This is a genomic window from Vibrio sp. T11.5, from assembly GCF_027587155.1.
Taxonomy (GTDB): domain Bacteria; phylum Pseudomonadota; class Gammaproteobacteria; order Enterobacterales; family Vibrionaceae; genus Vibrio; species Vibrio neptunius.
This window is the reverse complement of record NZ_JAPPTP010000016.1, coordinates 57,672-110,225: the sequence shown is the minus strand read 5'-3', so window position 1 is coordinate 110,225 and position 52,554 is coordinate 57,672. Positions and strand designations below refer to the sequence as shown.

Below are 52,554 nucleotides of genomic sequence, written 5' to 3'. Positions count from 1 at the left end.
TCTCTGGAGTCTCTGGAGTCTCTGGAGTCTCTGGAGTCTCTGGAGTCTCTGGAGTCTCTGGAGATGATGTGTCCGCTTGTTCCTGCTGCGCAAGTAAATCTTCCTCAACAGGCACATTTTCTTCAGCAGCAACGGCAGTGCTCTCATCTAACTGTGCTGAAGAAGTAACCGGAACTTCATGACTCTCTTCCAATTCAGAACTTGGGTTTTCGACTTCATCAATAGCAGACGTCAACCAGTCATCTTCATCATCTTGCTCAGACTCGGGACCCGCCGCTTCCGGCTCATCGAGTTCAAGGGGTTCCATCTCGCTTGAGAGAGCATCCTGATTTTCGTCCTGAGCCAAATCAAACTCAGACTCTTCGGCTAATTGAGGACTTTCCACTTCATCAATCGCTGAGGTAAGCCAATCATCCTCTTCTGGCTCTGGCTCTGGCTCTGGCTCTGGCTCTGGCTCTGGCTCTGGCTCTGGCTCTGGCTCTGGCTCTGGCTCTGGCTCTGGCTCTGGCTCTGGCTCTGGCTCTGGCTCTGGCTCTGGCTCTGGCTCTGCAAAGTTTGAGTCATCTTCAGGTTGCGCTGCAACAACTTCCTCAGATACTGCTTCACTTAAATCGGATTCATCCAAATCAAGCTCATCGAGCAATGGATCACCTTCGGGCGCAGAGCTCAACATGTCATCGATAAAATCTTCACTGGAGAATTTATCATCACTTGCCAGTGTTTCAGGCCCTTCACCTTCTTTTGGTTGATTTTCCTCTGGCTCAACTAATGGGATTTCTTCCTCTGGCACTTCCTGAACGGGCTCTTCGCTCTGTTTTTCTATTTCGAGCAATTCTTCAAATAGATCAGTCCCTTCATCACCGAGCTCTTCAGAAATAGGCTGTTCCTGCTGCGATTCCGCTTCAAATATATCATCGAGCAACTCAGTGCTATCTTCTAGAGAAGCGAGATCATCGATGTGATCATCGGTTAGAAATTCATCCAGTGTTTCTGTAGAGTCCGCATCCAGTTCATCGCTATCTTCAGTGATTAGTTCATCAAAGCTGTTGTCACTATCACTACTTAGGTCAAGATCATCACTTAAAAAGTCATCTAGCTCATCATCTTTACTGAAATCTTCGGTTCCATCATCGTCGATAAGTTCATCAAGTAGATCTGTACTGCCTTCATCGAGGGTCGGTGTTGGTTCTTCAACTAATTCATCCAGCAATGCGGTTTCATCGAGTGCTTCCGCTTCAAGTTTTTCAAGGTCCGCCTGGGCTTCTACTTGTGAAAAGAGGTCATCAATTTCACTGTCTGAAGCTAAATTCGGCTCATTGGCATCAGTAGCCTCGACACTACCGTCGTTACCGCTAAGATCGAAGTCATCACCAGCCTCATCTAACAATGAGTCGAAATCCAGATCATCACTTGAGTCATCAGAATCCGTCTCACTAAATAAATCATCTAACAGTGATTGATCCAATTCATCGGTCCCAAGATCTTCTGAATCTCCATCTGATGCCAGCAATGAATCTAACTCGTCTTGAGAAATATCATCGTCATCATCAGATAAGTCGAATTCTCCTTCCGGTGATTCGTCTTCAATAATGACCTCATCTAGCGCACGCTCCATCTCTTCTAGGCCGAGCGCTTTATCTTCGCTGTTAACACTGATGCCATTAGTGCTGGCATCTAGATCAGCGAGCGCTTCGTCCAGTTCGCCATCATCACCAATACCGGCGAATGGGTCTTCGCCATCTTCACCTTCAAGGTTGAAATCGAGATCGTTATCTTCTAAGTCGGCAAAGACATCTACTTCGCCATCTTCTCTAACTTCATCTAAACCAGAGTCATCCGAGAACAACTCCTCTTCATCGTCAGTTGATTCACCAAACAAGTCATCATCAAGCAACAAGTCATCATCGACCTCTTCATTTAATGAATCAGGAGTAATTGGTGCGACAGGTTGAACGGTTTGTTCGGTCGCGGTTTGTACTTCTTCTGAGTCTTCTTTCTTACGACGACCCAACAACATCATGATCAGCAAGCCAATCAGCAAGCCTGGGATAATAGCGGCAGCAGCGACGAGCCATGTATTAGAGAGCAACTCATCCAATGGTGATGGTTTCATCTTTTGCTCTTCTGCTAAACGTAAACGTTCAGCCTCTAGCAACTTCTCAACTTCAGTACGAATTCGAGATTCATCACCCAGCTCATCTTTTAGTACGTCCACTTCAGACTGAACATCAGCAAGCATTAGGCGTAATTTATGATTCTTCTCTTCCAGAGCCATCAACTCGCCTTCTGAACTTTCGAGTTGCTTTTCCAAAGTCGAAACTTGCGCTTTTTGCTCTTGCTTGGCTATTTTTGCTAAATCCGCATTTGGCTGCATTGCCGGTTTTGTATCATCCATCATTGGCTTTTCAGCGTCAGATGGTTTCATCTCTTCCGGTTGCTGCTGAGGCCGGATTTGCGGGGTTGGGCGAGAAACCGCAGGAATATCCGTCAAGCGTGCTTGATGGGCCGCCATGACATTAACGGCTTCTTGTGTCGAAACGCTTTGGACTTGCGCTAGAGAAGGAATTCGTAGCGTACTACCTGGGATAAGCTCGTGGATGTTTTGATTTTCAAATGCTTGAGGGTTGAGCTGATACACAGCAAGCAACGTTTGTTGCACAGAAACGCTGGCGGATGGACGCAAACGGCTAGCAATAGCCCAGAGTGTTTCTTGAGAAGTAGTTGGTCCATAAAAGCGAGAAGGCTCGTTGTTACGCAGATCTTGGGGGACAAAATCAGAATATTGCGGCGATGCTTGGATCTCGCCATCAGGTCCCTTAAGGCGAATAGTTTCTGCACTAACAATCGATGTCTGAGTCACGGCTACTAATGTAACAGGCAGCAGCAGACACTTAAAAATTCGAAGCATAGAAGGCTCAGCTATGTGCTCAATAAATTTTAATGTAATGATCTGTTAAATATATCGGATAAACACGCGAAAACTATAGGCGCATAGCTAAAAAATGTGTGGCTGCCGCCATATTCGCACTAATCTCACACTAAATTTTGGAATCTGATTAAAAAAGCCTCACACAATGGTGAGGCTTTGCTATGAAAGTTAATAATACGATCAGTAGTAGTCGCGAATCAGCACTTCTGCAATCTGAACTGCATTGGTTGCTGCGCCTTTGCGAACGTTATCTGCTACAACCCATAAGTTGATGCCACTATGATGGCTAATGTCGTTGCGAATACGACCAACCATCACGTGATCTTTACCGCCGGCATCACGAACCTGTGTCGGGAAATCGTCACCATGGAACACTTCAACACCTTTGGTCTGCTCTAGTAAATTCGCTACTTCCTGAGCATCAATTGGAGCACGTGTTTCGATATGAAGTGCTTCTGCATGACCGTAGAATACAGGTACTCGCACACAAGTCGGGTTGACCGTAATTGACGAGTCATTAAAGATTTTTTGAGTTTCCCACACCATTTTCATTTCTTCTTTGGTGTAGCCATTTTCCATAAACTGGTCAATTTGCGGCAGACAGTTAAAAGCAATCTGCTGCGAGAACTGTTCACTTTCAGCCGGCATGCCATTAAGCAGCTTAGCCGTTTGACCTGCCAACTCATCGATACCGGATTTACCAGCCCCAGAAACAGATTGGTAAGTCGAGACATTAATACGATCGATACCCACAGCATCATGAATCGGCTTAAGTGCTACCAACATTTGAATTGTCGAACAGTTCGGGTTAGCAATGATGTTGCGGTTTCGGAATTCGGCAATCGCTTCAGGGTTAACCTCAGGCACAACCAAAGGGATGTCATACTCATAACGGAAGTTAGAGGTGTTATCGATCACAATCACTCCTTCATCAGCAGCGACTGGCGCCCACTTGGCCGATAATTCTCCCCCAGCGGAAAACAAGCCAATGTGCACCTGAGACCAATCAAAATCTTCTACATTTTCAACTTTGATGGTCTTTCCGTTAAAGCGGTAAGTCTTGCCTTCACTACGCTCACTGGCTAGCAGAAAAAGGTCACCAACAGGAAACTTACGTTCCTGAAGTACTTCGAGAATTGTTTCACCGACTGCGCCGGTCGCACCTAAAATGGCAACGTTATATTGCTGGCTCATTGACTTACCTCAATTTGAAAACCTAATTTCGCTAGTGGTTGCAGGTTAGTTTCTGCATTTCCTCTTAGCGTGACTGCACTATATTCACGGCGCTCCCAGTAGTTCTTACGCATCAAGTCAAATGCACCAGGTTGACTGATTTCACGACGGAACAATGCATCGTCTTTACGCACATCATAGACCAGTTGCGTCAGGTTATGCAGCGTAGCCTCTTCCCAAGCCCTGTCCAATACCAAGGTCGGTACTGGAGCTGTTGGCAGAAGCTCACTGGCATGTGCACGTAAATCGTTATTCAGAAACTCGCAGAAGCTATTAAAAATCATCGTTGTTCCGCGAGCTTTTCCCTCTAAGCCATAACCGGCAACATGAGGGGTTGCGAATGCTAGCAGAGGCAGAAGCTCCATATCAACCTCTGGCTCGAATTCGAACACATCCAATGCAGCAATAAAGCCGTCTTGTTTTCTCAGACGAGCTTTCAAAGCAGCATTGTCAACAACCGGCCCGCGTGCCGCATTGATTAAAATTTGATCACAACGTAACTTATTCAACACATCTTCATTGATTAAGTGATGGGTCGGAAAGTCGCCATCACGAGTAATTGGAGTGTGAGTAGTAATGATATCTGCTTGCTCAAACAAGTCATCTAAAGGGGTGAAGTTGCGCTCATCTCCTGCCGCTTGCTTTGGAGGATCGTTGATAAGCACCTTAATACCTATACCTTCCAAGCATTGTTGCAGGTAGCTCCCTACCTGGCCTGCACCAATGATTCCAACGGTTTTATCAAATACAGAAAAGCCTTGTTGCTGCGCAAGCACCATCATAACGCTAAACGCATACTCTGCTACACCGACCTTGTTACATCCTGGTGCCGCAGTGAAAAAGATGCCTTTATCTTTGAGTAACGCCTGATCAACATGATCCATACCAGCGGTTGCTGTTCCAACAAACTTAAGCCGATTCGCTTTGGAAATCAGCTCGTCATTCACTTTGGTGACGGAGCGAATCATCAACGCATCTACATCGACTAAGTCATCGGCGCCCAGCGTACGTCCGGATTTTAAAACAACTTCGCCCAGCTGGCCAAAAAGTTGCTCAGCGTAAGGCATATTTTCATCAATTAGGATTTTCATGGCTTCAGAGATTTGATTTGGGAATGGCAGTGATTGTGCAGAAAAGCACAGTCTCTGTCGAGCACTAGCGGCAGAAAGAAAAATGCCCGGCATAAGCCGGGCAAAGTTCCAGAACAAAAGGATCCGGACCCGCTCTCCATGGGTCAGAGTCTGCGTCTGTTCAACTACGTTTTATTTCAAAGCGTAGTCAAGCTCTGGAAACCTGTATACTGGGACAACCCAGCAGTTAAGTTAGCCTTGGTATTTTTTGATAACAAGTGTTGCGTTAGTACCACCAAAACCAAAGCTGTTAGACATTACTGTCGTCAATTCTGCATCACGTGTTTCAGTCACAATGTCTAGACCTTGAGCTGCCTCATCCAGATTTTCAACGTTCACGCTTGGTGCGATGAAGTTATTGTCTAGCATCAGCGTTGAGTATATCGCTTCATGTACGCCAGCCGCACCAAGAGCATGGCCTGTCATCGCTTTTGTCGCAGAAATTGCTGGGCTGTTGTCACCAAACAACTCTTGAATAGCACCTAGCTCTTTTACGTCACCAACTGGTGTAGATGTACCGTGAGTGTTCACATAGTCAATAGACTCTACGTCTTGCATTGCCATTTTCATACAACGCACTGCACCTTCACCTGATGGTGCCACCATGTCGTAACCGTCAGACGTCGCGCCGTAACCTACGATCTCACCATAGATCTTCGCGCCACGTGCCAGAGCGTGTTCAAGCTCTTCGATAACCAGCATACCGCCGCCACCAGAGATAACGAAACCATCACGATCAGCATCGTAAGTACGAGACGCTTTGTCTGGTGTTTCGTTGTACTTAGTTGATAGTGCGCCCATAGCGTCAAACATCATAGTTTGAGACCAATCTAGCTCTTCACCACCACCTGCGAATACGATGTCTTGTTTACCTAGCTGGATAAGTTCCATTGCGTGGCCAACACAGTGTGCAGAAGTTGCACATGCAGAACTCATGGAGTAGTTCACGCCACGAATTTTAAACGGCGTTGCAAGACATGCAGAAACCGTTGAAGACATAGTGCGTGGAACCATGTAAGGACCCACACGTTTTACGCCTTTCGCTCGCATTGTGTCTGTCGCAACAGTTTGGTTCAATGCAGATGCACCACCAGAACCAGCAACAATACCTGTGCGATCGTTAGAAACTTGCTCGTCAGTCAGACCCGCGTCTTCGATAGCTTGCTGCATTGATAGGTATGCATACGCAGCCGCATCACCCATAAAGCGCATCTGTTTACGGTCAATGTGCTCTGATGGGTTGATTTTTAGATCACCCCATACCTGTGAACGAAGACCTTGTTCTTTAAACTGCTCAGAGGCAGTAATACCAGATTTACCTGCTTTTAGAGACGCTAAAACTTCTTCGACGTTGTTACCGATACTCGAAACAATACCCATACCGGTGATTACGACTCGTTTCATTATGACATTCCTATAATTCAAAAATCTGCTAGATGATAACTAAGTTACCTATGAAAAGTGGTCAGCTTTCCCGGAAAACCGTACAATCGCCACAACTTTATCGTCTTCATCACAAAAATTCAGACATTATGACCTCAATTACCAATGCTCAGCTGGGCTGGAACGACGCCGGAACCCCAGTATCAGACCAGTTTGATGACGTTTATTTTTCCAACGTAAACGGGCTCGAAGAGACCCGCTACGTTTTTCTTCATCAAAATCATCTGCCACAAAGATGGCAGGATTATGACCAACGTCGTTTTGTCATCGGAGAAACAGGTTTTGGTACTGGTCTGAATTTCCTCGCAGTTTGGCAATGGTTTGAAGAATTTAGGCGTCAAAACCCGGATGCGCCACTAAAAGAGCTGCATTTTGTGAGTTTTGAAAAGTACCCTCTAAGTAAAGGTGACCTGATAAAAGCTCACCAAGCTTGGCCAGAACTTGCTGAATACGCAAGAAAATTACAGCAATATTATCCAATTGCCGTGCCAGAGTGCCACCGAATTGTCTTAGAAAACGGTGCGATAACCCTAGATCTATGGTTCGGTGATATAAAAGATTGCATGCCTAACGTCCCTGTTGGCGAACAAGGTTTGATTGATGCATGGTTTCTTGATGGTTTTGCCCCTAGCAAGAATCCTGAAATGTGGAACCAAGAGCTGTTCAACGGTATGGCAAAACTTGCTAAACAAGATTGTACCTGTGCCACTTTCACTGCTGCTGGTTTCGTGAGACGGGGCTTGATTGAAGCCGGTTTCGAAATGAAGAAAGTTAAAGGCTTTGGCACCAAACGGGACATGATCGCTGGGCACCTAGCCCAGCGAAAGCCTCACACTAACCATAAGCCTTGGTTCCATCGAGATAGCAGTAGCTCGACTCAGTCCGTAGCGATTATTGGCGGCGGCATTGCCAGTGCCACGCTAGCAAAAACGCTCATTCGTCGAGGGATAAAAGTCACGCTATATTGTCAGGATTCAGAGGCTGCACAAGGTGCTTCCGGTAATCGCCAGGGCGCAATCTACCCATTGCTGAATGGTTCTCATACAGGTGTGTCCCGCGTCTTTGCTCCGGCTTTTTTGTTCGCTCGTCAATTTATTGTACAAGCAGCCCAATCGATTAAGTTTGATCATGATTGGTGTGGCGTGACTCAACTTATGTGGGATGAAAAGTCACAAGCTAAATTGGAACGTATGTTGACTGGCAATTTTGATAGTGGACTTATCCGCCAGCTAAACAGTGAGCAAACCAATCAAATACTTGGCTTACCGGTTGATATGAACAGCATACATTACCCACTTGGCGGATGGCTGTGTCCAGCCCAGTTCACTCAGGGATTGATTGGCAGACTCTCCCAAAACCCAGTGTTTGAAGTACATTATCAAACCAAAATAGATGATATGCGCTGGGATGAAGCACACGCTAACTGGACATTATGCAGCGGTGAGAAAAACTTCACTCACGATACTGTGGTAATAGCCAATGGTCATCAATTCAACGAGCTGCCGCCGACGAAAGACGTCCCGCTTGGACAAGTAAAAGGTCAGGTAAGCCATATTCCAACCAACAGCGAGCTCAACCAGCTCAAAACCGTGCTTTGCTACGACGGTTATATGACGCCAGTCAACCCGAATAATGGGTTCCACTGTATTGGCGCAAGCTACGACAGAGAGAATCTGGATCGTGAGTTTGATCCTATCGCGCAGCAAGACAACGCGGAGAAACTACGTAAGTGCATCCCAGCACAAAGCTGGCCTCACCAAGTAGACACATCAGGCAACCAATCACGTCAAGGGATTCGCTGTGTAAGCCGTGACCACTTGCCATTCATCGGCGCCGTCGGGGATTTAGACAAAACCAAGCAGGTTTACCGCAATCTACAAACCACCAAACAGCAAGACGCAGAAAAAGTGCCGTCCTACCCTAACCTGTTTTGCATGCTTGGGTTGGGTTCTCGCGGTTTAAGCTCAGCGCCTCTTTTGGCAGAAACCTTAGCTTCGCAGATATGTGGTGACCCATTGCCGTTACCAGTGGATGTTTTAGAAGCGCTTCACCCAAGCCGTATGTGGGTAAGGAAATTGAGAAAAGGCAAAGCCATCACTGAACTCTAAAGTGACAAAGAGAGCTTGCCGAGTCATTCTCTTTAAGCTCTCTTTCTTAACATCAAGGTAGCATTGATACAGCAGCTTTGACTTGCTCAGCCACTTCCAGATTTTTAAATACGCCGGACTCCAAATCAAAATTGTCGTAAAAGCTTGGAATAGATAAGGAGGCTTTCACTTCAGCGCCAAAGTATGGAGCAGAACCTGTTGCAGCAGCTAATACATTAGATGCACCGCCAGGGCCTGGTGATGTTGAAAGGTAAATGGCTGGTTTATTGGCAAATACATTACGCTCAATGCGTGTCGCCCAATCAAACAGGTTTTTGTAGGCAGCAGGATAAGAGCCATTGTGCTCGGCAAAAGAAATAACCAACGCATCAGCCTGAGCAATGTCTGCCAAAAACACTTTCGCCCCCTCAGCCTGACCGATTTGCTTTTCTTTATCTTCACTAAACAGCGGAACATCGTAGCTGTTAAGATCCAAAATAGTCACCTCTGCTCCTTCAACTAGATGAGCAGCATAAGTGGCTAACGTTTTGTTGATAGACGTAGAGCTGGTTGAAGCTCCAAAAGCGACAATCTTCATAATCTGATTTCCCGTTCGTTTCTCTATATGTGCTTAGAAGAATATCACTGAACAGAAAAGCAACAACCATAAATAATTTAAGAGGTTGTTCGAAAAACTCGAACAACCTCTTATTTAAGATAATTTAGTGTGACTCTGGTTAGGCGTTGTTCACTAGCTCAACCCATAGGTCATTGACAATAGTGCGGTCAGCAGGCGTGAGTTCTGAGCGAGCGTCATCCAAACTACTTTGAATGCGTCGTTTAAGTTCTTCTAAATCGTTGACGCCTTCTTCTTCACATGAAGCAGCTGATAGAGAAATATGCCCACGTAGGTAACCACCAGCAAACAATTCATCATCAGATGCGTTTTCAATACGCGCATCAATAATTTCTAGCAGCTTTTCTTCAAATTCAATAATCATAATGCTCTATTGCCCAGGTCAGTTTGATTCTCAAAAAGAGTGCAGAGCTTCTCACATTGAGAAAATTAACGCAAACCCTAGTTATATCAAGGGCTGACAGCATGGCACGCGCTGTGCAATTCCTCAACTATTCAACGAAGTTCAGCGAGGAAAGACCCATGGAAAGAAAACACACGGCTTTAAAGATATCAGTGATGGTCAGTACCTTGTTTCACGCATCGTTCACTTTTGCAGAGACACCATTCACCTCGTGTCCCACTCAGGCATTTTTAATTCAGAATCCAACAGGCACGCCAGTTGCCTATGGTGTCAACATCGACGTTGGTAGCTATGTAACCTTGGATTCCAATCTAGATACTGCAAAGCTAAATGGTGTAGGTTACAGCAAACATGACGATTTCATTTACGGCTGGGACTACGGTACGGCTTCTCTATCCCGAATTGATTCCACCTTTACAAAAACCTTACTCAATGTCAGCAAGCCTTCTGGTGCACCAACTTCTATCTATGTGGGTGACGTATCGCTTGATGAAAACGCTTGGTACGGATATCGACCAAGCTATGGACTCTACAGAATTGACTTAGATACCCTTGTCATGGAGCTTTCATCACCGCCTAGCCGATTCGGCAATCCTGCTATATACGATTTAGCCTTTCACCCTGACAACAGCCTAGCGTATTCCATCGATTCAAATGGTTATCTGTGGGAGATTGATGTCAACGCTGGTACTTCCATCCGACTGAACCAATTGTTAGATAAAAATGCACTCGGATATCGCTTTACTTTTGGCGCGGTCTATTTTGATGTTGATGGTAACTTCTACGCCAGCAACAACAGTAATGGGTATGTCTTCAAAGTAACCATCAATGGAAACAACTCCAGCGCAGAATTTTTTGCTTATGGCCCTTCCAGTAACTCCAATGATGGTGCTCGCTGTGCTCTCGCTCCAGTCGAGCCCAGTGAATACACCGATTTCGGCGACGCACCAGACAGTTACAAAACGACTTTCGCCTCCTCTGGTGCACGTCATGGTATGTCAGATCTTAAATTAGGCTCTGTTATCGATGGAGAGACCGACGGCAGCCCATATCCGCTTAGCGATGATACTTCAGATGGTTCGGACGATGATGACGGTATCCAATTCCCTGTTCCAATCCAGGTCGGACAAACCAGTAAAATCATCGCAACAGCTGCGGGGACATCTGGCAGTTCAGTACTCAATGCTTGGATTGATTTTGACCGAGATGGTGAGTTTGAGTCTAACGAAATCATCATCAGCGACCAATCAATGAGCGATAGTACTGGCGACATCTTCTTCACTGTTCCAACTTGGGCTGTCACTGGAGAGACTTGGGCCCGATTCAGAATTTCCAACACATCGGGCATTGGTCCAAGCGGAGGTGTTCCCGCTGGTGAGGTGGAAGATTATCTGGTCGACATTACAGAAAGCGGAGTGGTAACCGAACTCTACCCCAGCGGTGGCGGATACACTTCTTTCGCCTATGAAGATCAGTATCCGAGAAGCGGAGACTATGACATGAACGATGTACTGATGAACGTTAAGTACACAGAGTACCAGCTCAATGGCCAAGTCATTCGTATGAAAATGGAAGGCAAGGTCGCCGCTCTCGGTGGTAACTACCACTCAGGTTTCGCAATTCGATTACCTAATGTGGCAAGAGAAGACATAAAATCAGATTCCATCCAACTTTACGTGAATAACGCGCTGCAAACTGCGACCGTGCTAGAAACAGACACAGTTGATGCCGTATTCATCATTCACGAAGACTTATGGGACATTACTGAATCAGGTGAGGCCGAAGAGTGCACTATGTTCCGAACTCAAGAAAACTGCGGCACAAGTTATCGTCCAAGTTGGAGCCTAACCTTCTCGTTTGAAAATGCAGTCAACACATCTACCATGCCAGCATTCCCGTACGACCCATTCATATTTGCGGCTCCAGGTCATTATTACGGTGATATCGGTTATCAGTTGACAGGCGGCTTCCCAGGACGAGGTTTAGAAATCCACCTCAAAAACCAATCCCCGACCAGTAAGTTTGATACACGATACAAGTCTTACGGCGTCGATGCATCAAGTGGTAATACCCACTACCACGACGACAAAGGGCTACCTTGGGCTATAGAAATCCCTACTACTTGGCAACATCCGTACGAACAGGTCAATATTTTAGAGGCTTATACCAACTTTGACGATTATGCCGAAGACGCCACAGGTCAAACTGAACCGACCTGGTACGAAACTTCTGTAGATGGCAAAATTTATATCGACTAAGGGAGAGACGATTATGTGGAATATCAAACTAACGCACTTATTTGCAATGGTACTACTTGTTTCTCTCTATGGCTGTGGTGGCGGAGGTGGTGAAGCAGGATCTTCTGGCTCATCAACGGGTTCTTCGGCTGCTGCCGCATCAACCAATGAAGATTCCAACACTTTGGCCGATGTGCGTATCGATTATACCAACAATCTCACTTCGGTGTATCAGGTCGACATAGATGTCAGCCTACCTCACCTTTCAGCTTCGCAGGTTTACATCTCCGTTTGTGATAATGCCGGGGGGAGCGTGGAGTCTGTTGACTATGACAAATGCCTACTGAAAGCAGCGTTGCAATCCGGGACGGGCAGTTATCAACTACGGGTACCTAATCACTGCGCATCATTGATAGCGGTAGTTTCCGTCATGGAGCCCAACACTGCACCATTGGTCTATACGCTCAATCACAACAATCAAGCCGAAACGATTTGGCTCATTCAGTAACGAAAAGCAAACCAGTCGCATACTGCGGCTGGTTTTACATGACTTCAAACATGGAATAATCCAGAGCAGGCTGCTGATAAAATGACCTTAATGCATCTGAAAGCATACGAACACGCAGTGGCATGCCCTGCTCAAATATCTTGCCGACTTCCGTATGAACCTTGTGCATAAAGGCCAACCGATCAGGTTCAAAGTCTCCGTTTAAGTTGTCGCAACTCACTGTAAACGGAAAACCTGCGCTAAGAGAGAGGATCCACTCATACGCCTGAGGCCGAATTTCAACCTTCTCAAATTCAGCCTGAACCGCTTCAGTGCGCCCATCCGGTTGGTACCAATAGCCGAAATCCTCTAATAAGCGACGCTCTGGTCCTGCGACACACCAATGCGCGATTTCGTGAAGTGCTGACGCATAGAAGCCACGAGCAAAAATAATCCGGTGATTAGGCTGGCTGTCATCAGCTGGCAGGTAAATAGGCTCGTCGCCCCCTAACTCCAAACGCGTATTATATTCACTTAGAAAAGTGGCGTTAAAAATGTTGATCAGGTCCTGATATTTGTGGCTCATGGGAATAAAATCATGGTTTAAATTACAGCGCTCGGCATTCTCGCATTTTTGATCCCAATTGCAAATCCCTACACCAACTACTGACATTAGAAATAATTATGCGAAAACCCCCTTCACATTCATAAAATCTCATTCGTCATAGATCACATTTCCCACTAAACTGCCTTTTATTGGTTACAGAATGGTAAATTTCCAATCCGCTAGTCACGTAGGGCAAAACAATGTTATTGAGCATTTTATATATCATTGGCATCACGGCTGAAGCCATGACCGGCGCACTCAGTGCAGGTCGAAGAAAAATGGATTGGTTTGGGGTTATGCTCGTTGCAAGTGCAACAGCGATTGGCGGTGGAACAGTGCGCGACATCCTTCTCGGCCACTACCCGCTCGGCTGGGTAGAGAATCCACAATTTCTCGCGATCACCTGTATTGCGGGCGTGCTAACCACGGGATTAGCCAAATGGATCATCAAGTTTAAAGGGTTGTTCATTCGCCTCGATGCGCTGGGCCTGATTGTGTTTAGCATAATCGGTACTAAGGTGGCGTTAGCAATGGGCCATCATGTCATGATCTGTATGGTAGCGGCACTAGTAACAGGCGTTTTTGGTGGGCTATTACGTGACTTAATCTGTCGTCAAACACCGCTTGTATTGCACGAAGAGTTATACGCGTCTGTCGCCCTGATTGCTTCAGGCCTTTACCTAGCGTTACTGGAGTTTGGTATTAATGATGTCACCGCGACCATCTCAACTCTAGTCGTTGGCTACATGCTGCGCATGGCTGCGGTTCGCTTTAAATGGCGTCTGCCTTCATTCCACCTTGAGACTGAAGGTTCTCTCCACTAATTCACAACGCCCCGTTCTCGGGGCGTTTTATTCTCTAGCGGTCGCTCAACTATCAATAATATTCGACCGAATATTTACCGCTAAGGATCATTTGTGAGCCCGCTTGGATTTAACACCAAAACCTTCCATCGAAGCGCGATTGTGCGATGAAAGTACATTCAAGTATTCTGCAAATCTCTTCATGGGTTTAATAACGCCTCTTCAGGACGACACACTTACTCACCAATCGCTAACATATTGATGCAACTTTCAATGATGAGTGCATAGCGGGTTAATTATCCGTTAATTTGTCCTGTGACCTTTTGCACAAACACAGCAGACGACTTATTTTACTCTGGTCGCCCGCAAGGAAGAGTCTGATTTCACTATCGTTAAACTCTCTCCATTCTTTTCCTTGTCGTCACTTAAAAGAAGCTGAAAGGTCTGAAGATGAGAAACAAACAACGTATTACCCTATCGGCAATAACGCTAGCCGTCATCTTGGCAGGTTGTAGTTCCGCGCCAAAAACAAATCATGCTTCCATCCAGCTGACTACACTACTCGACAGCTACCAACATGAATCACAATCTCTGGATAACACTCACTTTGGTATCGTCAATGATCAGATGGTTGCCGCACGTCAGTCTTTAGATCGTACCTATCTCGAAAAGCTTCTTGAGATAGAAAGAAACGCGTTAACCGATGAAGAAAAGGTGTATTACGATACTTTCCGCTTTGACCGTACCATTGCGATTCGCGGTGCAAGCTTCCCCAATACGCGTTTTGGCAACTTCGATGTCCCAGTCACGCATTTTTACAACTACATACAGTGGAATGCCGAAGAAGCGGGCACTGCGATTGATGATTCTGACAATGAACAAACGTATCAAGAACAACTCACCCTGCTCAAAGAGTACACCTCTTGGGTCAGGGGCTTACGCAGCCAATACCAGCAAGCGACACAGCAAGGTATTCAACTACCGGCCATTCTTGCTGAGCGCCTATATCAAAACAGCGTGGACACGATTAGCTACAATAATTTTGCCGTGCTCAAAGTAGGATTAAACGACTTAAAAACTCAGTCAGGGTATACGCCAACTTTTATCAATCAATACACGCAGGAAGTTGAGAAAGCACAACGGGCAACCCAAGAGCTGTTAGCATATCTACACAATCAGTACGTTAAAAGCGCTCGCGGTGAAGGCCAACTCACTGACAAGAATATTGGCTGGGGTGATTTACCCAATGGACAGAGCTGGTATCAGTGGCACCTAGACCGAAACAGTACTACCGGAAAGTCAGCCACCGAGTTACATCATATGGGTGAACAACTGGTCGCAGAAGCTAAAGCGGAGATGATTCGCGTGGCAAAAGTGGTGGTTGCGAAGCGCGGCTCCATCGTGGAAGCGGCGTATCGAGACCCAGCAACAGGTGACGTTTCACCTCGGACGTTTGAACTCGCCACGGACTCAGGCCAGATCAATCTCGGCGAGTTTTTTCAATACCTCAACAGCGAGCAATTCTTTTATGGCCGAGATGGTCAGCCAACAACTACCAAGCAATACGCAGCGAGCTGTATTAGCGCATCCTCTCCTTCCGCCTGCGAAAACGCGCTGACGGACTACTATGTGTTTAAAGACAATGCCAACGATGTCGTTGCCAGCTATTTTAAACCTATCAAAACTAACTACACCATCGAGCCAACGCCTGCTGAAAGAGAGATGTATGATGGTGTCGCTTCCTACGATGACAATGTGTTCACCCTCAACACCAATCCAGACTACAGCCTGCAAAAATGGAATGTCTCGACCTTGTTGTTACATGAAGCCGCGCCTGGTCATCATTTCCAAAACGCGTACGCGCAGGAGTACCCACCTACCAATCTTCCCGATTATATGCAGGATATTTGGTACACCGCTTATGGTGAAGGCTGGGCGCTCTATACCGAATGGCTTGGTATCGAAATGGGCATCTACGGAGAGCTTGACGCACAGAATCGGCCGACGTTTATTAACGGTAAAGGCATGTGCACCCCTACCACTGACTATGACCAGTTCCAAGGCGGTATCTATACGGATGAGCAGGAATGTAATGCGCTACAGTACTTTGGCAGTCTAAACGAAGCACAACTGAGGAATATGCGCTTGGCGGTCGATACAGGCATTCACGCCAACGGCTGGAGTATTGAGCAAGCACGCGATTATATGCACGCCAATTCTGCGCTCGGCGAAGGTGACATAGAATCAGAAAGCTTCCGTTACGCAGCCTATGTCGGTCAGGCGGTTTCCTACAAATCCGGTTATCTGGTTATCCGAGAATTGCTTGAAAAGGCTCAACAAGAGCTAGGAGATAAGTTTGAATACGCTGAATTCCACGACCAACTGCTACGCTACGGACAGCAACCGATGGAAGTGATGAAGAGCAATATCAACAACTGGATTTCTACAAAACTGCAGGCCTAAATGAAAAACGGCTTCCCTGTGGAAGCCGTTTCTATTCACTAAATCTGAGGTGTCTCAGTCGTCACACCTTGATTCTGACCACGATGTCGAAGTAAGTGGTCCATCACTACAATGGCCAACATAGCTTCTGCAATAGGCACTGCGCGAATACCAACACATGGGTCATGACGGCCCTTAGTGATGAGCTGAGTAGGCTCACCTTCTCTGGTGATGGTTTCACCCGGAACGGTGATACTAGACGTCGGCTTTAGTGCAATGTTCGCAACAATATCCTGACCAGTCGAGATACCACCTAAAATGCCACCAGCATGGTTACTACCGAAACCGTCTGGAGACAAAGTATCACGGTGCTCGCTGCCCTTTTGGCTAACAACATCGAATCCATCGCCGATTTCAACACCTTTGACCGCGTTGATGCTCATCAGCGCGTGGGCAATATCAGCATCCAAACGATCAAACACAGGTTCACCTAAACCGACAGGTACATTCGTTGCGACAACCTGGAGCTTGGCGCCAATCGAGTCGCCTTGCTTTTTAAGATCGCGAATCAGCTGATCTAACGCGTCAACTTTGTCGACGTCTGGGCAGAAAAACGCGTTATTTTCAATCTCATCCCAATCCACTTTCTCAATTGATACATCACCCATTTGAGACAGATAAGCGCGGATCTCGATACCAAACTCTTGCTTCAGGTATTTTTTAGCAATAGCACCGGCAGCGACACGCATAGCGGTTTCACGTGCTGAAGAGCGGCCTCCACCACGATAATCACGCACACCATATTTCTGGTGGTAGGTATAATCAGCGTGACCTGGACGGAACTTGTCTTTAATTTCCGAATAATCTTTTGAGCGTTGGTCTGTGTTTTCAATCAACAGACCAATCGAAGTACCCGTGGTTTTACCTTCGAATACGCCAGACAGAATCTTCACTTCATCTGGTTCGCGACGTTGAGTGGTATAACGAGAAGTCCCCGGTCGACGACGATCGAGATCCATCTGAATGTCTGCTTCAGTTACTTCTAGCCCTGGAGGGCACCCGTCGACGATACATCCTAGTGCGATACCGTGACTTTCTCCGAATGTCGTTACTCGGAAATGCTGTCCGATACTGTTTCCTGCCATTACTTCCTCAAATTCCTTCAGCCCTGTAAACAAAGCTGTACATTACAATTGTTGGTAAATTCATAGTGGCGTTATTGCGATTTGATGTAAAGCCCTAATGGCGATCTATTTTGCTTTTCTTTGCCAATAAAAAACGCCGGACAAGGCTGTCCGGCGTTTTATCACATCAAGCGAACTGAATGATACTCAGTCTTTATAGATTGAGAATTCTTCCGCATGCTGCAGCATCTGTTCACGCGTTAGCATGAATACACCATGGCCGCCATTTTCAAACTCAAGCCAGGTGAAAGGGATATGCGGATATTGCTCCATCATATGAACCATAGAGTTCCCCACCTCACAGATGAGAATACCGCTATCAGTCAAGTAATCTGGCGCATTCGCCAGAATACGACGCACCAATTTCAGGCCGTCCGTACCCGCAGCAAGGCCAAGTTCAGGCTCATGCGTAAACTCATCAGGCAGACTGTTCATGTCTTCTTGATCCACATACGGAGGGTTAGACACGATCAGGTTGTACTTCTCTTTTGGCAGATCACGAAACAGATCCGAGCGAATCGGGAATACCTGCTGCTCCATACCATGGTCTTGAACATTCTGTTCGGCAACCTGCAGTGCATCTGTCGAGATATCAATGGCATCAACTTCTGCATCCGGGAAAGCATGTGCACAGGCGATCGCGATACAGCCACTACCGGTACACAGATCCATAATGCGTGTTGGCTCTTCAATGAGCCAAGGTTGAAACTCTGCCTGGATCAGCTCTCCAATTGGAGAACGGGGAACTAGAACCCGTTCATCGACAAAAAACTCTAAGCCACAGAACCAAGCACGGTTGGTCAGGTACGCGGTTGGAGTACGCTCATTAATTCGTTTCACAACGCGCTCAACAATGCGCAAGCGCTCGCTGCTCGTTAATCGAGAATTTAATACATGCGGAGGCACGTCAATTGGCAAGTACAACGTTGGCAGGATCAGCTGAACGGCTTCATCCCATGCGTTATCAGTGCCGTGACCATAAAATAGGTTTGCGGCGTTGAAACGACTCACAGTCCAACGAATCATATCCTGAAGCGTGTGTAATTCTGATACCGCTTCTTCTACAAAAATCTTATCCAAAATTGCCTCCGAAAAGCGCTACAATACTGCCAATAGCATTTATTTATGTATCTATGACCCAATGAGCAAAAAAGACACCGAAGTTGATGATGATTTCGCCCTTTTCAGGGATGCAGTACAAGGCGTAAAAAAGTTGCGACAGGATACCATAGTCCAGCAGCCAAAAAAAAATACTAAGCAAAAAGAAATCAAACGTAGCGCGCGTGAAGCCAGCGATACAGAGTTCTATTTTTCTGACGAATTCGTGCCGCTTCTCAGTGAAGACGGACCGACTCGCTATGCCCGCGATGACGTATCTCAATATGAAGTGAAACGCCTTCGCCGTGGCGTGTACGTCCCGGATGTGTTTTTAGATATGCACGGCATGACGCAAAATGAAGCCAAGCGCGAACTCGGCGCGATGATTGCTTACTGCATCAAAAATGAGATTTCATGTGCGTGTGTTCAACACGGTATTGGCAAGCATATTCTCAAGCAAAAAACGCCGCTTTGGTTGGCGCAGCACCCGGATGTCATGGCATTTCACCAAGCGCCATTAGAATTCGGCGGTGACGGCGCTTTGCTGGTACTACTGTCGATACCAGAGAAATAGAGTCGCTAACACAAATATAAGCCAGTCTTCTATTGCCTTAAGTCTGATGGAATCGGTAGATCCGAAGCTTTAAAGTGCGGACGTTGACCACCACGCTTACGATACTGTTTAAGCTGGAACACATAGGCTAGCACTTGCGCCACAGCCGTAAATAGCCCATCGGGGATCTCTTGCTCTAACTCAGTCGAGTGATAAAGGGCTCGTGCGAGCGGAGGAGCTGGAATCACATAGATGTCGTGTTCACGAGCAATTTCGCGTATTTTTAGCGCCATATGGTCGACGCCTTTTGCGACTACAATCGGCGCTTTATCAGTATCTTGCTTATAGCGAAGAGCCACAGAGAAGTGCTCCGGGTTGGTGACAATCACATCAGCTTGGGGAACTTCTGACATCATTCGGCGTTGGGCGGCTTCACGCTGCAACATCCGAATACGGCCTTTGACTTCAGGCTTACCTTCCGTCTCCTTGTACTCATCTTTGACTTCCTGCTTGGTCATCTTTAACTGATCCGCGTGCTGCCAGATCTGGAAAGGGATATCAATCGCGACGACAATCAGCAATGAACAACTGATCAATAGTACAAAGTTAAGCAAGATATCTAATGCGTGGAAAATGTTCTGCGGATAGACATCCATACTCAACTGGAACAGATCTTTCTGCGCTGCATCGATCAGATAAAATGCGACACCAGAAACCAAAGTTACTTTCAGAATTGATTTAAGTAACTCAACCCAACTTTGCAAGCCCACCATTCGCTTTAGGCCACTGAGTGGGTTCATTTTTGACCACTTTGGCATCGCGGCTTCAACTGAGAAACTAATGCCACCAACTCCTGCGGCACCAATTAAAGCAGCAATGAACAGAACAGTAAGAATCAACAACAAGGGGCCAAGCAAGCTGACTAGCGAACCAAGAGCAATATCAAACAACTTTGGCAAGTCAAAAATCTCTTCACGCGACAGATCAAACAAACGCCCCATAAGTGTATACAACCCACGTGCAAGTGCATCACCAAACCACATCAAGGCAATGGCCCCAATGACAAGCACAGATACTGACGCTAACTCTTTAGACCTTGCAACCTGCCCTTTTTCACGAGCCTGCTGCAATCGCCTGGGCGTAGCGTCTTCGGTGCGTTCTTGACCGTCTGATTCTGCCAATTCAGCCCCCTAACAATTTAAGCGTATGAAGCGGCACACTTGCTGCTCCCCTTGCAACCAGAATAGCTCATAGTGACTGAATAGCCCGGCGATAATATACCAACAGAGTAATAAGCCGACGATCAAAGCAAACGCAAAACCCAGAGAGAAGATGTTCAGCTGTGGTGCCGCACGGGTCATAACGCCAAACGATAAATTGATCGTTAACAATGCGATAATCCCAGACAAGGACATACTCAGTGCAACTTTAAACATGATCCCTAGCCAAAGTGCCAATTCCCTAAAATCGACGGTGTTCAGTGATCCACTACCAATAGGTAGTGACTGAAAACTCATTACCACCAGCATAATCATTTTCAAGTGACCATCGGTAGCGAGGAAAAACATCGTGGCTAAGAACATAAAAAGCTGGCCAAGTAACGGCGTATTCTGACCATTGGCAGGGTCAACCATTGATGCAAAACCCAAACTCGCTTGCATACCAAGAATTTGGCCAAGAATCACAAAGGTCTGAATCATGAACTGAGTAATGGTTCCCATCGCGACACCAATGATGATCTGCTCCAAGAGCGTCATGAAGCCTTGCCCAGAGAGCAACTCTATGGTGTCTGGCACAGCAGGGATAACAGGCATTACAGCAAGCGTAATTGCCAAACCAAGATAGAGTCTGACACGAGTAGAAACAAAACGCGCCCCTGTCACCGACATCACCATCAACATGGCAGCGATTCGGGTATAAGGCCAGAAGTAGTTGGCTATCCAGTCGAGTATCAGGCTCGTTGGGTATTCCACGTGAAACCGCCCTAGTAGAGAACCTGAGGCAGGCGCTCAACAATCGAGAAAAAGTACTCCATCATCATTTGTGTCATCCAATGCGCGAACAACATCAACGCCAACAAAGTCACCACTAGACGGGGTAAGAAGCTCAACGTCTGTTCGTTAATCGACGTTGCAGCCTGAAAGATCGCGACAACCAGACCAATAAGTAAGCTGGGGATGATAATGGCGCAAACCATAATCAGAACCATCCACAGCGCATCTTTGAACAGCTCGACGAATACTTCAGGCGTCATATTTTCCTCCCACTACAAGGCAAAGCTGCCAGCTAGAGTAGACAGAATAAGGTTCCAGCCATCAACAAGGACAAACAGCATGAGTTTGAAGGGTAAAGAAACGATCATTGGGGAGAGCATCATCATACCCATCGCCATCAAAACTGAGGCCACCACTAAATCAATAATCAGAAACGGAAGGAAGAGCATAAATCCAATCTGGAAAGCCGTTTTCAATTCAGAGGTAATAAATGCTGGGATCAATATGGCCATTGAAACATCTTCGGGCGCTGTTGCATCTGAACCAGAAATATTAACAAAGGTTTCAAGGTCCTTAACTCGAGTTTGCTTGAGCATAAAGTCTTTCATTGGCACTTGGGCGCGATCAAAAGCTTCACGTGCGGTGATCTGTTCATTGATGTATGGCTGGATAGAGTCTTCATTAATCTTGTTCAACACCGGAGACATGATGAAGAAGGTCAAGAAAATCGCGATACCTATAATGACCTGATTAGATGGCGTTTGTTGCAAACCCATCGCCTGACGAAGAATCGACATCACCACAACAATACGAGTGAATGAAGTCATCAAAATGACCATGGCAGGCAAGAAACCCAACATGGTCATTAACGCTAATATCTGTAAGTTAATCGAATAGTCTTCGCTACCATCAGGGTTAGTCGTCATGGTGAACGCAGGAATGCCACCACCACCCCCTGTAAAACTGCCAGTTGAAATGGTCCGTGTAGCGCCCTGCTCTTTTTCCATGGCGGAAACAGTGACCGATTGTGACGGTGCCGCATTGTCAGGAATAGGGGTTGCAATACTTTCCTCAGCGAACGAAGTCGCCGAAAAAACGCTCAGGCATAGAGTCAGTATCAATAACGCTAATCGACTAGTGTTTATCATTCTTTCTTTTTCAATAGCTGAGTCAATTGGGTCGCAAAAGGACTGGACGCCAATGCAGATTTATTCAGCTCCTCCTGAGTCAAAGGGGTATCCAACTTGGAAATCAGTTGTACCGACTGTGCGGTCACTCCCACTAAAAATTGCTCTTCACCCGCCTGTACAATCATGATTCGTTCACGAGTACCGACTGGTATCTGACGCACGATATTCAGGCCTCCTTGGTTAATCATCGCTGGCACTCGCATACGTTTCAGTAACCAAGCCAAAAAAAGGATGAATGCAACGACGAACAAAAGCGACCCAAACGTGGTCGCCCAATCTAGCTGATTACCTGATGCAGTTTCAGCCCAAACAGACGGAGAGAGGAGCGTAAGAAGACACAGAGACACTCCTTTTATCTGTTTTCTCATAATTTACCTTAGCTTCTTAATCCGCTCAGTCTGGCTGATAACGTCAGTCAAACGAATACCAAACTTATCATTGACTACCACCACCTCACCGTGAGCTATCAAAGTACCATTAACCAGCACATCCAACGACTCCCCGGCTAAACGCTCAAGTTCAACGACAGAACCTTGGTTAAGTTGGAGCAAATTACGAATACTGATTTGTGAACGGCCTACTTCCATAGAAATCGTCACTGGAATATCCAGAATCGTATCGAGTTTGCGGCGTTCGTCTTCTGAAATAGGCGACCCAGTATCTTGTAACTCATCAAGTTGAGCGGCCATAACTTCATCTACATCTACCTCTGGCGCATCAGGGTCTTCACCTAGTGCAGCAGCCCATTCATCCGCCAGTTTTTGATCGTCGCTCGGTTCCATACCTGTTACCTATTTACTCTATATTAATCTTCAATTTCACCGTCATCTTCTTCTAATTCAGAAATGACATCTTTGCCCAAGAAAGCGATGTCGGTCTTGACCACATCCGGGCGCTTAATTTCCTCTGAAACCTGAACCGCAAGTTGTTCACCAGAGCGTCCCATTTTGACGCGGAATGTTGGTAGTTCTTCAACAAACATAGTGGCATTTTCAGGCATAGTGATAGGAATGATGTCACCGGGTTGCAGCTCCATCAAATCTCTTAGTGAAATATCCTGTTCCAGTAGATTCACGCGGAAGTTAACCGGAACATCCATTATCTCCTCGCGAAGTGCGGTGCTCCAACGAACATCCGTTTCCATCTTATCTGACTGAACACCGGCATCAAGCAGTTCGCGGATCGGCTCCACCATAGAGTAGGGCATCACCACATGGAAATCACCACCGCCGCCATCAACTTCTATATGGAAAGAGCTGACGACAATCACTTCCGTCGGGCTGACAATATTTGCCATGCTTGGGTTCACTTCAGAATCGAGATATTCAAACTCGACGCCCATTACTGGAGACCAAGCCTCTTTATAATCTTCAAACACAATCTTGAGCAGAAGTTGTACAATCCGACGTTCAGTTGGCGTAAACTCACGCCCTTCAATTCGAGCATGAAAACGCCCATCACCACCAAAAAAGTTTTCTACCAAAATAAAAACTAAGCGGGCTTCCATGGTAATAAGTGCAGTACCTTTTAGCGGTCTAAAGCGTACCATGTTCAAACTAGTCGGCACATACAAAGTATTTTGATATTCACCGAATTTCATCATTTGTACGCCATTTATCGACACTTCGGCGGTTTTTCTCAGCATGTTGAATAAGCTGATCCGCAGGTGACGCGCAAAACGTTCGTTGATCAACTCTAGCGTTGGCATTCGACCACGAACGATACGGTCTTGCGAAGAGAAATCAAACTCTACTGCGCTGGGGTCCGCCGCTGCGCCACCACCGTCGTCTTCTCCCTCATCGACATCGTCGACACCGTGGAGCAGCGCATCAATCTCGTCTTGGCTTAATAGATCGGTCACTCTTCACCTACTGTATTACAAAATCAGTAAACAACACTCGTTCAATCACGGGTTGCCCTACCGCACGAGTCAAGCTCGCTTTAATATCTTCTGTGGCTTTATCTCTCAATTCCACCCGTCCGTTGACACTACGCAGCTGGTCGACGGTCGCTGAAGCGAAAGTACCGAGTAATGAGCTTTCCACCAATGGCGAGTGGTAACGGGCTAAGTTTTCATTTTCTGTACCACGCACCATCAGCTGTACTTTAATTTGCACAAGCCGATCTTTTTTATCACCCGTGACATTAAATAAAAATGGTTGAGCAATATTGACGTAAGAAACAGGCTCTGTTGATACCACCACTTCTTGTTGGGCAGTTTGCGCTGCTTCTTCGGATTCATCCGATCCCATCAGGAAAAAAGCAGCTCCACCGCCGCCAACGAGTAGAACTACAACAGCGATGATGATAATTAACAGCTTGCTTTTGCCTTTGGGTGCTTCTGCTTCTATTCCTTCGTCTGCCATATTTAACTTTCTCTATTTTCTTACTTTTCTATAGTTTAAGCGTAATAACTGATTCCATCACGCTTTGTTGTGACATTCAAATCAAGATTGACGTCTGGTTCAAGGTTTTCTTCGCCTGCAAAGGTCTGGTTGCCGTTACCTTGACCGTTTCCAGCACTATTTCCAGCCGCATAGCGATTTTGTTGCTGTCCCGAAGATTGCTGCTGAACAGAAGAGTCCCCCAATTGAACGCCCTGCTGGGCTAGCATCTCACGTAAACGAGGCATGGAATGCTCGATGACATCCCGCGCCTGTTGATTTGCCACCGTAAAGTGCACCGTCGCTCCCTCTCCAGTCATACTCATACGGATCTGGAGCCGACCTAATTCTGGTGGATCAAGACGAATGTCGATATTTTTCAGATTCTTCGACATCATCATTTGGACTCTTTCAGCCACTTGATCGCCTGCCATTTCTCGGTTTAACTGCATAGGAGCCTGAGCAGCCGCTTGATCTGCTCGCATTTGATGCTGCGCTGTTAAGCCTTGCTGGCCTGCGGCTTGAGACAACTGCTGAGCAAAGCCTGTTTCATTTCCTTGGTCAGCACTTTGTTTGCCCTCGCTCCCAACGAGCTTACCTAAAGACCCTGCCGCTTTTGTTCCCATTACCGCTTTGAGCATAGCCTGTTCACTGGCAACTGGCGTAGCGGCAACTTGCTGAAATTGACTAGCAGCAAGATCATTTGTCAGCGGTATAGCTGCTGCCTGCGAGGCAACTTGTAGATTATTTTGGGCTGCATTAGAGGTAGTTGAAGTACTATGTAAAGCCTGCTGCACAGATTGTGCTAACTGAGCTTTAGGCCTAGCATCCTGTTGTATTGTTAGCTCATCTTTTCCAACTTCTGCCGTAGAAGCGCCCCAAGGTATACCAGTAGCAGGTGCAACGGTTTGGCCTGCAACGGCTGGGGCAGTAGCAATGTCAGCTTCACTCAGCGATGACATTGATAACGGTGTAGATTGCAATCCCCTCTCAACATTAGGTTCTACAGGTTCAACAACTCTGCGCTGGATCAGCGTTTGCCTATGCGCCTCTGCTTTTGCAGACTCCACAACCAGCTCAATCTCTTTATCGGACAAACCTTGAATTTTCAGCTCATGTTTTAGCTGTTCAATTTCAGGATTGGTCAGTGTAGTTTTATCGCCTTTTGGCTGGGCCATTGCCGCTGTACCCCCAGTGCTAGCAATCATTGCACTACTACTGTGATTGTCCGCAGCCACGACATCTTCTTTCAGTTGCGCTTCAGATTGAATAAATGGTTTCACACTCTCTGGAACCATGACTTGCTGCTCATCAGTCAGTTCAACCTCAATCTTATTACTATTCGAAGCAGCTGACACATTGGCATCAGTCAGCTCTTCATCCTGATATTGGGCTGACAAGAATGGAGTGACAGAATCCACCTGTGTCTCTTGGTTTAATTTTTCTTGCTTTTGTTGGAAAGGGCCGGTTACTTGAGCCGAAGACTCTGATGATTGTGGCAACTCGTTGCCGTTTTGGGGTTTAAGCGCTCTGTTGGCTTCATTTAAACGACTCAGCAGTTCTTCGTTTTCAGACACAATTTTATCTGCGTCTCCTTCAGGTTGTTGAGCGGCTTGTTGTTTAGTAGAGAGCTCAGCGTCTCCTTTGTCGGCCAGTGTGTCTTGGTTTGTTTCTGATTTGAGCAACTCATCAGTAGAAGCACTTTTAGCATCAGAAGCTACCACCTCTCCTAGTTGAGACTCATCCTCTATGCTGACGTCGTCACTATCGCTAACTTCTTTATCGAATGATGCTTTGATACCATCCTTGCCTTCAACGAGTTGAGCAATTTTTTTTGACTCCATATCAGAAGCTTTTTCTTCGCCAGATTCACCCTTGATAAGTGACGCCAACTTGGAGAAAAAGCCCTCAGACTGCTTTGCGTCCTCACTAGCTTCCACAGATTGAGGTGACGATGTTGCCCCTTTAGAGGCATCGGAAACCGGAGTTAAATTCACATTCATAAATAGATCACTCACGCATAATTGAGAGGACAGTCACGGCCAATAATTCAAACAGTAAGTAGCGGCAACACGTTATTCAACGAGGAAAACTGCAAGAAGTGCGCCAATCAGAAAGGTAAAGAGCTCATTAATGTGATGCTAGTTCAGTGTACGACGAGAATATTGGAGGGTTGAGAACTCATCCATTTGTTTTTGTTCACGAATATTCTGTAAGCGTTCTTTCTCGGTCTGCTTTTTCTCAATCAACCACTCGTAAGAGCGGCGTTGTTTGCGACATTCGAGCCAATTTTGCTCACAACTGTCAACTTGTGATTTGAAATGCTCCTCCGCCTGCTTCTGCTTAGCTAAGGTTTCATCTAATGTCGTGAGGAAGCGGTTCAGGTGAGAGTATTGGCTAGCTGTCAGCCCTTGCTTGCCTCTTTCGACCAGTTGATTACAGTAATCAAGACGATAGTTTTCTATCTGCTCCAGTTGCTGATAATAACCATCCAATTCTACTCGTGCCTGATTGAGCGCAAGTACCGCTTGGTTCTCTCGTTCCTGAGCCTGGCTTAACAAAAAATCCAACGCATTATCCATAAATTACGAATCTCCCTGTAGAAGATTGCGTAACATATTGACACACATGTCGAATGGAACGGTCTCTTTCATCGCCTGCTGTAAATACCCATCCAGTCGTGGTTTTAAAGTAAACGCACTGTCAATGGCTGGATCAGATCCCGGTTTATACGCACCAATCGATACCAGATCCTGATTTTTACGGCAAACAGACAACACCTGACGTACCGCTTTGGACATCAACATCTGCTCTTCGGAGGTAATTTGTGGCATGACACGGCTGACTGATTTCTCGACATCGATCGCGGGATAATGGCCAGCATCCGCCATTTCACGAGACAATACTATATGACCATCTAAGATCGCTCGCGATGCATCAGCAATCGGATCTTGAAGATCGTCGCCTTCCGTCAACACAGTAAAAAATGCCGTAATAGAGCCTTGTTCTTGGCTGCCATTACCCGCTCGCTCCACCAAGGCTGGCAGCTTGGCAAATACCGAGGGGGGATATCCTTTGGTCGCTGGCGGCTCACCAACAGATAAAGCAATTTCACGCTGAGCCTGAGCAAATCGCGTCAAAGAATCCATCAACAGTAGTACATCTAATCCTTGATCACGGAAATATTCCGCAATCGTCAACGCAGTCTGACAACCTTTAAGTCGCATCAGTGGAGAAGAGTCAGCCGGCGCAGCCACGACAACCGAACGTTGACGTCCGTCTACCCCAAGAATTTCTTCAATGAATTCTTTTACTTCACGTCCACGCTCACCAATTAGACCAACAACAACGACTTGGGCCGTCGTTCCTCGAGTCATCATACCTAAGGTAACCGACTTACCCACACCAGAACCAGCGAACAGGCCAATACGCTGACCCTTGCCTACCGTCAGAAGTCCGTTAATGGCTTTGATACCAACATCGAGAGGCTCAGAAATGGGTTTACGCGCAAGAGGATTAATAGGATCGGCGTTGAAAGCTGCTCTTTTCTCTGTATACAAAGGCCCTTGGCCATCTAACGGATTACCAACACCATCGATCACTCGTCCAAGAAGTTCCATACCAACAGGTAAGCCGGCGTCACTCGTCAAAGGCGTTACTTTAGCACCAGGTAATACACCAGTGATTTGCTCGCTCGGCATTAAGTAAAGGTTGTCACCTGAAAAGCCGACGACCTCTGCTTCCATTTCTCCGTGCATGGTTTCGACTTTGCAGAGACTGCCAATGGGAGCGCGACATCCGGTAGCTTCAAGGGTTAACCCAACAACCCGAACGAGTTTGCCTGAAGCAACAGGGCGACAAGTTAACCCTTGAGTTTGGTACTGAGATAGGCGTTCAGCCAGTGCTAACATTACTCACCACCTTGGTGGCGATTTACCCCACAAAAACTCTGCAATACATTACGTACTCTGTCTTCAAGGCGATAGTTAACACTCGACTCACCCGCTTCGATCTGCACATCTCCACGATTCAGTGCAGGCTCTGCCATCAGAGTCCAGTTACGAAATTCCAGTTCTTCTTCACCATATGCAGAACGAATGATTTCAACATCTTCTGGATGAAGTTTGAGGGTAATCGAATGACCAGATACTGGCAGAGATTCAACAGATTGCTTAATCGTATCAAGTACAACTTGAGGGTTGGTTTGTACTTCGACATGAACCACCTCTTTAACCAAAGTCAGTACCATGTCGACTAATTGCTTTTCAACCTGAGCATTCATTAACTCAAGCGGTTGAGCAAACTGATTCGCAAGTCCAACCAATGTTTGGACTTGCTGTTGAATGAATTTTTGCCCGGCTTCGATGCCTTCGGCTTTACCCGCGTCCAACCCTTCTTGATGACCTTCTTGCTGGCCTTGTTCTTTGCCTTTATCGTAGCCTTGCTTAAAGCCAGCTTCCTGCCCCTGAAGCAAACCTTCTTCATAAGCTTGCTGTTTAATAAGCTCGATGTCTTCAGCTGTCAGCTCTTTAGGCGCTTCTTCTTCAGGCTCAGAAGAAATGGGCATCCAGCTTGGGTCATAATTCATCGCAGTTTCTTTCGCCTGCTTATGAGTTTCCGGCGTATAGTCCGGCATTCCCCAGCGCTCTGGCTTTTGAATTTGCTCGTCATTGTCCAAGCGCAGAAAACCGCGCTTTCTTTCCCCAGACATAAAATGATTACCTGTTTTAATTACAAGAATTCGTCTGCACCGCCACCTAGCATTATCTCACCGGAGTCAGCCATACGGCGAGCCACAGCCAATACTTCTTTCTGTGCGGCTTCCACATCAGAGACTTTAATCGGCGGCATCGCTTCAAGATCATCACGCATCATCTCAGCAGCACGTTTAGACATGTTCTTGAAGATCTTCTCACGCAGAGGCTCATCTGCGCCTTTAAGTGCACGTTGCAACGCGTCTTGTGGAACATCACGCAACAGCTTCTGAATACCTTGGTCGTCGACTTCGATAAGGTTCTCGAAGACAAACATAAGATCCTGAATCTGGGTTGCCATGTCTTCGTCCTGATCGCGAATCTGCTCCATCAGGATACCTTCAACATTGTTGTCCATGTAGTTCATGATTTCTGCTGCTGCCTTCAGGCCGCCAATTTTGGCAGCTTGCGCACCGGCTTGACCTGCGAACTGTTTCTCCATGATTTCATTCAACTCGGCAAGCGCTGAGGGTTGTACTTCTTCTAAGTTCGCGATTCGCATCATCAAATCGAGACGGTCACGTTCGGCAAACTGAGATAAGATTTCTGCAGATTGATCCGGTTCGAGGTAGGACAACACAATAGTTTGAATCTGAGGGTGTTCGTTAATAATGATACTGGCAACCTGACGAGGATCCATCCACTTAAGTGAATCCAAACCCTTCGAGCCAGTACCCAGCAATATTTGATCCACAAGATTATTGGCTTTGTCTTCACCAAGGGCGGCAACCAATGCATTTCGCATGAAATCTTCACTGCCCATACCTATGTTGGTGTATTTCTGAATATCTTCCAGGAAAGCTCGGTGTACCGCTCCGACTTTTTCTTGGCTTAAGTCAGCAGCACGAGCCATCGCGCTACCAACACGTTGTACTTGTTTAGGTTCTAGGTGACGAATGATACCTGCTGCGTCTTCCTCATTTAAACTCAACAGGAGTATCGCTGCACGTTCTTCGCCCGGTATAGTTTCTATATCCACGGTGTTCTCTACAACTTCGCCACCGCCTTCTCCCTGTGGTACGACTTCGTTAGGCATCTTCCATCCAGTTCTTCACTACTTGTGCCGCCAGTTCAGGCTCGTTAGCAACTAGCGCTCTAACTGCTTTCAGCACATCTTCATCTTTATGGAGGTTAGGTAAGTCAATACTGGAGCCAAATTCAAACAACTCACCACCATCCATATCTCCACCAATCAGGCTGGTTTCACCATCAGCCCCAATCGGTAACCCATCTGGTCCATATAGCTGATCATCGTCTTCCGATGCAGGGTTGAGCAGTTTCTTCAATGCTGGGCGAACCAGAACAAGCACAACCACTATGATCACCAACGCACTGGCAAACCAACGGACCCAATCGTTGAAGTTAGGGTGCTCCCAGATAGGTACATCTGCAATTACTTCAATTTCTGGTTCCGCGAACTGCATACTCAGTACATTGAGCAAGTCACCCCGGTTTTCATCAAAGCCAACGGCACCAATCAACACCTGACGGATAGACTGCAGTTCTGCATCCGATAGAGGCTGGTACGTCGTTTCACCGCTATCAGGGTTAACCGAAGCGCGGTTTTTAATCGCAACGGCGACCGTTTGACGATTGACGATACCTGTCTGACGACGCTCATGGCTGATGGTCGTATCCAACTCAAAGTTACGTGTTGCTTCCTTATGTACAGAACCCTGTCCCATCAATGAGCCGTCTTTCATTTGCGCGACATCTTGGGGAATAGAAGCGTCTGCTGGAGGCTGGTTACTCAACGCGCCGGGAACACCTGCCACTACATTACCATTATTATAGTCTTCCAGCGTGTATTCACTTCTGGTTGATGGTGTATTGGGATCAAAACTTTTACGCGTTTGCTCTATCGCGCTGAAGTCCAACTGGATATCGACTTGTGCGGTATAGTTGCCAAATCCAAGGATAGGAATAAGTACAGAGTCAATTTTGTCACGTAATGCTTGTTCCTGCTTACGCTCTAACTCGTGCTCTTTACGCCGCGCCGCTGAAGCTGGATCTTGCGAACCCGAACTTAGTAAACGACCATGTTGGTCTGTCACAGTAATGCGAGTCGGTTTCATGCCGGGGACTGCACTTGCCACCATATCCACGACAGAGTCAACTTCTTCTTGCTTGAGTGACGTGCCAGTACGAAGTGTAAGGAAAACGGAGGCCGATGCTTCTTGATTATGACGGACAAAAACGCTTTGTTTCGGTAAGGCCAGCAGCACGCGTGCTTTACGCACTTGTTTCATTTCTTCAATCGCTTTGGCTAACTGACGTTCACGGCTGAGTTTTAAGCGTTCCTGCTCTAAACGCTGAGAAACACCGAATCCCATGTCTTGCATCAGAATTTCATCGCCAGCTTGCTTCTCATTGTTTAAACCAGCACGAACCATGTTCAACTTGAGCGAGTTGTATTCACTGGCCAGAACAGAGATGGTGTTCCCTTCCAGTTTGTAATCAATTTTCTGTTGATCAAGGTAATCTAGGACAGGAATTAACTCTTCTGTATCGTATGCTCCGAGTGGACGCATTTCTGGCTCTCTTACCCAGAAAAACAGCATCACTATTAGTGCGACACAGATGGAGATGGAAAGCACCAAGACCACTTGACGAAGGAGATCAAGATCCCCCACTGCCATATCAAATTTGGATGAGCTTTGTTCATCCAAGTCTGGGTTTTGAACATCAGTATCCATTTCTGATGTCGCCATCATTGCAGTATCAGGACCACCGTCCGACACCGCAATATCCGTTGATTGATTTTGTTCAGCCACAGACTATACCTATCACTTAAACGGGCATGTTCATCAATTCTTTGTACGCTTCAACTAGCTTGTTACGTACTTGAATCGTTGCCTCAAACGCAACGCTGGATTTATTTCGCGCGATCATTACGTCAGATAAAGACACATCCTCATCGCCACGATCAAATCTCATTTGCAAGTTACTTGATGTCTTTGACAGTCCATTCACATTGTTGATGGCATTATTAAGCAGATCACCAAAATCCGCACCAACCGTATGACCAGTCGCGGCAGGTTTAGTGTTCGCTGCTTCGAACATCATTGCTTGCATTTCGCCTTGAAAACCATCAACTTTCATAGAGCACCTCGGACGTCAACTCTTTGACTACAATTCTTGCTGTAAATATGACGCTGCAATCTACATGCCATATCAATTTGAGCGTCGAAAATAGCACGTTAATTTGGAATATCAATCCCTGCATCACGCATTTTTGCTAACTTGTAGCGCAAGGTGCGTGGGCTGATACCTAATTTCTCAGCCATTTCCTTTCGACGGCCATTGCATTCCGATAATGTCTCCAGAATGATAGCGTATTCCTGCTCTCTCAGTTCACCACCAAGACCAACGCCAGTAGCGAATACGTTATCAGGCTCAGCGATCGGTTTAATATTGGGGGCCGTAATTTCACCCGTTTCGACTACATGCTGTAAACTGCCAGCATCCTGCCAGTCTAGGCCTTCAAGTAAAATATGATCGCTCGAAACATTACCATTCTCACTGAGAATTAATGCTCGTTGCACAACGTTATCCAACTCACGTACATTTCCCGGCCAAGAATACGCCAATAATTTACTCATAGCGCTTGATGAAAGCACAGGAACAGGTAGCCCTAGCTTCTTACAATGACGCTCTATTAGGTGGTTCGCTAGTGGCTCAATGTCACCTTTACGCTCACACAATGCCGGCCAAGCTAATGGGAATACATTCAAACGATAGTATAAATCTTCTCGAAAATTGCCTTCCTGAACATACATTTTGAGATCACGGTTACTGGTGGCCAACACTCGGACGTCAAGCTTAATGCTCTTACGACTGCCTAAACGCTCTACCTCACGCTCCTGCAACACACGGAGTAATTTGGCTTGAAGGTTTAAATCCATTTCACTGATTTCGTCTAGCAGAATGGTACCGCCCTGTGCTTGTTCAAATTTACCTGGACACGCTTGAATAGCACCAGTAAAAGCGCCTTTTTCATAGCCAAACAGCGTTGCTTCAAGCATATTGTCCGGAATCGCAGCACAGTTTATCGCGACGAATGGCCCATCTTTACGATTCGAGGCGTTATGGATATAGCGTGACATCACTTCTTTACCTGAACCACTCGGTCCTAACACCATAACGTTGGCATCTGTTTTGGCTACTTTGTCAGCCATTGCAAGTAGCTTCAGGCTTTTCGCATCCGCCACAACCGCATCGCCATTGTCATCCGATTTGACCGGCGCATAGCGGCTGACCATATTCAGCAAAACTTCAGGGGCAAAAGGCTTGGCCATATAGTCAATGGCGCCATCTTTCATGGCTGAAACAGCATCTTCAATATTGGCGTATGCCGTCATGAGCAATACAGGTAAGTTTGGCCAGTGTTGTTTAATGTTACGTAACAGTGCCAATCCGCCCATACCAGCCATTTGAACATCGGACACAACAATATCAACGGCGTGAGCCTTGAGTTTAATCAAAGCGTCTTCAGCACTATCGGCTTCTAACCACTCATATCCAGCCAGTGCTAGGGTATCGACCAAGGCTTCGCGTAGACCTTCATCATCTTCTACGATTAGTACTTTGCTTTGTGCCATTATCCTTCTCCTGTCATTATATCGTGGTCAGCATGCGGAGCACGCTCCAAAGGAATGCAGATGGTAAAACATGCGCCATCACCTTCTTCTGAAATCAGTTCTAACCTTCCGTCGTGAGCACGGCATACCATTTGAACAACGGCTAGGCCAAGTCCCGTACCTTGGGATCGAGTAGTGAAGAAAGGTTCCATTATTTGGTTATGTAACTCTTTAGGTACACCTGGGCCGCTGTCTTGTACCGAAATTTTCAATTCGTGGTTAACCGGCCGGAAAAAAACATCAACTTGAGATTCCTTTCCTGCGATTTGAATGGCATTCATCACCAAATTACTTAGCGCCGAAGCAACCGCATTCGCATTGCCCAATAGCTGAGTGTCTTCTTGTTCGACTTCAAGATGATAATCAATCTGGTTGTTCTTAAGAGCGGTTTCCACCATGGGAGAAAATTCAGACACCAATTCTGAAATGGTGAAAGGCTTCACCACTTTGTTGTCCCCTCCCTTGGCAAACAGCAACATGTCGTTGACCTGTTTCTCCAGATCATGCAAGCGATCCATCAGCTTGTTTTGGAAACGATCTTTCGTCGCAGGTGGTAAGTTCGGTGCGCCCAGATTTGATGCGTACAACATCGCACTGGAAAGAGGAGTCCTAACCTGATGCGCTAAAGAAGCAACCATACGCCCTAACGAAGACAAACGCTGCAAATCGCTGATGCGAGACTGCAACAGGCGTGTCTCAGTCAGATCGGTAATCAAAATCAGCTGGCCTGTCGTAGACGCTGAAATCGCCAAACGCACTTTACGGCCATTACGAAGAGAGATTTCATGACCGTCATCTTCACGAGGAGAAAATGCTTGTTGAATCACTTCAAACCATTTTTGGCCTACAAGAGGCATCTCTAGCAAACGCTGAGCTTCAGGGTTCGCTTCATGAACAACGCCTTGAGTATCGAGCAAGATCACGCCTGCAGGCATGACGTCCAATACCTGTTTGTATCGTTCAACTTGTTCTTCGAGTGTTCCAAGTGGTTGCTGTTTCATGATCGCCTGAGCTGATTGCATGTCGAATTTCTGCCTTAAAAACTACAATAGCCTGACATGCAATAAACAGGCCAGGCTATTTTCCATATATTTCAGTAGCTTATTGAAAAGTCGATATTTTGACAGCGTCGAAAATACCCAAATTAACGCTGCACATTGTATTTTCTCATCTTCTCAACCAGCGTTGTCCTACGCATTCCAAGCATATCAGCAGCACGGGCAACTACGCCTCCCTGAGCCTCTAGCGCTTGGTTTATCATGTTAACTTCCAACTCGGCTAACATCTCTTTAAGGTTAACACCTTCAGGCGGTAACTCTTGAGGAGCATTGGAGTTTTCATGTAGGGCTTCAGTCGCATCAAGGCTGAAATCTTCAGAAAAAATATCCTGCAATACGTCACGTTCCTGTTCTTCAACAGAAACAAACACATTATGCTCTGGCTGAAATTCAGGGATATCACTATATCGATACTTGGTCGGTAGGTGATTGACGTCGACCAAGCTATTTGGATAAAGAATGATCATTCGCTCGACAAGATTCGCCAGTTCGCGAACATTACCCGACCAATTGTGCTCCATTAGTGAGTTGATTGCTCTCGGCGTAAAGCATATTGGCTGAGCGCCCTCAGCTTCCATTCGCGTCATCAACTCTTGCAACAGCAACGGGATATCCTCTATACGGTCACGTAGTGCTGGCATTTCGATTGGGAACACATTGAGTCGGTAATATAAGTCTTCACGGAAAGACTCATCATCAATCATGGTTTCCAAATTACGGTGAGTTGCCGCAATAACACGAACATTGACGCGAATAGTAGTGTTACCACCAACACGCTCAAAACAACGTTCTTGTAATACTCGTAGCAATTTGACCTGCATTGGCATCGGCATATCACCGATTTCATCAAGGAACAAGGTACCGCCTTCTGCCAGCTCAAAACGCCCTTTACGAGAGGTAATAGCTCCAGTAAAGGCCCCTTTTTCATGGCCAAACAGTTCACTTTCGAGCAGATCAGGAGGAATAGCACCACAATTGATTGGAACAAATGGCCCAGTTCGACGTGTCGAATGGTAATGAATGTTGCGTGCAACGACCTCTTTACCTGTTCCTGATTCACCAAGGATGAGCACATTGGCCTCAGTAGCGGAGACTTGCTCTATCAGGTGGCGAACTTCTTTAATACCAATACTCTGCCCAACCAAACTTCGGAATAGAGTATTTTTTCTTGAGGACGAAACTACATTGACACCTTTACGACCAAGGAAATCTTTGCAATGACGAAGCGCTTCACTTAACTGAGGATAATTTAAAGGATATTCCAGTTCACCAACATAATTGGTCATTTCTTCAACTGGATAAGAATGTGTTCCCACGATAAGTAAAGGGATATGGTTAGCTTGGGAGAGTCGAGTACTCATCTGCGTTGAGAAGTTCTGGCTCTGAAGAGAACCGACAATGCATCCAGCCCAAACATCCGACCAGTTAACGTCGTTCAGCTGTGCGGAACTGATCGCCTCACATTGTTCTCCGACAAATTCTAATATATTACTCAGATTGATGCGTGCTTGAGCATCATCTTCAATTACGAGCAGCTTTGCTAAACCTTGCATAGGTGAGAATTATTGCCTTTATCTTGAAACGTTGTGTCTGTTATTTCTGTTTCTAACAACTAATCTAACTATAGAACAGGATTAGTGATAGACAATTTATAAACTTCAGCAACAAAATAAGCCACTAGGCTACTAAGTGGCTTATATTCTATTTGATAAAAAAATAAAGGCAACCAAGCAATTAGGCGATGTGATATTTGCCCAAAAGCTTTTTATGCAAGATATTTCAATACAACTGTAAAAAGTAAACTTATATCTTAGATTCCTACATCAGTCGCAGTCAGATTATGGTATTCCGGTGGAATTTGTTCCCACGCTGATTTAATCTCGCGAATAATATCAATCACGTCATCAATAGGTTGAGGATCATTCTTATGATTTGCCTCAGTGATTTGGGTAATCATAAACTCGTATAACTGATCCAGATTCTGGGCAATATCACCACCATCGTCCATCGATAAACAACTGCGTAAGCTGATGATGATATCTAGGGCTTTACCCAGTCTCTCACCCTTGATCGGAATATTGCCCTGCTCCATTGCCGCTTTGCCCTGAATCAAGCGCTCGATAGCGCCCGCCATCAGCATTTGAACAATTTTATGCGGGGAGGCAGCACTGAGCTGGCTATCTACCGATACCTTCTTGTAAGCCTGTAATGAACCACGCATAACAATCCTCTTTATAAAAATTTCTTGTACTGCTGCACTGATTTGTTGCCATAGCGGTACTTTTTCAAACTACTGCCAAGTTCTGCGGTTTTCTTCTGCATCAACTCAACAGTCAACCGAGTACGCTCGATGGCACTATGCCATTCTGGTAACTGAGCTAACTCTTGTTGTTCATTAATAGTACTTATCAAGGTTAGCAATAACTGTTCCCTTTTATCGACCAACTGAACGATTTCTTCAGCATCAATGTCACCAGCTGAAAGATTATTGGCAATATCGCGATCAAGATCACAAAGAAATGAGATCTGTGCCAAAAAATCATCCGCCGAGTGCATTCATCATACCTGCTAACTGAGATTGCATATTACTCGTCGCGTCTTGCATCGCCGTAAATTTGGCGTGTGTACGTTTCTCTAGACTGTCCATACGGCGATCTAGAGATGCTTGATCATCATCAAGGCGATAGTTTTGTTCGACCATGCTACGCTCACGAGTGCGAATTGAGCCAGTAACGCCCGTTATCCCCTGAATCGCATCTTCAACTTTTTTCGCAAATCCTTGGTTACCGCCAAAGAAATCTTCTAACTTACTGAAGTTGTTATTGAGCTGGCGATCCAACATGTCGTAGTTGATTTCCAGTGTCCCCTGACGTGTCGTTGTAATACCGAACTCAGTCAGTGTTTTCAGATCTTCAGGGGCAGGTTCAACTCTTGAAGAAAACACCGATTTCAATCTTGAATCGGCACTACGAACCACACTATCACCCGCCAGAGGGCCTGCGGATCCAGTTCGTGGATCGACTCCTGAAAGCTCTCGAGAAACCTGATAAAACTGGTTGTATGCCGAAACGAACTGCTCAATATCATCTCGTACGCCCTGACGGTCATATTCGATATCAATCTCTGAAGGTGTTTTGCCGCGCTCGGAGCGACCTTTCAATGTCAGATCGACCCCTTCAATGGCATCTTCAATGATGTTGTTATCACTGGAAAGCTGAGCAACACCATCAAGCAGTACTTTCGAATCCTGCGCGGCTTGTACTTGGCTCATACCACGATAAGCGTCAAATGATTCCTGCGCCGATTTCAGGTCAGCTTGGGCCTGGTCAATTCGTTCCAGATATTCTCTTTCTTCTTGCGGCAGTTTGGCACGTTCAAGCTCTTTAGCTTGCTCTGGGCTCAATTCACCTGCCAGAACGCGTGCTTGAAGCGAGGCTTTTTCCTGAGCGAGTTGCTTTTCCAACTCAGCTTGTTTAGCATCTAATGCGGCCTGCGCTTCTTTTGGTGTGACGTAGGAGTCCGTCAGAGTACCTGAAGCCGTGGCACTCCAACCAGGAACATCAGGGGCTTTTTCCAACGCTTTAGCATCTAGTTGAGGCTCGGGCTCCCAATACGAGTCAAGCAATGTACCGGACGCGGTCGCGGTCCAGCCAGGAATACGCTCTTCTGGCTTTAAGTACTTATTAGCTTCGGCACCAGCAGCAGCAGCGGCTGCAGCGGCTGCAGCGGCTGCATCTGATAGCTCGTTACCGACACTTGCATCTTTTGCCGCATTGGGATCGGCAGCAACTGCCGCTTGTTTGGACGTATCGGCAATCTCCTGATCGACAACCTTTGCCGCCTCGATGTTTTGCTCTGCGATACGATCGGCAACAGCTTGTTCTTCATCAGTGAGCGGTTTGAGGAGATCTTGTGCCGTGGCACGAGCTTGCTCAAGGTCTTTAACACGCTGTTCAAGCGTTTTGTACTCGAGTCTTTTGAGAAGATTGTCCGGTGCTGATTCCACACTCAATTTCAGAGCATTTTTTTCACCTGAATTACTCGAGGCAACGATAAGACGTGGGCCTTCGACATCATTGATGACCGATGCTCGAACGCCTGGGTTGGTTTTGCTGCCATTGATACCGCGAACAATATCACTCAGCTTAGAATTTTTCTGTACATCAATGGTGAACGTTTCTTCACCGAGAGAAACTTGCAGCTTACCCGGGCCAAATTTCGCATCTTCTGGTACAACATCAGACGCAATTTTATGACTCTGGGCAAGCTGCAACACATCGATAGCATATCTACCAGCGATAGCTTCAGTGGTTGCCGTCGCGGATACAACAGTATCATCCGTAGATTCTACTTTTCTTGCAGCAAATGCTTTCTCTTGACGAAAGCTCGCCATCAAGTTTTTCATCGTATCCAACGACTCTCTGAGCCGTCCGTAGGCACTGATACTGGAATCAATTTTGCCACGCTCATTGTCGATTCGCTGCTGTTTAGGTACGCGCTCCGAATCAACAATTTTGCTGACCATGGCATTGATATCCATGCCAGAATTCATCCCTACCGGGCCAAAGCTCATTCAATCACCTCAAAATACGATCATACCCTCTGGTTCAAAAGTCCCGATGAATACCGAGCTGTTTGATCCCTCAGGCGTCGCAGTATTTCTAACATTTCCTCATCGGGTATCTGACGAATTATGTCGCCAGTATCCGCTTCATAAATGGTAACTACATCTCTTCCCGATTCTTCGTCGACTCGAAAAGATAAGCCAGTGTTAATGGACGCAATGAAATCGTTCATTTGCTGTACCATACGTTGCCGCTCTTCCCTGTTAAGCTTTTCACGTTGTTGAGACGCTTCTATCGCTTGATTAACAGCTTCAGCAGCTTGTTCTCTCACTTCGGCTGTAGAAACCTGTTCTTTCCGCGAGGAAACTTGCTGTGCACCATCATATTTTGAAGCAACTTTAGTGCCACTTTCTGAGCCGTAAGGCTGGATGTTCGATGTGTAGGATGGTATTTCCATAACAATCTCCCTTCCACCTTATAGGTTGGTAATCACGTTACCTACCAATAAGCTCGTTCGAACCTATCGATTAACCTAATAAGCTAAGAGCTGCTGATGGTGATTGTTTTGCCTGCGCCAGTACTGAGGTACTTGCCTGCTGCAAAATCTGCGACTTAGTCATCTGAGTCGTTTCTTTCGCGTAATCAGTATCTCGGATACGGCTACGAGACGCGTTAACGTTCTCGTTGATGTTATCCAAGTTGCTGATCGCATGGCTGAATCGGTTCTGGAATGCACCCAACTCCGCACGCTGGCTATCTACCGTTTTCAGGGCACCATCGATGACCGAGACCGCCATCTGTGACCCTGCTACAGTAGAAACATCAACATCGGAAACCGTTTTATTTTCAGCGGCACCAAAACCGATATCACCACCTAACGCACCACCAATCGTGACATCTGTCGCGACTTTGTTATTCGCAGCGAATAGTTGCAACTTCCCTTCGTCACCAACCGACGCTTTTACGTCTTCACTTTGACCATTGATGTAAGTCGCAAGCTGCTCGATATCGTCACCAACCTTAGCATTTATGGTTAACTGTTTAGTTTCCCCATTAACGTCAGTATAGTCCAGAGTAAGGTCTGTTGTACCTTGAGAGACGGTCCAATCATTACCTTTACCCTGTTGCGCGATGTATGCTTTACCACCCATTCCAGAGGTATCTGAACGCATATTACCCATAGTGAGCATTACAGCCTCACCTGAGCTTGCACCGATCTGGAATGACTGACTACCAAACGTACCATTAAGCAGTTTGTTACCACCAAATGAGGTGGTTTCTGCGATACGGTTTAATTCGTCATTGAGTGCGGTAACCTCTTCTTGAATCGCAACACGCTCTGAACGCGAGTTCGAACCATTTGACGATTGCAACGACAGGTCACGCATACGTTGAAGGATATTGGTTGTCTCATTCATTGCACCTTCAGCAGTTTGTGCAATGGAGATACCATCGTTTGCGTTTTTCACCGCCATGTCTAAACCACGACTTTGCGATGTTAAACGGTTGGAAATTTGAAGGCCTGCAGCGTCATCACGAGCACTGTTAATTTTGTAACCCGACGATAGACGCTCCATCGATCTCTGCATGCCATCAGCAGCACCATTAAGGTATCGCTGAGCAGTCATCGCAGACACATTGGTGTTTACGTTAATTGCCATATTGATCTCCTTAGGCATTAAGGGTGATGCACCTCAGCGTCTCTCACCTCACTTTGGTGCATCTCATTTCTCTCAGTCTTTTAACGGCGAAAGAAATATATCCTTTAGAGAAATTTTTAAAAAAATTTCTGTGATGAGTATCAACAAGCTATAAATATCTTTTAAATCAAGGAATTATATAAACAAAAAAAATCCAGCCGAAGCTGGATTTTTTTGAAGGTTTTAAACTTAGCCTAGAAGATTAAGAGCTGAGTTTGGTGTTTGTTTTGCCTGAGCAAGAATCGAACTTGAAGCCTGAGAAAGAATTTGCGATTTAGTCAGTGCTGTTGTTTCTTTCGCAAAGTCAGTGTCTTTGATACGGCTCTTAGACGCATTCACATTCTCATTAATGTTATCTAAGTTGCTAATCGCGTGGTTGAAGCGGTTCTGGAAAGCACCCAGCTCAGCTCGGTGGCTATCTACATACTTCAATGCCGAGTCAATGATTGCCACAGATTCTTGAGCACCACCCACTGATGTCACGTTAATCGTATCGACAGTTACAGCTTGACCTTGCCCCATGCTAAGTTCGCCAGCCAGACCACCGCCAAAGCTTACTGCACCTTCCACTTTATCTGTGCCAGCAAATACCTGTAGTTTACCATCTTGGTCAACAGATGCTTTAACCATGTCAGTCTGACCATTGATGTATGTCGCTAGCTCTTCAATATCGTCGCCTTCTTTGGCATTGATGTTAATGGTTTGCTGTTGGCCGGCAGTATCAGTCAGTGTGATAGCCAAATCGTTTGCACCTGCCTGTACTGTCCAATCTTTATCTTTACCATTCGCTGCTTGGTAGCTCGTACCGCCCATGCCAACGTTGTCTGAACGCATATCGTTCAAAGTCAACATCACGGCTTCACCGTTGTCTGCACCAATTTGGAAAGATTTCGTCGCGTAAGTACCGTTCAGTAGTTTGTTACCACCAAAAGAGGTAGTTTCTGCGATACGGTTAAGTTCGTCATTTAGTGCCGTTACTTCTTCCTGAATCGCAACGCGCTCTGATTTAGAGTTAGAGCCGTTCGCCGATTGTAGCGAAAGGTCACGCATACGTTGCAGGATGTTAGTCGTTTCATTCATCGCACCTTCAGCAGTTTGTGCGATAGAAATACCGTCATTCGCGTTACGCACTGCAACATCTAGACCGCGGCTTTGCACATTCAAACGGTTAGAGATCTGTAGACCTGCTGCGTCATCTTTAGCGCTATTAATCTTGAAGCCAGAAGATAGACGTTCCATTGAAGTTTGTTGTGCATTGTTAGCGCCATTTAGGTAACGCTGTGCTGTCATTGCTGCTACGTTTGTATTTACATTCACTGCCATGGTGATTTCTCCGTTTGATTTTCCGATGTAACCGGTTTCCGACGTCTCGGAAAACCAAAGTAGTTCTCTCAAAGTTACTTTTATTAACGGCTCAATTTCGAGAACCTTGAGTATTTTTTTAAGTTTTTTTTGAAAAAAATGCTTTTGGAGAAGGAAAGTTGACCAAATACGAAAAAACTTAAAAAAACGCAATTTTTCGCTAAAGCTTTAATTCACTCAGTCGATAATATTTTCTTTTTTGATAATTAACCCAATAGGGTAAGGGCTAGATTTGGCTGTTGTTTAGCCTGTGCTAGGATGGATGTGCTAACTTGCTGTAAAATCTGTTGCTTAAGCATTTGAGTGGTTTCTTTAGCGTAGTCAGTGTCTTTTATACGGCTATTCGACGCGGCCAAGTTTTCATTGATATTACCTAAGTTGTTAATCGCATGATTAAAGCGATTTTGCATCGCCCCTAATTCAGCACGATGGCCATCAACATACTTAAGCGCAGTGTCTATTACTGATACCGCTCGCTGTGCGCCGCCAACGTTAGAAATATCCAGATTATCAACCGCTTCATAACCAGCTAGCCCCATTTGCAGTTCACCTGCAAGGCTGCCAGAAAAGGAAATAGTACCTGATGTTTCTTTACCTGACACAAAGACTTGCAGCTGCCCATCTTCATTTACTGAGGCCGAGACTTTATCCGTTTGACCATTGATATAAGTCGCTAACTCTTCGATATCATCACCAACCTTAGCCTCAATCTGAATCGATTCCTGTAGGCCCTCAGCATTGGTATATTCCATGACCAACGTTTGACTCCCCTGAGAAACCTGCCAGTTATTGTCCGCTTTTCCAGCGGAAATGTAACTGAAGCCCCCCATCTCAATACTATCGGAGCGCATGTTTTTCAGAGATAACTGAACCGCTTCACCGGAACTGCCACCAATTTGGAAAGAAGAACTGGCAAATGAACCATTGAGCAATTTTCGACCACCAAAAGAGGTGGTTTCGGCAATTCTATTCAATTCATCATTCAAAGCCGCCATTTCTTCCTGTAATGCTTCTCTTTCTGCACGACTGTTCGAACCATTCGCCGATTGTAATGAAAGATCACGCATGCGTTGAAGAAGGTTGGTCGTCTCATTCATCGCACCTTCGGCTGTCTGCATGATGGATATACCGTCGTTCGCATTGCGCATTGCGACATCCAAACCACGCATCTGAGACTCAAGTCGATTCGAGATCTGCAAACCTGCTGCATCGTCTTTGGCACTATTAATACGATTCCCTGAAGATAGCCTCTCCAGAGATTGGTTCAGCATGTCCGTCGCATTCGTAAGATAACGCTGCGCCGTCATTGCTGATACGTTGGTATTAACAGTGATTGCCATAACGATAGATAGTGTTTCCTCAACAGGGTTATCTGTTATATCGGCCTGAGGAGATTTTCTTTAGTCTTTTTGCACAAAAAAACCGAGCGTATTAGCTCGGTTTAAAATAGGTATAGTTCACAAGCTTTAGTTTGCTTTCATTGACTTACTTAAGCTTTAACCCGTTTAGCATTTCTACAGACGGGGCAAAGAAGTATGCGCCTGTCACGGCTCTAGTAAAGCGCAATAACTGGTCTGTTTTACCATCGGTCTCGCCATACATGCTTTCCAGCATGGCTTTAAAATTGTGTAACGTATTGCAGTAGGCAATGAACAGCAGGCCATGCTCACCCGACACACTGCCATAAGGCAGGCTATGGCGAACAATCTTCAGGCCTTTACCTTCTTCTTTAATGTCCACACGGCCAACGTGGGACGCAGCTGGCACATTATCTAACTCAATCGAATCCGGTTTAGTCCGCCCGATGACTTTTTCTTGAGCAGACACATTCAGTCGATTCCAAGAAGGCAGGTCATGGACAAAACGCTGGACCATAACGTAACTGCCACCAGCCAACTCTCCTTGAGGTATAATTGCCACTTCATGACGCTGGCTCTCTTTCGGGTTTTCCGTCCCATCGACAAAATCCGTCATATCTCGCGAGTCAAGATAGCGATAACCATAGGTTTCATCAATCACGACTACGTTGTCTGAAGCTTGTGCAAAGAATGTGCGCAGCAGATAAAAGTGCAAATCATGACGATTCGAATGGCAGTGGATAAGCACATCTACATCAGAACTCGGCGCTATAGTGCTGCCTTCGCCAAGCTGTGGGAAGTCAATCAGTTCGTCTGGCATTGCAGCATCACATTTTGACCAGAACGACTTGCTGAACGCAACCGTAAGAGTCAATTCAGCCCTAGGCTGCTGCTGATTAAGCTCTTCTACAAGTGTTAGTAGAGCCTGTAGCTGTTCCAGTACGGCAGCATGTTCCTGTGTCACCTTAAGCAGCGTGTATTGAGCGAAAGGTCCTGCTTCAGGAAGGATGGCACTTTGAGGGATTGTCATTTTTATGTCCTCACATTTACATATTTGCTCAGTGTATTGTGTTCTGTTTTAAGCGTATTGATAGCGCTCATCACCAGTTGCGTCAATCAGATGGCGGCGCAGAAAAACAATCGCGTACGCTGCGACTCTTATAGATATAAAGCATAAACCACAGCAGAAATAGCAAGGTAGCGGCATTCGCCCAACGAAAAGCGCCATGTTCTAGATAGACGTGATAAAGCGTTTGAACAAACTGGCCGCCAATCGCTAGCATGGTAATCGTTTTACCCCAACAGACCAATTGGCTTATCCATTTTCGTTCCGGGCTGCGCAAGCTGATCATCCACATTAACGCGATGCTAGGCAGCCCCATCGCCAACCCCAGATACAACATTGAATGATCGGGGTAGACAATATTGAGGATCTTAGCGCCGCTTTCTCGGCTCGCACCAGCGACAACAAAAACCACCCAAGCTTTGGCGAGAAACAGCCAACCAAGCCAGAGCCATTTAGGGGCTTTGAGAAAACCATGTTTATCGTATTGTTCTAAAGCGTATCGCACTGATTGGTCACTGCGGTTGAGAGATTAAACTCCACTCTATACCAATTGAATTTTTTTGCTATCAGATATTAGCCATAAAACTCATTGGCCATTAGATGATAAAAAAGTACATCTCGTAACGTGCTATTTAGTGGAGTAACTTCAATGATGAACAAGATTAGATCGTGTTAAAATAAAGCGACATTAATCTCGCGGTAACAACCTTAATGAACAACAAAGTCGTGCCATCACAGGAAACACAAAAAGAAGCGATGAATATTGCCAAAGCTACCCAGAAACCCGGCCAAACCAAAGAGCAAACCAAGTTGATCGCTCAAGGCATAGAAAAAGGCATTGCCCAATACAAGAAACAGCACAAAGAAAAAGCCCGCCAGGCAGACAAGGCTAAGAAAAAAGCGCAGAAAGCCAAACAAGCTCAACACGCTGCACTAGTGCAATCAAAAGCTGAAACAGTGACAACGATAGAAGCACGATCAAAAACCAATATGCTACCATGGGCATTGTTAGCCCTTAGTTGGATTGGTTTTATCATTTATGGCACTCAAGTTTAGTCAGGTATGCAAAATAACTATGTCGCTTGCTTTAGTCGCAGGCTGTACAACCCCAGCCACTCGACTCAATCATGATGCCAACATGGTCCAGATTAGAATGGACAGCAGTTTCGATCCCACAAACTGTCAATGGCAGGGCGATCTTACTGGCAGTGAGGGACACTGGTACACTTACCTATTCTACCCTAACGATATCATGGTTCAGGGAGCCGTTAATCAAATAAAAAATCGCGCCAGTCAGCTTGGCGCGAATACCGTTTTTATGACCTCACCACAAGACTTCACCACATCATTTACCATATTGGGCAGCGCTTATGACTGCCCAGCAGGTCGTTAGGCACAAAACCCCAAAGAAGCAGCGATGTCAGCTTCTCTATCCAATACCCACTGGCTATCGAAAGGCCCCCAATCAGACAACTGATAATATCCATCATTGTGTCTGCGACCATCCTGAATGAACATCAGTTCGATACCAATACCAGGCAGAGCTTTTATTACGTCTTGAATCGTCCGACGCGGCCAACCTGTTTCCTCAATCAGTTTCGGCACATTCGGCCTGTCGAGATTCTGAACCAGCAATGCTAGATATAAGCGCCTTGCAAAAACAGGACTCAATTCCATTGATACCTCCTATAAATTTCTAGAGTCATTATTTCTGTTTTGCTTTGCGGTGTGTTGCGTTTGATCAATAACTCATCGATCCTCAGCTTTTGAAACACATTTTTTTTGTAAGATAAAATATATTAGAGACACTTTTGTCTCTGATAACAGTTCCTGCTAGGATGCCAAAAAGCTTCTAATAACTTTATATAAGTCACTCTCAAGGGTTTAACTATGACAATCACCATGTACGGAATTCCCAACTGCGACACCATTAAAAAGGCCAAAAAGTGGCTGGAAGCAGAAGGTGTGGAATTCCAATTCCATGACTACCGTAAACAGGGCGTTAATAAACAAATGGTTGAAAAATTTTGCCAACAACTCGGCTGGGAAAATGTGCTTAACAAACGCGGCACGACTTTTCGTCAGCTAACTCAGGAACAGAAAGACAGCCTGAATGAAGCCAACGCCATTGATCTGCTGGTAGAGCAACCAGCCATGATCAAACGCCCAATTTTAGTTTCTGGTGATGACTACCACCTTGGCTTTAAAGCCGATCAATACTCAGCCATTTTCTCTTAAGCAAAAGGAATTCAAGGATGACAGACAGCCCTACTTTGGCGCTTGCAAAAGACTTACTTAGCCGCCAATCGGTAACGCCTGTGGATGCAGGTTGTCAGGATGTGATGATTGAACGCCTGAAAGCTTTAGGATTTGAAATTGAAGTGATGGTGTTTGAAGACACCACAAACTTCTGGGCACGTCGAGGCACAGAAGCCCCACTGTTTGCATTTGCCGGTCACACTGATGTCGTGCCAGCGGGCAACGTCGAGCTATGGGATACGCCTCCATTCGAACCGACTATGGTTGACGGCTACCTACATGGCCGCGGAGCGGCTGATATGAAAGGCTCTCTGGCAAGTATGATTGTTGCTGTTGAGCAATTCATTGCCGAAAATCCTAACCATAAAGGTTCAATTGGCTTTCTGATTACTTCAGACGAAGAAGGCCCATTTATCAATGGCACAGTCCGTGTTGTCGAAACCCTAATGGCGCGCAACGAAAACATCGACATGTGTATTGTCGGTGAACCATCAAGCACTGAGCTAGTCGGCGATGTGGTGAAAAATGGTCGTCGAGGTTCTATTACCGGAGACTTAACAGTCAAAGGTATTCAAGGCCATGTAGCTTACCCGCATTTAGCTAAGAACCCCGTTCACCAGTCACTGATGGCGATTCATGAATTGGCATCAACCGAGTGGGACAAAGGCAATGACTACTTCCCACCTACCAGCTTCCAGATCCCTAATGTACATGCGGGAACGGGTGCTTCTAACGTGATCCCGGGCGAGTTCAATGTTCAGTTTAACCTGCGTTTCAGCACCGAGCTTAACAACGACATGATCGTTAAGCGCGTCACTGATACCCTTGATAAACACGACTTAGACTACGAGCTTAAGTGGACCTTCAACGGCGACCCATTCCTGACAGATACTGGCGCACTTCTCGACGCTGTGGTTGACGCCGTTGATACCGTCAATCAAACCAAACCAGCTCTACTCACTACTGGAGGCACATCCGATGGTCGCTTCATTGCCCGTATGGGTGGTCAGGTAGTGGAGTTAGGTCCGGTTAATGCAACCATCCACAAGGTGAACGAGTGCGTGAAAGTGGACGATCTTGAAAAGCTGACCAAGATGTATCAGAAAACACTGGAGAATCTTCTGGCGTGAACATGACCCCTGAGCAGCTGACTGGCAAAGTTTCAACTCACCTAACTGACACTATGTTTGGTCAGAAGATTTTCGCCGTGCACCCTAATGTCGAAAACGATTTACAAGCTTTGCGACAAGCGGCGGCTCAGGCTGGTTTCAACCTCAATATTGCCAGCGGTTTCCGCGATTTTGAACGCCAGAAGGCTATCTGGAACAAAAAAATGGCTGGTCAAACAGCCATTCTTGATCAAAACAGCCAACCTCTAGATAGCCAACGGCTTTCTGATGCAGAAAAGATTATGGCTATCTTACGTTGGTCTGCTCTACCGGGCGCCAGCCGACATCATTGGGGATGTGACTTCGATGTATTTGATCGCAGCAGTCTACCTCAAGACATCCAGCTACAGCTTGAACCATGGGAATACCTAACAGGCCATCAGGCAAATTTTTATCGCTGGCTCAGGGAGTCTCTAACTGAATTTGGTTTCTTTTTTCCATATGCAAAAGATCAGGGCGGTGTCGCAGCAGAGCCATGGCACATTAGTCATGGCGCAACAGCATCGTCTTGTTTGTCACTGCTTAGTCTGGAGACACTTCAAAAAGAGCTGACAAACAGTGGAATACTGGGTGAGGAAGTGGTGTTGTCGAATCTCGAAACGATCTACAATCAATTTATCACCAATATCTCCAATGAGGTGGATTAATGGAACTACTCACCAACCCTTGGGTGATCATCTTTATCGTCTTGAGTGTCATCATAGGTAATATTGCCGCACTGAAGTACACGGCCAAAATGAAGTTTGGACAAACGGATAAAAAAGCTCGCTCGCAAGACGAACAATCCACTGAGCAAGAGGAAAAAAAAGACCCGTAATAACACGGGTCTTTTTCATTTAAGAGGCACTATTTGATGTGATCCCAAGAAATATTGGAGACAATTCGGCATTCATCGCACTTAAAGTGGAAAATGTCATGCAGTGGTTCATCCAATAACCACTCTCCGCCGCATTTAGGGCATTTACGCTGTTTTTCATCTGTCAGACTTTTGCCACCGACTCGGTACTGATAGTAATAGGTCGGAATTTCCGTCACATATTCGATCCGACCACGTAAATCCCAGCCACGTTTGAAAAGGACGCTGTCGGCATCGCAAATCTCATGCAGTGCAGCATGCTCTGCTCGGCAAGCACCAGCCATCTGAATTTCATCACACGCCTGCCACTCAGTCTGCCATTTGATCACTGCTTTATGGTCGCCATTGAGCGTTGGTCCATTGCGATAAAGAGGAATGGGCAACAAACTTTCCCCACTGCGCAAAGGCGAACAAGTATGCACATATGTGGTGTAGAGCACCTGCCATTTAGGAGTGGTTTCTTCTGCCGCTTGCTCTGAATTCAAATCTCGCCCAAGTAAGCGGGCTTTAGGCGCTAACAAGCACGCTTCAGCTAGTCGCTCGATGCAAACATTAACAAAATCAGAATGATATTTAGGGTGCAAACTTTCCTGCTCTGGGCACACGACTCGAACAAAAAATTCCCCTTCTCCCATCACGATAGGGAACTCACGCCCAAGTACCTGACCGTTATAACGCAACGCGTCCATCAGGCCATTGATCGCTTTATCGACGGCAGAAATGGTGGTGTTATCAAAACACTCAAACTGTAATTCAACAACGTACATAGTTATACCGCAGGCTCTAGGTTAACCAAAAATTCCGCTACATTCTCGGCAAGAACATCGCGTTTATCAGTACCCAATCGCTCGAGAATGACGTTACCTGTCAGGTTACAAATGGAAATCACGTCCAACTCCGCATCGGTTGCTGCGATGAAAACCGTTGGCTTCAGTTTAAGTCGACGCTGAGTGACTAGATGGCCAAGAATGTTTTCCTGCAAACGAACAAAGTCTTCATCACTCCATACCTGAAGTAGCGTCAACTCGTTCCCGTTCCAAGTCGCCTCCATATCCGCACTGTACTGCGAACCGTAGAAGGTTTTAATATCTTGATGGAGTGTCAGTTCGATACCGTTTTCAACATTAGTGAAATCCGCTGGTTGCTCACGCTTATCTGCCTGCCATTCAACATAATCAGTCTGCTTTGCTTCAACGCAAGGTGACACGAGATCCACCAGCTCTTCGCTTCTTGGCAAATGTCCATGGGTGTCAAGACAGCTCTGACGGTACTTTTCACTGAACGAGCGCAGCGCTTGCAAGGCAGTTTCAGCCATTAGATTCTCCAATTGAGTCTTCGAATGTTCGCTTTTAACGACAGGATTGCGTAAAATTCTCGCCATTCTAATCCAAATCTATGCAAAGTATGAGCAAATATTCTGACGCAAAGGAACTGGCGGGGTTAACGCTCGGTCAAAAAACCGAATACGCCAACCAATACGACGCTTCTTTACTTCAACCTGTTCCACGCAGCTTAAACCGCGATGACCTGAATCTGGGTGATGAATTACCATTTCAAGGCTGTGATATCTGGACACTGTACGAGCTGTCTTGGTTGAACGAGAAAGGTCTGCCACAGGTAGCCATTGGCGACGTGTCCATTCCTGCGACCAGTGCTAACCTGATTGAATCCAAGTCTTTTAAGTTGTACCTCAACAGTTTCAACCAAACCCGCTTCAGCTCATGGGATCAGGTTGAACAAACATTAGTAAAGGATCTCTCCCACTGTGCAGGTGAAGAGGTTTCAGTCACTATTCGTTCTGTCGTCGACTATACCGACAGTGTGGTCGTGACAATGGACGGGGACTGCATTGATGATCAGGATATCGAGATTGAAAGCTACGAGTTTGATACCAGCTTGCTAGAAGGTGCGGTTAAACAAGAACACGTCTCAGAAAGTCTGCATAGCCACCTTCTCAAGTCCAACTGTCTGATCACCAACCAGCCAGATTGGGGCAGTGTTGAGATCCAGTATCAGGGTCAAAAAATCAATCGTGAAGCTCTGTTACGCTACTTAGTATCATTCCGTGAACATAATGAGTTCCATGAGCAGTGCGTTGAACGTATTTTTACTGACATTATGAAATACTGTAAGCCAGAAAAGCTCACCGTGTACGCTCGATACACGCGACGCGGTGGTCTAGATATCAACCCTTATCGTTCAACAGAGCATGCACAACCTGCTCATAACCAACGTATGGCACGTCAATAAGGATTGGACTCAAGAATGCAGATTTTGCGCTGGGAACGTTTGTTTGGACTATTGGTTTTATTTCTGTCATCTCAAGTGATGGCGTCGACCGTATATTCATCGGCAATGCTCAATGAAGCCAGTACGCTGGTGGATATCGTACCAAAACAATCCAAACAACTCGCGTCCAATTATCTCGCACAACGCAAACTGACTGACCAAACAGAAAAGAGCCCATCAGCCATCTCACGAGATGACTCTGACAGCAGAGTTAGAACCCCCGGCGGTTCCATCGACGCCCTAAAAATTCTCGCCCGCGCAGAGTTCAACCTTGGTAATCCTGAACAAGCCCTTAAGTATCTTCACGAGGCTAAAACCCTGACGACCACTTATCGTCTCCCATATTTGCGTCTCGATTTACGTATACTCGAGATCCGCTTGCGCTGGAAAAATGATGGTGATGCAGAAAGCGCTAGAAACGATATTTTGAAGGTTGAACAAACGTTTAATGCCATCCAGAATCCAGAGCAACTGGCTAAGGGGCTCAATTATCAGCTGAAGATGCTTAAGGCAGACATCGCCTCTGCTGAAGGCAAGATAGCACTAGCTAATCAGTTATACGAGGATATGATTCCTTACATAGAACAATCGAAAAACAAGCATACTGTCATCGCCTATCATATTGCGTTGGGTAAAC

53 protein-coding genes (1 of these 53 cut by a window edge) are annotated in these 52,554 nt (G+C 46.1%); 14 read left to right on the top strand and 39 right to left on the bottom strand.

Annotated elements, in window-relative coordinates; all coding sequences use genetic code 11:
• The 4 genes from OH455_RS16165 to fabB all read right to left on the bottom strand — a co-directional run.
• Positions 1-2,908: FimV/HubP family polar landmark protein (locus tag OH455_RS16165; RefSeq protein WP_333482729.1), on the bottom strand; the 2,908-nt coding region annotated here is incomplete at its 3' end.
• A gap of 201 nt (positions 2,909-3,109) precedes the next feature.
• The gene (locus tag OH455_RS16160) at positions 3,110-4,123 is read right to left on the bottom strand and encodes an aspartate-semialdehyde dehydrogenase (RefSeq protein ID WP_269982075.1); all 1,014 of its coding nucleotides are present in this window, start codon (positions 4,121-4,123) and stop codon (positions 3,110-3,112) included.
• Entirely contained in the window at positions 4,120-5,253 is a 1,134-nt protein-coding gene (locus OH455_RS16155; RefSeq protein WP_269982079.1) for a 4-phosphoerythronate dehydrogenase, read from the bottom strand. Before OH455_RS16155 ends, OH455_RS16160 begins: the two co-directional genes overlap by 4 nt.
• A gap of 231 nt (positions 5,254-5,484) precedes the next feature.
• Entirely contained in the window at positions 5,485-6,696 is a 1,212-nt protein-coding gene (gene fabB / locus OH455_RS16150) for a beta-ketoacyl-ACP synthase I (protein WP_045974781.1), read from the bottom strand.
• Between the two features lie 128 nt (positions 6,697-6,824).
• Here fabB and mnmC point away from each other — a divergent pair, with 128 nt between their 5' ends.
• On the top strand, positions 6,825-8,843 hold the full coding sequence (gene mnmC, locus OH455_RS16145; RefSeq protein ID WP_269982074.1) for a bifunctional tRNA (5-methylaminomethyl-2-thiouridine)(34)-methyltransferase MnmD/FAD-dependent 5-carboxymethylaminomethyl-2-thiouridine(34) oxidoreductase MnmC: 2,019 nt from the start codon (positions 6,825-6,827) through the stop codon (positions 8,841-8,843).
• 52 nt (positions 8,844-8,895) lie between these two features.
• Here the strand turns inward: mnmC and OH455_RS16140 are convergent, their stop codons facing one another.
• Complete coding sequence (locus tag OH455_RS16140; RefSeq protein ID WP_045974780.1) at positions 8,896-9,420, bottom strand: NADPH-dependent FMN reductase; 525 nt, start codon at positions 9,418-9,420, stop codon at positions 8,896-8,898.
• Positions 9,421-9,559: 139 nt separating this feature from the next.
• Positions 9,560-9,823, bottom strand: a complete 264-nt coding sequence (locus OH455_RS16135) for a YfcL family protein (RefSeq protein WP_269982073.1) — start codon at positions 9,821-9,823, stop codon at positions 9,560-9,562.
• 158 nt (positions 9,824-9,981) lie between these two features.
• On the opposite strand from OH455_RS16135, the gene OH455_RS16130 reads away from it, so the two are divergent.
• Positions 9,982-12,120, top strand: coding sequence for an LruC domain-containing protein (locus tag OH455_RS16130; RefSeq protein WP_269982072.1), 2,139 nt, complete (start codon positions 9,982-9,984; stop codon positions 12,118-12,120).
• 13 nt (positions 12,121-12,133) lie between these two features.
• Positions 12,134-12,607 carry a hypothetical protein gene (locus tag OH455_RS16125; RefSeq protein WP_269982071.1) on the top strand — a complete coding sequence of 158 codons (474 nt, stop codon included), beginning with the start codon at positions 12,134-12,136 and terminating at the stop codon, positions 12,605-12,607.
• A 34-nt stretch (positions 12,608-12,641) separates the two neighbouring features.
• Here OH455_RS16125 and OH455_RS16120 read toward each other — a convergent pair whose 3' ends face one another.
• Positions 12,642-13,172, bottom strand: coding sequence for an elongation factor P hydroxylase (locus tag OH455_RS16120; RefSeq protein ID WP_269982070.1), 531 nt, complete (start codon positions 13,170-13,172; stop codon positions 12,642-12,644).
• 221 nt (positions 13,173-13,393) lie between these two features.
• On the opposite strand from OH455_RS16120, the gene OH455_RS16115 reads away from it, so the two are divergent.
• Together OH455_RS16115 and OH455_RS16110 are read left to right on the top strand one after the other, a co-directional pair.
• Entirely contained in the window at positions 13,394-14,017 is a 624-nt protein-coding gene (locus OH455_RS16115) for a trimeric intracellular cation channel family protein (RefSeq protein ID WP_206375758.1), read from the top strand.
• Between the two features lie 429 nt (positions 14,018-14,446).
• On the top strand, positions 14,447-16,459 hold the full coding sequence (locus tag OH455_RS16110; RefSeq protein WP_269982069.1) for a DUF885 domain-containing protein: 2,013 nt from the start codon (positions 14,447-14,449) through the stop codon (positions 16,457-16,459).
• Positions 16,460-16,497: 38 nt separating this feature from the next.
• Here the strand turns inward: OH455_RS16110 and aroC are convergent, their stop codons facing one another.
• Positions 16,498-17,583, bottom strand: coding sequence for a chorismate synthase (gene aroC / locus OH455_RS16105; protein WP_269982068.1), 1,086 nt, complete (start codon positions 17,581-17,583; stop codon positions 16,498-16,500).
• Between the two features lie 186 nt (positions 17,584-17,769).
• Complete coding sequence (gene prmB, locus OH455_RS16100) at positions 17,770-18,702, bottom strand: 50S ribosomal protein L3 N(5)-glutamine methyltransferase (RefSeq protein ID WP_269982067.1); 933 nt, start codon at positions 18,700-18,702, stop codon at positions 17,770-17,772.
• A 61-nt stretch (positions 18,703-18,763) separates the two neighbouring features.
• Between prmB and smrB the strand changes: the two genes are divergently transcribed.
• Positions 18,764-19,294 carry an endonuclease SmrB gene (smrB, locus tag OH455_RS16095; protein ID WP_269982066.1) on the top strand — a complete coding sequence of 177 codons (531 nt, stop codon included), beginning with the start codon at positions 18,764-18,766 and terminating at the stop codon, positions 19,292-19,294.
• Between the two features lie 29 nt (positions 19,295-19,323).
• On the opposite strand, the gene flhB is transcribed toward smrB, so the two are convergent.
• The 27 genes from flhB to OH455_RS15960 form a co-directional block, all read right to left on the bottom strand.
• Complete coding sequence (gene flhB / locus OH455_RS16090; RefSeq protein WP_045974771.1) at positions 19,324-20,454, bottom strand: flagellar biosynthesis protein FlhB; 1,131 nt, start codon at positions 20,452-20,454, stop codon at positions 19,324-19,326.
• Between the two features lie 9 nt (positions 20,455-20,463).
• Positions 20,464-21,246 carry a flagellar biosynthetic protein FliR gene (gene fliR / locus OH455_RS16085; RefSeq protein ID WP_269982065.1) on the bottom strand — a complete coding sequence of 261 codons (783 nt, stop codon included), beginning with the start codon at positions 21,244-21,246 and terminating at the stop codon, positions 20,464-20,466.
• A gap of 11 nt (positions 21,247-21,257) precedes the next feature.
• On the bottom strand, positions 21,258-21,527 hold the full coding sequence (gene fliQ / locus OH455_RS16080; RefSeq protein ID WP_045974769.1) for a flagellar biosynthesis protein FliQ: 270 nt from the start codon (positions 21,525-21,527) through the stop codon (positions 21,258-21,260).
• Positions 21,528-21,539: 12 nt separating this feature from the next.
• Positions 21,540-22,415: a flagellar type III secretion system pore protein FliP gene (fliP, locus tag OH455_RS16075; protein WP_269982064.1), complete on the bottom strand. Its 876-nt coding sequence runs from the start codon at positions 22,413-22,415 to the stop codon at positions 21,540-21,542.
• Positions 22,412-22,825 carry a flagellar biosynthetic protein FliO gene (fliO, locus tag OH455_RS16070; RefSeq protein WP_206368399.1) on the bottom strand — a complete coding sequence of 138 codons (414 nt, stop codon included), beginning with the start codon at positions 22,823-22,825 and terminating at the stop codon, positions 22,412-22,414. The genes fliP and fliO overlap by 4 nt, the downstream gene beginning before the upstream one ends.
• A 3-nt stretch (positions 22,826-22,828) precedes the next feature.
• Entirely contained in the window at positions 22,829-23,239 is a 411-nt protein-coding gene (gene fliN / locus OH455_RS16065) for a flagellar motor switch protein FliN (RefSeq protein WP_006959499.1), read from the bottom strand.
• 23 nt (positions 23,240-23,262) lie between these two features.
• On the bottom strand, positions 23,263-24,318 hold the full coding sequence (gene fliM / locus OH455_RS16060; protein ID WP_045974766.1) for a flagellar motor switch protein FliM: 1,056 nt from the start codon (positions 24,316-24,318) through the stop codon (positions 23,263-23,265).
• Positions 24,319-24,325: 7 nt separating this feature from the next.
• The gene (gene fliL, locus OH455_RS16055) at positions 24,326-24,823 is read right to left on the bottom strand and encodes a flagellar basal body-associated protein FliL (protein WP_206368398.1); all 498 of its coding nucleotides are present in this window, start codon (positions 24,821-24,823) and stop codon (positions 24,326-24,328) included.
• A gap of 35 nt (positions 24,824-24,858) precedes the next feature.
• Complete coding sequence (locus OH455_RS16050) at positions 24,859-26,844, bottom strand: flagellar hook-length control protein FliK (protein ID WP_269982063.1); 1,986 nt, start codon at positions 26,842-26,844, stop codon at positions 24,859-24,861.
• A 138-nt stretch (positions 26,845-26,982) separates the two neighbouring features.
• The gene (gene fliJ, locus OH455_RS16045) at positions 26,983-27,423 is read right to left on the bottom strand and encodes a flagellar export protein FliJ (RefSeq protein WP_045974763.1); all 441 of its coding nucleotides are present in this window, start codon (positions 27,421-27,423) and stop codon (positions 26,983-26,985) included.
• A 3-nt stretch (positions 27,424-27,426) separates the two neighbouring features.
• Entirely contained in the window at positions 27,427-28,752 is a 1,326-nt protein-coding gene (fliI, locus tag OH455_RS16040; RefSeq protein ID WP_206368396.1) for a flagellar protein export ATPase FliI, read from the bottom strand.
• Positions 28,752-29,552: a flagellar assembly protein FliH gene (gene fliH, locus OH455_RS16035; RefSeq protein WP_269982062.1), complete on the bottom strand. Its 801-nt coding sequence runs from the start codon at positions 29,550-29,552 to the stop codon at positions 28,752-28,754. The genes fliI and fliH overlap by 1 nt, the downstream gene beginning before the upstream one ends.
• Before the next feature lie 20 nt (positions 29,553-29,572).
• A complete protein-coding gene (gene fliG, locus OH455_RS16030) occupies positions 29,573-30,631 on the bottom strand; it encodes a flagellar motor switch protein FliG (RefSeq protein ID WP_045974760.1) in 1,059 nt (352 codons plus the stop codon).
• Positions 30,624-32,369 carry a flagellar basal-body MS-ring/collar protein FliF gene (fliF, locus tag OH455_RS16025; protein WP_045974759.1) on the bottom strand — a complete coding sequence of 582 codons (1,746 nt, stop codon included), beginning with the start codon at positions 32,367-32,369 and terminating at the stop codon, positions 30,624-30,626. Before fliF ends, fliG begins: the two co-directional genes overlap by 8 nt.
• Positions 32,370-32,385: 16 nt before the next feature.
• Positions 32,386-32,697 (bottom strand): flagellar hook-basal body complex protein FliE, encoded by a 312-nt coding sequence (fliE, locus tag OH455_RS16020; RefSeq protein WP_045974758.1) that lies wholly within the window; start codon positions 32,695-32,697, stop codon positions 32,386-32,388.
• Between the two features lie 98 nt (positions 32,698-32,795).
• Positions 32,796-34,196 carry a sigma-54-dependent transcriptional regulator gene (locus OH455_RS16015; protein ID WP_045974757.1) on the bottom strand — a complete coding sequence of 467 codons (1,401 nt, stop codon included), beginning with the start codon at positions 34,194-34,196 and terminating at the stop codon, positions 32,796-32,798.
• Complete coding sequence (locus OH455_RS16010; RefSeq protein WP_045974756.1) at positions 34,196-35,257, bottom strand: sensor histidine kinase; 1,062 nt, start codon at positions 35,255-35,257, stop codon at positions 34,196-34,198. Before OH455_RS16010 ends, OH455_RS16015 begins: the two co-directional genes overlap by 1 nt.
• 122 nt (positions 35,258-35,379) lie before the next feature.
• Positions 35,380-36,846, bottom strand: coding sequence for a sigma-54 dependent transcriptional regulator (locus tag OH455_RS16005; protein ID WP_206368389.1), 1,467 nt, complete (start codon positions 36,844-36,846; stop codon positions 35,380-35,382).
• A gap of 257 nt (positions 36,847-37,103) precedes the next feature.
• Positions 37,104-37,514: a flagellar export chaperone FliS gene (gene fliS / locus OH455_RS16000; protein ID WP_045974754.1), complete on the bottom strand. Its 411-nt coding sequence runs from the start codon at positions 37,512-37,514 to the stop codon at positions 37,104-37,106.
• Positions 37,515-37,525: 11 nt separating this feature from the next.
• Entirely contained in the window at positions 37,526-37,849 is a 324-nt protein-coding gene (locus OH455_RS15995) for a flagellar protein FliT (protein WP_269982061.1), read from the bottom strand.
• Positions 37,833-39,866 carry a flagellar filament capping protein FliD gene (gene fliD / locus OH455_RS15990; protein ID WP_269982060.1) on the bottom strand — a complete coding sequence of 678 codons (2,034 nt, stop codon included), beginning with the start codon at positions 39,864-39,866 and terminating at the stop codon, positions 37,833-37,835. The genes OH455_RS15995 and fliD overlap by 17 nt, the downstream gene beginning before the upstream one ends.
• A 20-nt stretch (positions 39,867-39,886) precedes the next feature.
• Positions 39,887-40,315 carry a flagellar protein FlaG gene (gene flaG / locus OH455_RS15985; protein ID WP_045974751.1) on the bottom strand — a complete coding sequence of 143 codons (429 nt, stop codon included), beginning with the start codon at positions 40,313-40,315 and terminating at the stop codon, positions 39,887-39,889.
• Positions 40,316-40,385: 70 nt separating this feature from the next.
• The gene (locus OH455_RS15980; RefSeq protein ID WP_045974750.1) at positions 40,386-41,519 is read right to left on the bottom strand and encodes a flagellin; all 1,134 of its coding nucleotides are present in this window, start codon (positions 41,517-41,519) and stop codon (positions 40,386-40,388) included.
• A gap of 228 nt (positions 41,520-41,747) precedes the next feature.
• The gene (locus OH455_RS15975; RefSeq protein WP_045974749.1) at positions 41,748-42,881 is read right to left on the bottom strand and encodes a flagellin; all 1,134 of its coding nucleotides are present in this window, start codon (positions 42,879-42,881) and stop codon (positions 41,748-41,750) included.
• A 245-nt stretch (positions 42,882-43,126) separates the two neighbouring features.
• Entirely contained in the window at positions 43,127-44,260 is a 1,134-nt protein-coding gene (locus OH455_RS15970) for a flagellin (protein ID WP_269982059.1), read from the bottom strand.
• Positions 44,261-44,405: 145 nt separating this feature from the next.
• Positions 44,406-45,308, bottom strand: a complete 903-nt coding sequence (locus tag OH455_RS15965) for a Dyp-type peroxidase (RefSeq protein ID WP_269982058.1) — start codon at positions 45,306-45,308, stop codon at positions 44,406-44,408.
• Between the two features lie 82 nt (positions 45,309-45,390).
• Complete coding sequence (locus tag OH455_RS15960) at positions 45,391-45,849, bottom strand: DUF2919 domain-containing protein (protein WP_269982057.1); 459 nt, start codon at positions 45,847-45,849, stop codon at positions 45,391-45,393.
• Positions 45,850-46,055: 206 nt separating this feature from the next.
• Here OH455_RS15960 and OH455_RS15955 point away from each other — a divergent pair, with 206 nt between their 5' ends.
• Together OH455_RS15955 and OH455_RS15950 are read left to right on the top strand one after the other, a co-directional pair.
• On the top strand, positions 46,056-46,400 hold the full coding sequence (locus OH455_RS15955) for a DUF2956 domain-containing protein (protein WP_269982056.1): 345 nt from the start codon (positions 46,056-46,058) through the stop codon (positions 46,398-46,400).
• Positions 46,401-46,419: 19 nt separating this feature from the next.
• Positions 46,420-46,737: a DUF4156 domain-containing protein gene (locus tag OH455_RS15950; RefSeq protein WP_269982055.1), complete on the top strand. Its 318-nt coding sequence runs from the start codon at positions 46,420-46,422 to the stop codon at positions 46,735-46,737.
• On the opposite strand, the gene OH455_RS15945 is transcribed toward OH455_RS15950, so the two are convergent.
• Complete coding sequence (locus tag OH455_RS15945; RefSeq protein ID WP_021457988.1) at positions 46,734-47,021, bottom strand: winged helix-turn-helix domain-containing protein; 288 nt, start codon at positions 47,019-47,021, stop codon at positions 46,734-46,736. The two genes, OH455_RS15950 and OH455_RS15945, sit on opposite strands and share 4 nt — an antisense overlap.
• Before the next feature lie 213 nt (positions 47,022-47,234).
• Between OH455_RS15945 and OH455_RS15940 the strand changes: the two genes are divergently transcribed.
• Genes OH455_RS15940 through OH455_RS15925 form a run of 4 tightly spaced genes read left to right on the top strand, consistent with a single transcriptional unit; the run spans position 47,235 to position 49,589 of the window.
• The gene (locus tag OH455_RS15940) at positions 47,235-47,582 is read left to right on the top strand and encodes an ArsC family reductase (protein WP_206368371.1); all 348 of its coding nucleotides are present in this window, start codon (positions 47,235-47,237) and stop codon (positions 47,580-47,582) included.
• Between the two features lie 17 nt (positions 47,583-47,599).
• Complete coding sequence (gene dapE, locus OH455_RS15935) at positions 47,600-48,733, top strand: succinyl-diaminopimelate desuccinylase (RefSeq protein ID WP_269982054.1); 1,134 nt, start codon at positions 47,600-47,602, stop codon at positions 48,731-48,733.
• Between the two features lie 2 nt (positions 48,734-48,735).
• Positions 48,736-49,419, top strand: coding sequence for a M15 family metallopeptidase (locus OH455_RS15930; protein WP_269982053.1), 684 nt, complete (start codon positions 48,736-48,738; stop codon positions 49,417-49,419).
• Positions 49,419-49,589, top strand: coding sequence for a DUF2897 family protein (locus tag OH455_RS15925; RefSeq protein WP_071209556.1), 171 nt, complete (start codon positions 49,419-49,421; stop codon positions 49,587-49,589). Before OH455_RS15930 ends, OH455_RS15925 begins: the two co-directional genes overlap by 1 nt.
• Before the next feature lie 29 nt (positions 49,590-49,618).
• Here OH455_RS15925 and OH455_RS15920 read toward each other — a convergent pair whose 3' ends face one another.
• A complete protein-coding gene (locus tag OH455_RS15920) occupies positions 49,619-50,395 on the bottom strand; it encodes a Zn-ribbon-containing protein (RefSeq protein ID WP_206368367.1) in 777 nt (258 codons plus the stop codon).
• Between the two features lie 2 nt (positions 50,396-50,397).
• A complete protein-coding gene (gene syd, locus OH455_RS15915; protein ID WP_269982078.1) occupies positions 50,398-50,943 on the bottom strand; it encodes a SecY-interacting protein in 546 nt (181 codons plus the stop codon).
• 89 nt (positions 50,944-51,032) lie between these two features.
• Between syd and queF the strand changes: the two genes are divergently transcribed.
• Positions 51,033-51,878, top strand: a complete 846-nt coding sequence (gene queF, locus OH455_RS15910; RefSeq protein ID WP_269982052.1) for an NADPH-dependent 7-cyano-7-deazaguanine reductase QueF — start codon at positions 51,033-51,035, stop codon at positions 51,876-51,878.
• A 15-nt stretch (positions 51,879-51,893) separates the two neighbouring features.
• Positions 51,894-52,554 carry the 5' end (the start) of a tetratricopeptide repeat protein gene (locus tag OH455_RS15905; RefSeq protein ID WP_269982051.1) on the top strand. Its footprint extends 1,610 nt past the window's final position, so 661 of the gene's 2,271 nt are visible here — the first part of the coding sequence; the start codon lies at positions 51,894-51,896; the stop codon falls past the right edge of the window.

Coding starts and splice junctions, on each gene's coding strand:
- OH455_RS15975 (WP_045974749.1), bottom strand. CDS start 42,881: ATGGCAGTGAATGTAAATACAAACGTAGCAGCAATGACAGCACAGCGT.
- OH455_RS15980 (WP_045974750.1), bottom strand. CDS start 41,519: ATGGCAATTAACGTAAACACCAATGTGTCTGCGATGACTGCTCAGCGA.
- OH455_RS16110 (WP_269982069.1), top strand. CDS start 14,447: ATGAGAAACAAACAACGTATTACCCTATCGGCAATAACGCTAGCCGTC.
- fliO (WP_206368399.1), bottom strand. CDS start 22,825: ATGAGAAAACAGATAAAAGGAGTGTCTCTGTGTCTTCTTACGCTCCTC.
- OH455_RS16140 (WP_045974780.1), bottom strand. CDS start 9,420: ATGAAGATTGTCGCTTTTGGAGCTTCAACCAGCTCTACGTCTATCAAC.
- syd (WP_269982078.1), bottom strand. CDS start 50,943: ATGGCTGAAACTGCCTTGCAAGCGCTGCGCTCGTTCAGTGAAAAGTAC.
- fliL (WP_206368398.1), bottom strand. CDS start 24,823: ATGGCAGACGAAGGAATAGAAGCAGAAGCACCCAAAGGCAAAAGCAAG.
- OH455_RS16160 (WP_269982075.1), bottom strand. CDS start 4,123: ATGAGCCAGCAATATAACGTTGCCATTTTAGGTGCGACCGGCGCAGTC.
- fliJ (WP_045974763.1), bottom strand. CDS start 27,423: ATGGATAATGCGTTGGATTTTTTGTTAAGCCAGGCTCAGGAACGAGAG.
- mnmC (WP_269982074.1), top strand. CDS start 6,825: ATGACCTCAATTACCAATGCTCAGCTGGGCTGGAACGACGCCGGAACC.
- OH455_RS15950 (WP_269982055.1), top strand. CDS start 46,420: ATGTCGCTTGCTTTAGTCGCAGGCTGTACAACCCCAGCCACTCGACTC.
- fliQ (WP_045974769.1), bottom strand. CDS start 21,527: ATGACGCCTGAAGTATTCGTCGAGCTGTTCAAAGATGCGCTGTGGATG.
- fliE (WP_045974758.1), bottom strand. CDS start 32,697: ATGAAAGTTGATGGTTTTCAAGGCGAAATGCAAGCAATGATGTTCGAA.
- OH455_RS15955 (WP_269982056.1), top strand. CDS start 46,056: ATGAACAACAAAGTCGTGCCATCACAGGAAACACAAAAAGAAGCGATG.
- OH455_RS16115 (WP_206375758.1), top strand. CDS start 13,394: ATGTTATTGAGCATTTTATATATCATTGGCATCACGGCTGAAGCCATG.
- OH455_RS15920 (WP_206368367.1), bottom strand. CDS start 50,395: ATGTACGTTGTTGAATTACAGTTTGAGTGTTTTGATAACACCACCATT.
- OH455_RS15945 (WP_021457988.1), bottom strand. CDS start 47,021: ATGGAATTGAGTCCTGTTTTTGCAAGGCGCTTATATCTAGCATTGCTG.
- OH455_RS15940 (WP_206368371.1), top strand. CDS start 47,235: ATGACAATCACCATGTACGGAATTCCCAACTGCGACACCATTAAAAAG.
- fliD (WP_269982060.1), bottom strand. CDS start 39,866: ATGAGCTTTGGCCCGGTAGGGATGAATTCTGGCATGGATATCAATGCC.
- fliH (WP_269982062.1), bottom strand. CDS start 29,552: ATGTCTGGGGAAAGAAAGCGCGGTTTTCTGCGCTTGGACAATGACGAG.
- dapE (WP_269982054.1), top strand. CDS start 47,600: ATGACAGACAGCCCTACTTTGGCGCTTGCAAAAGACTTACTTAGCCGC.
- fabB (WP_045974781.1), bottom strand. CDS start 6,696: ATGAAACGAGTCGTAATCACCGGTATGGGTATTGTTTCGAGTATCGGT.
- fliS (WP_045974754.1), bottom strand. CDS start 37,514: ATGCGTGGTTCATTACAGGCTTACAAGAAGGTATCGGTAGATAGCCAG.
- OH455_RS15965 (WP_269982058.1), bottom strand. CDS start 45,308: ATGACAATCCCTCAAAGTGCCATCCTTCCTGAAGCAGGACCTTTCGCT.
- smrB (WP_269982066.1), top strand. CDS start 18,764: ATGAGCAAAAAAGACACCGAAGTTGATGATGATTTCGCCCTTTTCAGG.
- fliI (WP_206368396.1), bottom strand. CDS start 28,752: ATGTTAGCACTGGCTGAACGCCTATCTCAGTACCAAACTCAAGGGTTA.
- flaG (WP_045974751.1), bottom strand. CDS start 40,315: ATGGAAATACCATCCTACACATCGAACATCCAGCCTTACGGCTCAGAA.
- OH455_RS15925 (WP_071209556.1), top strand. CDS start 49,419: ATGGAACTACTCACCAACCCTTGGGTGATCATCTTTATCGTCTTGAGT.
- fliP (WP_269982064.1), bottom strand. CDS start 22,415: ATGATAAACACTAGTCGATTAGCGTTATTGATACTGACTCTATGCCTG.
- fliG (WP_045974760.1), bottom strand. CDS start 30,631: ATGCCTAACGAAGTCGTACCACAGGGAGAAGGCGGTGGCGAAGTTGTA.
- OH455_RS16050 (WP_269982063.1), bottom strand. CDS start 26,844: ATGAATGTGAATTTAACTCCGGTTTCCGATGCCTCTAAAGGGGCAACA.
- OH455_RS16015 (WP_045974757.1), bottom strand. CDS start 34,196: ATGGCACAAAGCAAAGTACTAATCGTAGAAGATGATGAAGGTCTACGC.
- OH455_RS16005 (WP_206368389.1), bottom strand. CDS start 36,846: ATGCAAGGTTTAGCAAAGCTGCTCGTAATTGAAGATGATGCTCAAGCA.
- OH455_RS15995 (WP_269982061.1), bottom strand. CDS start 37,849: ATGCACTCGGCGGATGATTTTTTGGCACAGATCTCATTTCTTTGTGAT.
- queF (WP_269982052.1), top strand. CDS start 51,033: ATGAGCAAATATTCTGACGCAAAGGAACTGGCGGGGTTAACGCTCGGT.
- OH455_RS16130 (WP_269982072.1), top strand. CDS start 9,982: ATGGAAAGAAAACACACGGCTTTAAAGATATCAGTGATGGTCAGTACC.
- OH455_RS16120 (WP_269982070.1), bottom strand. CDS start 13,172: ATGAGCCACAAATATCAGGACCTGATCAACATTTTTAACGCCACTTTT.
- OH455_RS16155 (WP_269982079.1), bottom strand. CDS start 5,253: ATGAAAATCCTAATTGATGAAAATATGCCTTACGCTGAGCAACTTTTT.
- OH455_RS15970 (WP_269982059.1), bottom strand. CDS start 44,260: ATGGCAATCACTGTTAATACCAACGTATCAGCAATGACGGCGCAGCGT.
- OH455_RS15930 (WP_269982053.1), top strand. CDS start 48,736: ATGACCCCTGAGCAGCTGACTGGCAAAGTTTCAACTCACCTAACTGAC.
- OH455_RS16135 (WP_269982073.1), bottom strand. CDS start 9,823: ATGATTATTGAATTTGAAGAAAAGCTGCTAGAAATTATTGATGCGCGT.
- OH455_RS16010 (WP_045974756.1), bottom strand. CDS start 35,257: ATGCAATCAGCTCAGGCGATCATGAAACAGCAACCACTTGGAACACTC.
- aroC (WP_269982068.1), bottom strand. CDS start 17,583: ATGGCAGGAAACAGTATCGGACAGCATTTCCGAGTAACGACATTCGGA.
- fliN (WP_006959499.1), bottom strand. CDS start 23,239: ATGGAACCGAGCGACGATCAAAAACTGGCGGATGAATGGGCTGCTGCA.
- OH455_RS16125 (WP_269982071.1), top strand. CDS start 12,134: ATGTGGAATATCAAACTAACGCACTTATTTGCAATGGTACTACTTGTT.